This is a genomic window from Kribbella sp. NPDC048915 (assembly GCF_040649595.1).
Classification (GTDB): domain Bacteria; phylum Actinomycetota; class Actinomycetes; order Propionibacteriales; family Kribbellaceae; genus Kribbella.
In genome coordinates this window covers 1-40,971 of record NZ_JBEZFT010000066.1, presented here as the reverse complement: position 1 = coordinate 40,971, position 40,971 = coordinate 1, and the positions used below count along the sequence as shown (strand labels likewise).

The 40,971-nt window shown below is 68.3% G+C and carries 35 protein-coding genes and 1 tRNA gene; 9 read left to right on the top strand and 27 right to left on the bottom strand.

Features of this window, described 5'->3' with window-relative positions; translation table 11 throughout:
- Positions 1-1,096 precede the first annotated feature (1,096 nt).
- The 17 genes from AB0B82_RS26770 to AB0B82_RS26690 all read right to left on the bottom strand — a co-directional run bounded on the left by AB0B82_RS26770 (position 1,097) and on the right by AB0B82_RS26690 (position 24,577).
- Entirely contained in the window at positions 1,097-4,957 is a 3,861-nt protein-coding gene (locus AB0B82_RS26770; RefSeq protein ID WP_360174096.1) for a DNA-directed RNA polymerase subunit beta', read from the bottom strand.
- A 68-nt stretch (positions 4,958-5,025) separates the two neighbouring features.
- Positions 5,026-8,508, bottom strand: a complete 3,483-nt coding sequence (gene rpoB, locus AB0B82_RS26765) for a DNA-directed RNA polymerase subunit beta (protein ID WP_360174093.1) — start codon at positions 8,506-8,508, stop codon at positions 5,026-5,028.
- Between the two features lie 263 nt (positions 8,509-8,771).
- Positions 8,772-9,620, bottom strand: a complete 849-nt coding sequence (locus AB0B82_RS26760; protein WP_360174090.1) for a hypothetical protein — start codon at positions 9,618-9,620, stop codon at positions 8,772-8,774.
- The gene (locus AB0B82_RS26755; protein WP_360174087.1) at positions 9,620-10,111 is read right to left on the bottom strand and encodes a hypothetical protein; all 492 of its coding nucleotides are present in this window, start codon (positions 10,109-10,111) and stop codon (positions 9,620-9,622) included. The genes AB0B82_RS26760 and AB0B82_RS26755 overlap by 1 nt, the downstream gene beginning before the upstream one ends.
- Positions 10,108-11,400 (bottom strand): MlaD family protein, encoded by a 1,293-nt coding sequence (locus AB0B82_RS26750; protein ID WP_360174084.1) that lies wholly within the window; start codon positions 11,398-11,400, stop codon positions 10,108-10,110. The genes AB0B82_RS26755 and AB0B82_RS26750 overlap by 4 nt, the downstream gene beginning before the upstream one ends.
- Positions 11,397-12,668, bottom strand: a complete 1,272-nt coding sequence (locus AB0B82_RS26745) for an MCE family protein (RefSeq protein WP_360174081.1) — start codon at positions 12,666-12,668, stop codon at positions 11,397-11,399. Before AB0B82_RS26745 ends, AB0B82_RS26750 begins: the two co-directional genes overlap by 4 nt.
- Complete coding sequence (locus AB0B82_RS26740; RefSeq protein WP_360174078.1) at positions 12,665-13,852, bottom strand: MCE family protein; 1,188 nt, start codon at positions 13,850-13,852, stop codon at positions 12,665-12,667. The genes AB0B82_RS26745 and AB0B82_RS26740 overlap by 4 nt, the downstream gene beginning before the upstream one ends.
- Positions 13,849-14,862 (bottom strand): MCE family protein, encoded by a 1,014-nt coding sequence (locus AB0B82_RS26735; protein WP_360174075.1) that lies wholly within the window; start codon positions 14,860-14,862, stop codon positions 13,849-13,851. The genes AB0B82_RS26740 and AB0B82_RS26735 overlap by 4 nt, the downstream gene beginning before the upstream one ends.
- On the bottom strand, positions 14,859-15,890 hold the full coding sequence (locus AB0B82_RS26730) for an MCE family protein (protein ID WP_360174072.1): 1,032 nt from the start codon (positions 15,888-15,890) through the stop codon (positions 14,859-14,861). The genes AB0B82_RS26735 and AB0B82_RS26730 overlap by 4 nt, the downstream gene beginning before the upstream one ends.
- A complete protein-coding gene (locus AB0B82_RS26725) occupies positions 15,887-17,215 on the bottom strand; it encodes an MCE family protein (RefSeq protein ID WP_360174069.1) in 1,329 nt (442 codons plus the stop codon). Before AB0B82_RS26725 ends, AB0B82_RS26730 begins: the two co-directional genes overlap by 4 nt.
- Position 17,216: 1 nt before the next feature.
- Complete coding sequence (locus AB0B82_RS26720) at positions 17,217-18,044, bottom strand: ABC transporter permease (protein ID WP_360174066.1); 828 nt, start codon at positions 18,042-18,044, stop codon at positions 17,217-17,219.
- Between the two features lies 1 nt (position 18,045).
- Positions 18,046-18,819 (bottom strand): ABC transporter permease, encoded by a 774-nt coding sequence (locus AB0B82_RS26715; protein WP_360174063.1) that lies wholly within the window; start codon positions 18,817-18,819, stop codon positions 18,046-18,048.
- Positions 18,816-19,763: an ABC transporter ATP-binding protein gene (locus AB0B82_RS26710; RefSeq protein WP_360174060.1), complete on the bottom strand. Its 948-nt coding sequence runs from the start codon at positions 19,761-19,763 to the stop codon at positions 18,816-18,818. The genes AB0B82_RS26715 and AB0B82_RS26710 overlap by 4 nt, the downstream gene beginning before the upstream one ends.
- 303 nt (positions 19,764-20,066) lie before the next feature.
- Positions 20,067-20,465, bottom strand: a complete 399-nt coding sequence (gene rplL / locus AB0B82_RS26705) for a 50S ribosomal protein L7/L12 (protein WP_360174057.1) — start codon at positions 20,463-20,465, stop codon at positions 20,067-20,069.
- Positions 20,466-20,530: 65 nt separating this feature from the next.
- Complete coding sequence (rplJ, locus tag AB0B82_RS26700) at positions 20,531-21,130, bottom strand: 50S ribosomal protein L10 (protein WP_360174055.1); 600 nt, start codon at positions 21,128-21,130, stop codon at positions 20,531-20,533.
- A 1,447-nt stretch (positions 21,131-22,577) separates the two neighbouring features.
- Positions 22,578-23,756, bottom strand: a complete 1,179-nt coding sequence (locus AB0B82_RS26695; RefSeq protein WP_360174052.1) for an MFS transporter — start codon at positions 23,754-23,756, stop codon at positions 22,578-22,580.
- The gene (locus AB0B82_RS26690; protein WP_360174049.1) at positions 23,756-24,577 is read right to left on the bottom strand and encodes an IclR family transcriptional regulator; all 822 of its coding nucleotides are present in this window, start codon (positions 24,575-24,577) and stop codon (positions 23,756-23,758) included. Before AB0B82_RS26690 ends, AB0B82_RS26695 begins: the two co-directional genes overlap by 1 nt.
- Positions 24,578-24,629: 52 nt before the next feature.
- On the opposite strand from AB0B82_RS26690, the gene AB0B82_RS26685 reads away from it, so the two are divergent.
- The gene (locus tag AB0B82_RS26685) at positions 24,630-25,229 is read left to right on the top strand and encodes an SMI1/KNR4 family protein (RefSeq protein ID WP_360174046.1); all 600 of its coding nucleotides are present in this window, start codon (positions 24,630-24,632) and stop codon (positions 25,227-25,229) included.
- Here AB0B82_RS26685 and AB0B82_RS26680 read toward each other — a convergent pair.
- From AB0B82_RS26680 to AB0B82_RS26670, 3 genes are read right to left on the bottom strand one after another with little or no spacing between them, the layout of a single operon-like run.
- A complete protein-coding gene (locus tag AB0B82_RS26680; RefSeq protein WP_360174043.1) occupies positions 25,226-25,630 on the bottom strand; it encodes a RidA family protein in 405 nt (134 codons plus the stop codon). The genes AB0B82_RS26685 and AB0B82_RS26680 overlap by 4 nt on opposite strands.
- A 20-nt stretch (positions 25,631-25,650) precedes the next feature.
- On the bottom strand, positions 25,651-26,385 hold the full coding sequence (locus AB0B82_RS26675; protein WP_360174040.1) for an IclR family transcriptional regulator: 735 nt from the start codon (positions 26,383-26,385) through the stop codon (positions 25,651-25,653).
- Positions 26,382-27,344, bottom strand: a complete 963-nt coding sequence (locus AB0B82_RS26670; protein WP_360174038.1) for a sugar kinase — start codon at positions 27,342-27,344, stop codon at positions 26,382-26,384. Before AB0B82_RS26670 ends, AB0B82_RS26675 begins: the two co-directional genes overlap by 4 nt.
- Before the next feature lie 162 nt (positions 27,345-27,506).
- On the opposite strand from AB0B82_RS26670, the gene AB0B82_RS26665 reads away from it, so the two are divergent.
- From AB0B82_RS26665 to AB0B82_RS26655, 3 genes are read left to right on the top strand one after another with little or no spacing between them, the layout of a single operon-like run.
- Entirely contained in the window at positions 27,507-28,811 is a 1,305-nt protein-coding gene (locus AB0B82_RS26665; protein ID WP_360174036.1) for an amino acid deaminase, read from the top strand.
- Position 28,812: 1 nt separating this feature from the next.
- Positions 28,813-30,444: a D-aminoacylase gene (locus tag AB0B82_RS26660; RefSeq protein ID WP_360174033.1), complete on the top strand. Its 1,632-nt coding sequence runs from the start codon at positions 28,813-28,815 to the stop codon at positions 30,442-30,444.
- Entirely contained in the window at positions 30,441-31,073 is a 633-nt protein-coding gene (locus AB0B82_RS26655; protein ID WP_360174030.1) for a bifunctional 4-hydroxy-2-oxoglutarate aldolase/2-dehydro-3-deoxy-phosphogluconate aldolase, read from the top strand. Before AB0B82_RS26660 ends, AB0B82_RS26655 begins: the two co-directional genes overlap by 4 nt.
- Before the next feature lie 8 nt (positions 31,074-31,081).
- On the opposite strand, the gene AB0B82_RS26650 is transcribed toward AB0B82_RS26655, so the two are convergent.
- On the bottom strand, positions 31,082-32,200 hold the full coding sequence (locus AB0B82_RS26650; RefSeq protein ID WP_360174028.1) for a hypothetical protein: 1,119 nt from the start codon (positions 32,198-32,200) through the stop codon (positions 31,082-31,084).
- A gap of 227 nt (positions 32,201-32,427) precedes the next feature.
- Between AB0B82_RS26650 and AB0B82_RS26645 the strand changes: the two genes are divergently transcribed.
- Positions 32,428-32,580, top strand: a complete 153-nt coding sequence (locus AB0B82_RS26645) for a hypothetical protein (protein WP_360174025.1) — start codon at positions 32,428-32,430, stop codon at positions 32,578-32,580.
- Positions 32,577-33,449 carry a formyltransferase family protein gene (locus AB0B82_RS26640; RefSeq protein ID WP_360174022.1) on the top strand — a complete coding sequence of 291 codons (873 nt, stop codon included), beginning with the start codon at positions 32,577-32,579 and terminating at the stop codon, positions 33,447-33,449. The genes AB0B82_RS26645 and AB0B82_RS26640 overlap by 4 nt, the downstream gene beginning before the upstream one ends.
- 133 nt (positions 33,450-33,582) lie before the next feature.
- Here AB0B82_RS26640 and rplA read toward each other — a convergent pair whose 3' ends face one another.
- From rplA to AB0B82_RS26615, 5 genes are all read right to left on the bottom strand, one after another.
- Positions 33,583-34,305 carry a 50S ribosomal protein L1 gene (rplA, locus tag AB0B82_RS26635; protein WP_360174019.1) on the bottom strand — a complete coding sequence of 241 codons (723 nt, stop codon included), beginning with the start codon at positions 34,303-34,305 and terminating at the stop codon, positions 33,583-33,585.
- Between the two features lie 77 nt (positions 34,306-34,382).
- A complete protein-coding gene (gene rplK / locus AB0B82_RS26630; RefSeq protein WP_350280896.1) occupies positions 34,383-34,814 on the bottom strand; it encodes a 50S ribosomal protein L11 in 432 nt (143 codons plus the stop codon).
- A gap of 12 nt (positions 34,815-34,826) precedes the next feature.
- Complete coding sequence (gene nusG / locus AB0B82_RS26625; protein ID WP_360174099.1) at positions 34,827-35,651, bottom strand: transcription termination/antitermination protein NusG; 825 nt, start codon at positions 35,649-35,651, stop codon at positions 34,827-34,829.
- A 445-nt stretch (positions 35,652-36,096) separates the two neighbouring features.
- A complete protein-coding gene (gene secE / locus AB0B82_RS26620) occupies positions 36,097-36,339 on the bottom strand; it encodes a preprotein translocase subunit SecE (protein ID WP_360174016.1) in 243 nt (80 codons plus the stop codon).
- 55 nt (positions 36,340-36,394) lie between these two features.
- A tRNA-Trp gene (locus AB0B82_RS26615) sits at positions 36,395-36,467 on the bottom strand.
- Positions 36,468-36,806: 339 nt separating this feature from the next.
- On the opposite strand from AB0B82_RS26615, the gene AB0B82_RS26610 reads away from it, so the two are divergent.
- From AB0B82_RS26610 to AB0B82_RS26600, 3 genes are all read left to right on the top strand, one after another.
- On the top strand, positions 36,807-37,841 hold the full coding sequence (locus tag AB0B82_RS26610) for an adenosine deaminase (RefSeq protein ID WP_360174013.1): 1,035 nt from the start codon (positions 36,807-36,809) through the stop codon (positions 37,839-37,841).
- Complete coding sequence (locus AB0B82_RS26605; protein WP_360174010.1) at positions 37,808-38,410, top strand: histidine phosphatase family protein; 603 nt, start codon at positions 37,808-37,810, stop codon at positions 38,408-38,410. Before AB0B82_RS26610 ends, AB0B82_RS26605 begins: the two co-directional genes overlap by 34 nt.
- 62 nt (positions 38,411-38,472) lie before the next feature.
- Positions 38,473-39,843 carry a TrpB-like pyridoxal phosphate-dependent enzyme gene (locus AB0B82_RS26600; protein ID WP_360174007.1) on the top strand — a complete coding sequence of 457 codons (1,371 nt, stop codon included), beginning with the start codon at positions 38,473-38,475 and terminating at the stop codon, positions 39,841-39,843.
- A gap of 110 nt (positions 39,844-39,953) precedes the next feature.
- On the opposite strand, the gene AB0B82_RS26595 is transcribed toward AB0B82_RS26600, so the two are convergent.
- Entirely contained in the window at positions 39,954-40,457 is a 504-nt protein-coding gene (locus AB0B82_RS26595; protein ID WP_360174004.1) for a hypothetical protein, read from the bottom strand.
- Between the last annotated feature and the right edge of the window lie 514 nt (positions 40,458-40,971).

Below are 40,971 nucleotides of genomic sequence, written 5' to 3'. Positions count from 1 at the left end.
CCGGGTGGGTGACCCGGCGAGGAGCCGGATGGCGTCTGACCGCCGACCTCACCGACAGCGAAGAACCCCCAACTCGCGGATATCCACTCGTACGAGGTCGGCTGCGCCGGTTGTCGCACGGGCCGAGGACGGAACCTTGAACAGGTTGAGGTGGGTGTGGACCGGTTATTGCCTGTGCATGCTCCCGGGCGGGTGTCCAAAGTCCCGGATGGGTGTTCACGGTTCCAGGACGGGGCGTGCGGTCCCGGACGGGTGTTCGCGGTCCCAGGACGGGGCGTACGGTTCCGGATGGGTCGCGGTCTTTGGTCGGGGCTCGAAGGGGCCTCGGCTGCGGGGATGCGCGCGGTCGTACAGCGCGGGCACCGACTCGGTCACTCAGACCCATCACGGATCAGTCACACGACCCGGATATCCGCGCGTGTTGGGTTATCTCGCAAGGTTGGCCCGCGCGCTCCATGACGGCCGCGGTCTCTCCTAGTACTACAGCCGGACTTCGTGTTCTCCGGCCAGAGCGGTCTTCGTTATGTGCCTGTCTTGGCGGATTTGGGGAGGATTTCTGGCCGATCCTGGGGTGAAATCCTCCCCGGATCGGGCCCGGATCGCGGCCTGACGCCGCCGCAGATCACGATCTCCGGCTGTAGTACTAGGAGAGTTTTCGGCGCGACACTGGAGGATTGTTGCCCGCCGTGCCCGGGAAACCCTCCACAGATGCGGCTCCATCGAACCCGCGCCCCTCATCACCCCGGCCATCCCCCCACGCAGACAGCAGCCCAGCCGTCCCGTACGCAGACGGCAACCCGCCCCGCTCCTCCAGCAGGAACCCCGACCCACGCAGCAGTGAGAAGACCCGATATCCGCTGGGGTCGGGGGTTCTCCCCTGGTGGACGAGCGGAGAACCCCGCACTCGGACGGGTATCCGCTCGAAATGGACGCCGTCGCGGGCGCCGGGGCGGCGGTCGGCCAGCGTCGGCACGATCAGCCAGCGTCGGCACGATCAGCGGGCGTCGGCACGATCAGCGCGAGGTGGTGGGTGCGGAAAGGCCGCGAGGGCGGCACCCCGTGCTGGGGTGCCGCCCTCGGGCGGAGTCGACCGGACTCAGTTCTGGTACGAACCGAGGTCGAAGTCGTCGAGCGGGACCGACTGCCCGCTGGACGGGCCGAAGTCGTAGTCGTACGACTCGTAGCCGACCATCGAGTACATCGCGGCCTTCGCCTCCTCGGTGGGCTCCACCCGGATGTTGCGGTACCGGTCCATGCCCGTACCGGCCGGGATCAGCTTGCCGATGATGACGTTCTCCTTCAGACCGACCAGCGAGTCGGACTTGCCGTGGATCGCGGCCTCGGTGAGGACGCGGGTCGTCTCCTGGAAGGAGGCGGCCGACAGCCACGACTCGGTCGCCAGCGAGGCCTTGGTGATACCCATCAGCACCGGACGTCCGGAGGCCGGCGTACCGCCCTCGGCCACCACGCGACGGTTCTCCGCCTCGAAGGTGACGCGGTCCGCGAGCTCGCCCGGCAGCAGCTGGGCGTCGCCCGACTCGATCACCGTGACCCGGCGCAGCATCTGCCGGACGATGATCTCGATGTGCTTGTCGTGGATGGCCACACCCTGCGACCGGTACACCTCCTGGACCTCGTCCACCAGGTGCTCCTGCGCCTTGCGGACACCCAGGATCCGCAGAACCTCCTGCGGGTCCGGCGTACCCTGCGTCAGCTGCTGGCCGACCTCGACGTGCTGGCCTTCCTCGATCAGCAGGCGACCACGCTTGGAGACCGGGTAGGCGACCTCCTCCGAACCGTCGTCCGGCGTCAGCACCAGCTTCCGGGTCTTGTCGGTGTCCTCGATCGAGATCCGGCCCGCGGCCTCCGCGATCGGCGCCTTGCCCTTGGGCTGACGCGCCTCGAACAGCTCGACGACACGCGGCAGACCGTGGGTGATGTCATCACCCGCGACACCACCGGTGTGGAAGGTCCGCATCGTCAGCTGCGTACCCGGCTCACCGATGGACTGGGCCGCGATGATGCCGACCGCCTCGCCGATGTCGACCGGCTTGCCGGTCGCCAGCGAACGGCCGTAGCACTTCGCGCAGGTCCCGGTCTTGGCGTCACAGGTGAGCACCGACCGGACCTTGACCTCCTCGATCCCGGCCGCGACCAGCTTCGCGATCGACACATCGCCCAGGTCCGACCCGCCGGCGAGCACGACGTTGCCGTCGGCGTCCACCGCGTCGGTGGCCAGGGTCCGCGCGTACGCGCTGGTCTCCACGTTCTCGGCGTGCACGACCTTGCCGTCCAGGCCCTTCTCGCCGATCTTCTTCGGCAGGCCCCGCTCGGTCCCGCAGTCCTCCTCGCGGATGATCACGTCCTGCGACACGTCCACCAGACGACGGGTCAGGTACCCCGAGTCGGCGGTCCGCAGCGCGGTGTCGGCCAGCCCCTTCCGGGCACCGTGGGTGGCGATGAAGTACTCGACCACCGACAGGCCCTCACGGAAGTTGGACTTGATCGGCCGGGCGATGATCTCGCCCTTCGGGTTGGCCACCAGCCCACGCATACCGGAGATCTGCCGGATCTGCATCATGTTGCCTCGGGCACCGGAGTGCACCATCATCCAGATCGGGTTGTCCTTGGCGAAGTTCTCCTCCATCGCCTTGCCGACCTCGGCGTTGGCGCCGGTCCAGATCTCGATCAGCTCCTGGCGCCGCTCGGACGAGGTGATCAGACCCCGCTCGAACTGCTTCTGGACCTTCTCGGCCTGGGACTCGTACCGGGCCATGATCTCGGGCTTGCTCGGCGGCGTGCTGAAGTCGTCGATCGACACCGTGACACCGGACCGGGTGGACCAGTAGTACCCGAGGTCCTTCAGCGCGTCCAGCGCGTGCGCGACCTCGACCTTGGTGTACCGCTCGGCGAGGTCGTTCACGATGCCGCCGAGCTGCTTCTTGCCCACCTCGGTGTCGACGAACGGGTAGTCCGCCGGCAGCGCCTCGTTGAACAGCGCGCGACCCAGGGTCGTCTCCAGCGAGAACCCACCGCCCGGCAGCTCGGTCGCGTTGGCCGGAGTGGCCGACCCGTCGAGCCGGATGGTGACCTTGGCCTGCAGCGACAGCTCGCCGCGGTCGAAGGCCATCACGGCCTCGGCCACGGAGCTGAACGCCCGGCCCTCGCCCTTGGCGCCTTCCTTGAGCATGGTCAGGAAGTAGATGCCGATGATCATGTCCTGGGTCGGCATGGTGACGGGGCGACCGTCGGCCGGCTTCAGGATGTTGTTCGTCGACAGCATCAGGATCCGGGCCTCGGCCTGTGCCTCGGCCGACAGCGGCAGGTGCACCGCCATCTGGTCACCGTCGAAGTCCGCGTTGAACGCGGAGCAGACGAGCGGGTGGATCTGGATCGCCTTGCCCTCGATCAGCTGCGGCTCGAACGCCTGGATGCCCAGCCGGTGCAGCGTAGGTGCCCGGTTCAGCAGCACCGGGTGCTCGGTGATGACCTCTTCCAGCACGTCCCAGACCTGGGCGCGCTGACGCTCCACCATCCGCTTGGCGGACTTGATGTTCTGCGCGTGGTTGAGGTCCACCAGCCGCTTCATCACGAACGGCTTGAACAGCTCCAGCGCCATCGCCTTCGGCAGACCGCACTGGTGCAGCTTCAGCTGCGGACCGACGACGATCACCGAACGACCGGAGTAGTCGACGCGCTTACCGAGCAGGTTCTGCCGGAAGCGGCCCTGCTTGCCCTTGAGCATGTCGGACAGCGACTTCAGCGGCCGGTTGCCCGGGCCGGTGACCGGACGGCCGCGGCGGCCGTTGTCGAACAGCGCGTCGACGGCCTCCTGCAGCATCCGCTTCTCGTTGTTGACGATGATCTCCGGCGCACCCAGGTCGAGCAGTCGCTTGAGCCGGTTGTTCCGGTTGATCACGCGGCGGTACAGGTCGTTCAGGTCCGAGGTGGCGAACCGGCCACCGTCGAGCTGCACCATCGGGCGCAGGTCCGGCGGGATGACCGGGACGCAGTCCAGCACCATGCCCATCGGGCTGTTGTTGGTCTGCAGGAACGCCGTGACGACCTTGAGCCGCTTCAGGGCGCGGGTCTTGCGCTGGCCCTTGCCGGTCTTGATCGTCTCGCGCAGGTTGTCCGCCTCGGCCTTCAGGTCGAAGGTCTCCAGCCGGCGCTGGATCGCGGCGGCACCCATGGCGCCCTCGAAGTACTTGCCGAACCGCTCCTTCATGGCGCGGTAGAGGATCTCGTCGCCCTCCAGGTCCTGGACCTTCAGGTTCTTGAACCGGGTCCAGACCTCGTCGAGGCGGTCAATCTCGCGCTGCGCACGGTCGCGCAGCTGCTTGACCTCACGCTCGGCGCCTTCCTTCACCTTGCGGCGGACGTCGGCCTTGGCGCCCTCGGCCTCGAGCTGCGCCAGGTCCTCCTCGAGCTTCTTCATCCGCTGCTCGATGTCGTTGTCACGACGGTTCTCGAGCTGCTTGCGCTCCACGTCCACCCGGCCCTCGAGCGAGGACAGGTCGCGGTGCCGCGCCTCCTCGTCGACGTCGGTGATCATGTACGCCGCGAAGTAGATGACCTTCTCCAGGTCCTTCGGGGCGAGGTCGAGCAGGTAGCCGAGCCGCGACGGGACACCCTTGAAGTACCAGATGTGGGTGACCGGCGCGGCCAGCTCGATGTGGCCCATCCGCTCGCGGCGCACCTTGGAGCGGGTGACCTCGACGCCACACCGCTCGCAGATGATGCCCTTGAAGCGAACGCGCTTGTACTTGCCGCAGTAGCACTCCCAGTCCCGGGTGGGACCGAAGATCTTCTCGCAGAACAGACCGTCACGCTCGGGCTTGAGGGTCCGGTAGTTGATCGTCTCGGGCTTCTTGACCTCGCCGTGCGACCACTGGCGGATCTCGTCCGCGGTGGCCAGGCCGATCCGAAGCTCGTCGAAGAAGTTCACGTCGAGCACGATGTGTTATCTCCCGTTGCTAAAAGTGGTCTGAGTGAGTTGGTTGTTGATGTCGAACGGCAACCCGCTCAGACCTCCTCGACGCTGTTCGGCTCACGCCGGGACAGATCGATACCCAGTTCCTCCGCCGCCCGGAAGACGTCCTCCTCGCTGTCGCGCATCTCGACCCGGCTTCCGTCGGACGAGAGCACCTCGACATTGAGGCAGAGGGACTGCATTTCCTTGACCAGAACCTTGAACGACTCCGGGATCCCCGGCTCCGGAATGTTCTCGCCCTTGACGATCGCCTCGTACACCTTGACCCGCCCGACGACGTCGTCGGACTTGATGGTCAGCAGCTCCTGCAGCGCGAAGGCGGCACCGTAGGCCTCGAGAGCCCACACCTCCATCTCGCCGAACCGCTGGCCACCGAACTGCGCCTTACCGCCCAGCGGCTGCTGGGTGATCATCGAGTACGGGCCGGTCGAGCGCGCGTGGATCTTGTCGTCGACCAGGTGGTGCAGCTTCAGCATGTACATGTAGCCGACACCGATCGGGTCCGGGAACGGCTCACCCGAACGGCCGTCGAACAGCTTCGCCTTGCCCTGCCCGTTGACCATCCGGACGCCGTCCCGGTTCGGCAGCGTGGAGCTGAGCAGGCCGGTGACCTCCTCCTCCGTGGCGCCGTCGAAGACCGGGGTGGCGACGTTCGTCATCGGCTCGGCCGAGCCGGCGCCGATCTTGATCAGCCGCTGCGCCCACTCTTCCTCGTTCTCGGGGTCGACCTCCCAGCCGCGGCTGGCGATCCAGCCGAGGTGGGTCTCCAGGACCTGGCCGACGTTCATCCGGCCGGGCACGCCCAGCGGGTTCAGGATCACGTCGACGTGCGTACCGTCCTCGAGGAACGGCATGTCCTCGACCGGCAGGATCTTCGAGATGACGCCCTTGTTGCCGTGCCGGCCGGCCAGCTTGTCACCGACCGAGATCTTCCGCTTCTGGGCCACGTAGACGCGGACCAGCTGGTTGACCCCCGGCGGCAGCTCGTCGCCGTTGTCCCGGTCGAAGACCCGGACGCCGATGACGGTGCCCTCCTCGCCGTGCGGAACCTTCAGCGACGTGTCGCGGACCTCGCGCGCCTTCTCACCGAAGATCGCGCGCAGCAGCCGCTCCTCCGGGGTCAGCTCGGTCTCACCCTTCGGGGTGACCTTGCCGACCAGGATGTCACCGGTGGTGACCTCGGCGCCGATCCGGATGATGCCGCGCTCGTCCAGGTCGGACAGCATCTCGTCGGAGACGTTCGGGATGTCCCGGGTGATCTCCTCCGGACCCAGCTTGGTGTCGCGGGCGTCGACCTCGTGCTCCTCGATGTGGATCGAGGTCAGCAGGTCCTGCTGCACGACGCGCTGGCTGAGGATGATCGCGTCCTCGTAGTTGTAGCCCTCCCACGTCATGAACGCGACCAGCATGTTCCGGCCGAGAGCCATCTCGCCCTCGTCGGTGCACGGACCGTCGGCCAGCGGCGAGCCGACCTCGACCCGCTGCCCGGCGTCGACCAGCGGGCGCTGGTTGATGCAGGTGCCCTGGTTCGAGCGGCGGAACTTCGCCAGCCGGTAGGTCTGGTACGTACCGTCGTCGGCGGCGACCTCGATCAGGTCCGCCGAGACCTCCTTGACCACACCGGCCTTGTCGGCCACGACCACGTCGCCGGCGTCCACCGCACCGCGGAACTCCATGCCGGTACCGACCAGCGGGGCGTCCGAGGTGATCAGCGGCACCGCCTGGCGCTGCATGTTCGAGCCCATCAGGGCGCGGTTGGCGTCGTCGTGCTCGAGGAACGGGATCAGAGCGGTCGCCACCGACACCATCTGGCGCGGCGAGACGTCCATGTAGTCCACGGTCTCGACCGGCACCAGCTCGACCTCGCCGTGCCGGCGACGGACCAGCACGCGCTCCTCGGCGAACCGCTGCTCGTCGGTCAGCGCGGCGTTCGCCTGCGCGATGACGAAGCGGTCCTCCTCGTCGGCGGTCAGGTAGTCGACCTGGTCGGTGACCTTGCCGTCGACGACCTTGCGGTACGGCGTCTCGACGAAGCCGAACGCGTTCACCCGGCCGTACGACGCGAGCGAGCCGATCAGACCGATGTTCGGGCCTTCCGGCGTCTCGATCGGGCACATCCGGCCGTAGTGCGACGGGTGCACGTCACGGACCTCGAAGCCGGCCCGCTCACGGCTCAGACCACCCGGGCCGAGCGCGTTCAGCCGGCGCTTGTGGGTCAGGCCCGCGACCGGGTTGGTCTGGTCCATGAACTGCGACAGCTGGGAGGTGCCGAAGAACTCCTTCAGCGCCGCCACCACCGGACGGATGTTGATCAGGGTCTGCGGCGTGATCGCCTCGACGTCCTGGGTCGTCATCCGCTCCCGGACCACGCGCTCCATCCGGGCCAGGCCGGTGCGCAGCTGGTTCTGGATCAGCTCGCCCACGGTCCGCAGCCGGCGGTTGCCGAAGTGGTCGATGTCGTCCTCTTCGACGACGATCTCGCCCCGCGGGGCCGGCAGCTCGGTCTTGCCCTCGTGCAGCGCGACCAGGTACTTGATCGTGGCGACGATGTCGTCCACGGTCAGCACCGCCTGGTCGTGCGCCTCGTCCCGGCCGAGCTTCTTGTTGATCTTGTAGCGACCGACCTTGGCCAGGTCGTAGCGCTTGCCGTTGAAGTAGTAGTTCTCCAGCAGCGCCTGCGCGGCCTCGCGGGTCGGCGGCTCACCCGGACGCAGCTTGCGGTAGATGTCCAGCAGCGCGTCGTCCTGGCCGGAAGTGTGGTCCTTCTCCAGCGTGAGCCGGATCGACTCGTAGTCGCCGAACTCCTCCAGGATCTGCGCGTCGGTCCAGCCGAGCGCCTTCAGCAGGACGGTGACGTTCTGCTTGCGCTTGCGGTCGAGGCGGACGCCGACCATGTCGCGCTTGTCCACCTCGAACTCCAGCCACGCGCCGCGCGACGGGATGATCTTGGCGGTGAAGATGTCCTTGTCGGACGTCTTGTCCGGCGTGCGCTCGAAGTACACACCGGGGGAACGGACGAGCTGCGACACCACGACGCGCTCGGTGCCGTTGATCACGAACGTGCCCTTGCGGGTCATCAGCGGGAAGTCGCCCATGAACACGGTCTGGCTCTTGATCTCGCCGGTCTCGTTGTTCATGAACTCGGCCGTGACGAACAACGGCGCGGAGTAGGTGACGTCCCGCTCCTTGCACTCGTCGACGGTGTTCTTCGGCGGCTCGAAACGGTGGTCGCGGAACGACAGCGACATGGTGCCGCTGAAGTCCTCGATCGGGGAGATCTCCTCGAAGATCTCTTCCAGGCCGCTGGGGCCGGACAGATCCGACCGTCCCTCGGCCTCGGCGGCGGCCACCCGGGCCTGCCATGTTTCGTTACCGACCAGCCAGTCGAAACTGTCCACCTGCAGCGCAAGCAGATCCGGAACCTGGAGCGGCTCGGAGATCTTTGCGAAGGAGATGCGGCGGGGGCCGGTGACGTTGGAAATGCTGTCGGACTGGGGGTTGCGCGAGGCGACCAAGGGGCGTCCTTCCACGGGCTCGCAAAATCACATCGGTGCTGGGAGCGCACGCCAAGCCGCCCCGGTCAAGTCGGCGGACTCGAGCAGAGGCGAGAGAAAGGCAGCGCAAAGCAATAGGCTACATGAATCAGGCAAGCCTGTCCAATGGGGTCCAATAGTTTGCCGTCGGACCCCCGGTTCCGTCAAGGACCGACCCGGGGTCTCCAGCAGATGGACCACCTGCGAGACATCCGGCGCCCTGTAGGTGCGGAGTCACCTAGAGGTTACAGTCCGGCGATCTCCTGGACCAGCCATCGGCCGTCGTTTCGGACCATCGTGAACCGGGTCCGGTTCAGGTCCACCCGGGGACTACCCTTCGTGATCGTGCTCGTCGTCGTCTGGTTGACGAAGATGATCAGCGTGACCCGATCGGCGTCGCCGTCGCGGACCCCGACCTCACGAACCTCGGCCTTCACCGTGGCCTTGGTCTTGGTGGCCAGCTCGCCGGCCACCTTCGCGGTCTCGTCGAACTTTGCGGCGAACTCCGGCGTCATCGTGGACCGCGCAGCCTCGAAACTCTTGTCCAGGTTGCGGTAGTCGTAGCTGAGAGCGGTCTCGGCCGCCTTCCGGCCGGCCGCGGCGGCCTGACTGCGGGCATCCTCGGCCTGCTTGCCCTGCCACGCCTGGACGCCGAGGACGGCGGCGGCGGTGCTGGTCAGCACGACGACCACAGCGAGCGCGATGGTCAGCGTGGCACCCAGCCCGCGCTGCTTTTCATCACTGTCTGTAGCCGTCTCGGGGTCGTCGGGACCGTCGGAATCCTGCTCCGGAGCCGCTGTTGTGGCCGGGGTCACATCCTGCGGTCGCTCCTCCGCGACCTCTTCCGCCTCCTGCGGCTCCGGCCGGACAGTCTCGGGCTCGACGGCCTCCGGCTCGACAGTCTCGGGCTGGACAGTCTCGGGCTCGACGGCCTCCGGCTGGACAGTCTCGGGCTCGACGATCTCGGGCTCGACCGTCTCGGGCGCGGTGGTGTCGGGCCGCAGCGTCTGCGGCTCGAGCGGGGTGTCCGGCCGGTCCGGCTTGGCGGTCCGGCGCTGGCCGGCGATCCGGGGACGGTTGCGCGGGTTCGGCATCAGCCCACCACCTGCAGGTCCGCGGTCAGCCACTTGTCGTGCTCCCGGACCATGTCCAGTTTGATCCGGTACCGGCGCTCGATGCCGTCGGTGGACGCCGTGTTGGTCACCACCGCGTTCACGATCACCAGCACCTGGGCGGAGTCCTTGTCGTTCGAGACCACCGCGGCCTCCTTGACGTCCCCCTTGGAGGTGGCCTTGTTGGTCGCCACCTCGGTCTTCACCGTGGCGATCCCGGCCTCGAACTCCTGTTTGAACTGCCCGGTCGAGTTGTCCAGTACGCGCTGTGAGTCCGCGTCCCAGGTCTGGTAGTCGTACGTCGTGAAGTCCAGCGCCAACTGCCGCGCCGCCTTCATCGCGCCGTCGCGCTGCGCGTCGTCGGCCCGCTGCTTGCTCAGCGCGACCACCGACAGCGTCAGCCCGGTGAGCGCCACCAGGAGCAGCACACTGAGAGCCCAGGCCAGGACCAGCCGGCCGTTGCGTGCGATCACTTGCCGGTCACCGGTCCGAGGATGAGTGCCTTCCAGGAGTCACTGCCGAGCAGGTCCTGCTGTCCACCGGTCGACCCGAGGATCAGGTCCGGCATCCCGGCGGTCCCGCCGGCGGCGCCGGTCGCCGGGTCGTAGCCGACGCCGTACCCGCCGCGGTTCAGACCCGCACGGGTCGACGGGCCCGGCTTGTTCTGGGCGCCGCGGACGTTGATCCCGCTCGACGGTTTCGCCGTACAGCCCGCCTTGGTGTTCGCCGGGGTGTTCTTGAGGTCCTGCGGCACCCGCTTGTCGGTCCCGCCGTACCCGGGCCGGCAGGCCGGTGGCTGCAGCCCGAGGACCAGGCCGAAGTGCGCGTCGTAGTGCCCGGTGCCGGGGTCCTTGGCCGGGACGACGTACCCGCCCATCGCCACCGCCGGGTACACCACCAGCAGCTGCTCGACGGCGTCCATCCGGACCGCGGTCAGTTCGCTCATCGTCAGCAGGTTACCGAGCAGCACCGCGATCGCCGGGCTGTTCTCCTGGATCAGGGCGGTGACCTGCTGAGAGGCCAGCGAGCCCTGGTCGACGACCGTGCGCAGGTCGGCGTCGGAGGCGACCAGGGTGTCGGACAGCAGCGCCAGGTTCTTCGCCCAGGTCTTGATCGCGTCACCGCTGGCCACCTGGGTGGCCAGAACCTTGTCGCCGTCCTGGATCAGCTTGATCGTCTGCAGCACGTTCGCGTCCGCGTCGTCGATCAGCTTCCCGGAGCTGTCGATGATCTTCTGCAGGTCGGTGCCCTTGCCCTTCAGCGCGGCGCCGAGCTCGCGGACCGTGGTCCGCAGGCTGTTCTTGTCGACCGAGTTCACCAGCTGGTCGAGGTTCAGCAGCAGTGCGGTGGTGTCGATCGGGATCGCGGTGTCCTTGCGGTCGATCCGCGAGTTGTCCTGCAGGTACGGCGCCCCGTCGCGGCGCGGCTGCAGGTCGACGTACTGCTCGCCGATCGCGGACCGGTTCGCGACCACCGCGAGCAGGTCGTTGGGGATCTTGACCGACTTGTCGATGTTCAGGTCGACCTGGACGCCGTCGCTGAGCAGCTTCAGGTCGCCGACCCGGCCGACCGGCTGGCCGCGGTATGTCACCTCGGCCCCGGAGAAGATGCCGCCGGACTCCGCGAAGCTCGCGCTCACCGTGTAGTCGTCGTCGACGAACAGCTTGTCGACCTGCGCGTACCGCGCACCGACGAATGCGACGCCGACGACGGTGATCAGCAGGAACACCATCAGCTGGATCCGGACCGCGCGCGTGATCACTTGACCACCCCCGGCATCAGCGCCCGGGCCAGGTCGGGATCGAGGCCGGACCGGTTCAGCTTCGGTCCGCACAGCGGCAGCCCGAGCACGGTGACGCACGTCGTCGTCGGCCCGGTCGGAACCGGTTGGGTCGGCTGGACACTGCCGGGGCCTGCGCTGGTCGGCAGGCGGACCGGCAGGCTGATCTGACCGGTCGGGATCGCGGTCGGGCCGACCGTGGGCAGCTGGATCTTGAGCAGGCCCTGAAGCGCTTTCTGGGTGTTCACGTCGAGGGTGATCCCGAGGTTGGTGTAGTCGCCCTTCGCAGCCTTGGCGGCGTTGTCGGGGAACGGATAGGTGAGCAGCAGCTCCAGCGACTTCGGCAGGTTCTCCCCCGCCTCGGCGAGCTTGGTCAGGATCGGATACAGCGACTTGAGGTTCGCGACCAGGTCCTGCTGGGCCGAGGTGATCACCCTGGTCGCGGTGTTGCCCAAGGTGGCCAGCGCCTGCAGCGTCTTCACCAGCGCGGCGCGCTGCTTGTCGAGCGTCGCGATCGAATTCGGCAGCGAGTCGATCGCGGTCGCCAACGTGGCCTTCTGAGCATTCAGCTTCTTGGCCAGTTCGTCGACCGACTTGATCGCGCTGACGATCCGCTCCTTGTTCTGGTCCAGGGTCCCGACGAACGTGTTCAACTGGGTCAGCACGCTGCGGATCGCCGGCTCGTTGCCGGTCAGGGCCTTGTTCAGCTCCTGGGTGATGATCTGCAGCTGCGCGACGCCGCCGCCGTTCAGCAGCAGCGAGAGCGCGGACAGGACCTCTTCGACCTCGACGTTGCTGGCCGTCCTCGACAGCGGGATCAGCTCACCGTTCTCGAGCCTGCCGCGCGCCTGTTCGGAGCCGGTCGGGCGGGCCAGCGACACGAACTTCTCGCCCAGCAGGCTGGTCTGACGGATGGTGGCGCGGGTGTTGTCCGGCAGTTCGAGGCTCTTCGGCAGCTTGATCCGGACCTTCGCGACGTACCCCTCCAGCCAGACCTTCTCGACCGTGCCGACGGTGACGTCGTCGACCTTCACCGTCGACTTCGGCACCAGGTCCAGGACGTCGGTGAACTCGACTGTGACCGTGTACGACGGTCCCTTGATCTTGGCGCCGCCCGGCAGCGGCAGCGAGTACACGCTGAAGTCGCAGCCGGTCAGCAGCATCGTCAGCGCGACGATCCCCGCGACGATCGCGGTACGGCGTTGCGCGCGGCCGGTGCAACGTGCCGTCGTTCGACTTCGTGCCGTCATTTGACCAGCCCCCCGAGCGTCGGGTCGACGGGATCGGGGCTCTGCAGCGGAGCCTTCGGCTTCGGCGCCCACGGCGTACCGGCCGGCCCCCCGCTGGTCGGCCCGGAGCCGGTCAGCGAATCGAGCAGCGGCAGCTTGGCCAGCGCGTCCAGCACCGGCTTCAGCGTGGAGCAGGTCGACACCGGCTGGTTGGCCTGCAGCAGCAGCGAGCAGACGAACGTCGCCGGATCGTCGAGCTGCCCGGGGTTGATCCGCTGGTCCAGCGTGCCGAACTCCGGGTTGTAGATCCGGGCCAGGTTGCCCAGCCCGAGCGGCGCGGTGTCGAGCACCTCCGCGATCGCGGCCTTCTCGTCGACCAGGATCTGCGACAGCTGCGTCGCGCCGGTCACCGTGTTCTTCACCAGCGTCCGGTTGTCCTTCACGAACGTCGCGACCTCACCGAGCGCGGTGGCCAGCAGCGACAGCGAGGCGCTCAGGTCCTTGCGCTCGGCGGCCAGCGTGGTCGAGACGGCGGCGAAGTTGGTGTTGAACTGGCGGACCAGCTGGTCGTTCGCGGCCAGCGCGGACACGAACGTCTGCAACTGCCGGATCGTGTTGAACAGCGCCGACGAGTTGCCCGACAGCGTGCTGGTCAGCTTCGAGACGTCGGTGATCGTCTGGTTCAGCTTGGCGCCCTGACCGTTCAGGTTCTTCGCCGACACGTCCAGCAGCCGCGCGAGCGCGCCCTGGTCGTTCGCGCCCTTGGGCCCGAGCGCCACGGACAGGTCGTTGAGACTCTGGTAGATCTGGTCGAGCTCGAGCGGTACGGCGGTGCGCTCGATCGGGATCTGCGCACCGTCTGTCATGACGGCGCCCTTGGTGTACGCCGGGGTGAGCTGCACGTACCGGTCCGCGACGATCGACGGCGAGGCGATCACCGCCTTGGCGTTCGCCGGCACCTTGTGCTCGGCCTCCCACCAGAACTTCACCCGGACCGTCCGCCCGGCCGGCGTGACGCTCTCCACCTCGCCGACCTTGATTCCGAGGATGCGGACGTCGGACCCCGGGTACACCGAGACCGCCCGCGGGAAGTACGCGGTCGCCGACACCCGCTCGGGCTTGGGCCACAGCGTCACGGCGCTGACCGCGAGGATCACCACGACGACGCCGATCGCGATCAGCCGGGAGAGGGCATTCACCTTCATCGGCCCGCACCTCCCAGGATCGGCAGACCGGGAATCGGCACCTTCGGCAACGGGATCTCCGGGACCGGGACCAGGTTCTGCACGTAGGTGTCGAACCACGGACCGGTGCCGAGCGTGTTCGTGAAGACCCGGACGAACGGTGCCAGGCCCTTGATACTCGCGTCGAGCGATTTCTGGTTCTGCAGCAGCACCGCGAGCACCGCGTTCACCTTCTGCAGCGTCGGCGCCAGGTCCTTGCGGTTCTCCCGGACCAGCGCGGTGATCTGCGCGGACAGCTTCTGCGTCGACACCAGCAGCTGGTGGATCAGCGCGCGCCGCGCCTGCACCGCCTGGAACACGGTGTTGCCGTCCTTCAGCAGCTTGATCAGCTGCTGGTTGCGGTCGGCAAGGACCTTGGTGACCGTGTTCGAGTGCTGCAGCAGCAGTTTGAGCTGCGCGTCCCGCTTGGCCACGTTCTGGGACAGGCGGGACAGGCCGGTCAGCGAGGCCTGCACCTCCTCGGGCGTGTTCTTGAAGGTCGCCGACAGGGTGTCCAGGGCCTTCGCCAGCTGAGCGGTGTCGATCCGCTCGGTGGTGTTGGCCAGATCGGTGAACGCGTCCACGACGTCGTACGCCGAGATGGTCCGCTCCAGCGGGATCTCCGCGCCGGGCTTCAGCTCACCCGAACCGGCCGGGTTCAGCTTCAGGTACTTCTGCCCGAGCAGCGTCTTGATCTTCATCTCGGCGCCGGTCTGGTCGCCCAGCTTCACGCCCTTGTCGACGACGAAGTCGACCCGGACGTGCGCACCCTCGAGTTCGACCTCGCGGACCTTGCCGACCCGCACCCCGGCCACCCGGATCTCGTCGTTCGGCTTCAGCCCGCCGGCCTCGGAGAACTGCGCGGAGTACCTCGTTCCGCCGCCGATCAGCGGCAGGTCCTGCGCCTTGAACGCGGCCAGCATGATCAGCCCGATCACGGTCAGCCCGACCACACCGATCGTCACTTGGTTCTGCTCGCGGAACGGCTTCACTTGGCGCACCTCGCGGAGTTCATCTGGTACGTCACGGGGATGCGGGTGCCGGTGGGCAGTGTGACGTTGCCGTCGAAGTTGCACAGGTAGAAGTTGAACCAGGAGCCGTACGTCGCAGTGCGCGTCATCGTGTTCAGCTTCTCCGGCATGAACTGCAGCGTCTTCACCCAGATCGACTGCGTGTCGTCGAGCGTGGTGGCGACCGCGCGGAGCTTGTCGAGGTCGGCCTTGATCGGCACCCGGGTCTGCTGCAGCAGGCCGGCGGTCTTGGTGTTCAGCGAGTTGATCGACGACAGCGAGCCGAGGATCGGGTTGATGTCCTGACTCAGGCCGGTGATGAACTGTTGCAGGTTGACCAGCAGCTGGGAGAAGTTCGCCTGCCGCTGGGAGACGATCTGCAGCGTCGACGTCAGGTTCGTGATCAGGTCGCCGATCACCTGGTCGGCGTCGGCCAGTGTGGTGGTCAGCGACGCGGTCTTGGCCAGCAGCGACTCGATCGTGCCGCCCTCACCCTGCAGCACCTTGATCACCTCGAACGCGAACTGGTTCACGTCCGCCGGGGTGAGTGCGGTGAACAGCGGCTTGAACCCGTTGAACAGCACCGACAGGTCGAGCGCCGGGGTGGTCCGTTCCTTCGGGATGATCGCGTTCTTCTTCAGCCGGTCGCCGCCGCCGATGCCGTCGGTGAGCGCGACGTACCGGTTGCCGACCAGGTTCCGGTACCGCAACGTCGCGTGCGTCGAGGTGTCCAGCACCTGGTCGGAGTCGACGCTGAACGTCACCAGCGCGAGCGTGTCCTGGTACAGCTCGATCTTGTCCACCTGGCCGACCTTCACGCCGGCGATCCGGATGTCGTCGCCCTGGTTCAGCCCGACCGCGTCGGTGAACACCGCGCGGTACTTCGTGGTCGGGTTGAAGCTGATGTTCCCGATCGTCACCGCCAGCAACGCGGTCGCGATCGTCGTCACCACCACGAAGATCCCGAGGCGGACGGTGTCGAAGGTGGTCTTCTTGTCGAAGAAGCTCATTTCAGATTCACCTGGCCTCCGCGGAGCAAGGGGCCGACCAGGAGAGTGGTCAGGTCGGGGACGTCGTTGGCGGCGACACCCATTTCGGGGCCGACGACCGTCTTGATGAGCTGCTGCTCGGCGGGGGCGCCGACGCCTTGGGTGTCGGCGGCGAAGCCGGGCATCGCGCGGTTCAGCTGAAGCGGGAGCGGGAACCGCGCGGTCTTGTTGTGGTCACCCTGCACGCCGTCGTCGGCCACGACGTACGGCGCCGGGTTCTGCTGGTTGTACGGTCCGGGTTTCGCGCCGGGGTGCGAGTAGTTGCGCCCGACGCAGGTCGGTCCGCGATGGTCGGCGTACACGGGTGTCTCGTTCGGCTCGTACGGCGTCGGCTGGTTGGTGATCAGCTCGAGGTTGATGTTCAGCCGGCCGTCGCGGAACGTGTCGTTGAGGATCGGCGCGGTCTCGGTCAGCACCTGCAGGAAGCACGGCACCTCGGGCGAGTACCGCTCCAGCAGATCCAGCACCGGGCGGCTGACCTGGCCGAGCCGGATCACCCGGTCCTCGTTGGTCTTCAGGAACGTGTTTCCGGTGCTGGAGAGCTTCCGCACGTCGACGAAGAACCCCTGCAGTTGCTTCTGCTTCTCGACCACGGTGTTGCCGGTGATGGTCAGGTTCCGCAGCGCGCGGACCAGGTCCGGCGTCGCATCGCCGTACAGGTCCGAGACCTGGGTCAGCTTGGCGAGCGCGTCCATCAGCTGCGGTACGTGCGGGTTCAGTTTCTTCAGGTACGCGTCCAGCTGGGTGAGCGTGCCGGCGATCTCGGCGCCGCGGCCCTCGAGCGCGGTGGCCAGCGTGTTCAGGGTCGCGTTCAGGTCGGCCGGGTCGACCGCCTGGAGCAACGGCAGCGCGTCGTTCAGTACCTTCTCGATCTCGATGCCGACCGCGGTCTTGTCGCGGCTGATCACATCACCGGCCTTGATGTGGCGGCCTTCCGCACCGCTCGGCGGCACCAGCGCGACGTACTTCTCGCCGAACAGCGTCTTCGGCAGGATCCGGGCGCTGACCGACGCCGAGATCTGGTCGACCAGGTCCGGCTTCAGCGACAGGTTCACCGTCGCCTCGTCGCCGTCGGTCGACACCCCACGCACCTCGCCGACGATGATGCCGCGCAGCTTCACGTCCGCGTGCTCGTTCAGCTGCAGCCCGATGTGGCTGGTCTTCAGCTCGACGTCCACGGTCTTGGTGAAGACCTTGGCGTAGAACGCGTACGTCAGCCACAGCAGGAACACCAGTACGCCGATGAACGCGACGCCCAGCACCTTGTGCGAGATCAGTCTGGTCATGTCAGCCGGCCAGCCTCACGGTGGTCGTCGTCCCCCAGATCGCCATCGACAGCAGCAGGTCGACGACGTTGATCACCACGATCGACGTCCGGACGGCGCGGCCGACGGCGACGCCGACTCCGGCCGGACCACCGGTCGCGTGGTAACCGTGGTAGCAGTGCACGAGGATCACCAGCACCGCGAACACCAGCACCTTGCCGAACGACCAGAGCACGTCCCCGGGTGGCAGGAACAGGTGGAAGTAATGGTCGTACGTCCCGGTGCTCTGCCCGTAGAAGGTGGTGACGGTGAGTCTGGTCGCGAAGTACGACGCCAGCAGGCCGACGACGTACAGCGGGATGACCGCGATCAGGCCGGCGATGATCCGGGTGGTGACCAGGAACGGCAGCGACGGGATCGCCATCACCTCGAGGGCGTCGATCTCCTCGCTGATCCGCATCGCGCCGAGCTGCGCGGTGAACCCGCAGCCGACGGTCGCGGCGAGCGCGATGCCGGCGATCAGCGGGCCGATCTCGCGGGTGTTGATGTACGCCGACACGAAGCCGGCGAAGGCCGACGTACCGATCTGGTTCAGCGCCGAGTAGCCCTGCAGACCCACCTCGGTGCCGGTGAAGAACGCCAGGAACGTGATCACGCCGACGGTGCCGCCGATCACCGCGAGCGCGCCGGTGCCGAGCGTCACCTCAGCCAGCAGCCGGAGGATCTCCCGGCGGTACCGGGTGACGGACTTGCCGGACCAGGCCAGCGCCTTGATGTAGAAGGCGAGCTGTTCACCCAAGCGATCGAGTGAGCTCAGGGGTTTGCGCACCAGCGTGTCGAGGGCCGACATGTCAGGCCCCCTTCGGCGGAACGAGCTGGAAGTAGATCGCGGTCATCGAGAAGTTCGCGACGAACAGCAGCATGAACGTGATCACGACGGACTGGTTGACCGCGTCGCCGACGCCCTTCGGGCCGCCGCCCGCGTTCATACCTTTGTACGCCGCGACGACCGCCGCGATGAACCCGAACACCAGCGCCTTCGCCTGGCCCTGCCACAGATCGGGCAGGTGGGCGAGCGCGGTGAAGCTGGCGATGTAGCTGCCGGGGGTGCCGTCTTGGAGGACGACGTTGAAGACGTACCCGCCCATCACGCCGACGACGCTGACGAACCCGTTGAGGAAGAACGCGACCAGCATCGTGGCCAGCACCCGCGGCACGACGAGACGCTGGATCGGGTCGATGCCGAGGACCATCATCGCGTCCAGTTCCTCGCGGATCTTCCGCGAGCCGAGGTCCGCGCAGATCGCGGAGCCGCCGGCACCGGCGATCAGCAGCGCGGTCGCGATCGGCGACGCCTCCCGGACAACGGCCAGGACCGCGGCCGAACCGGTGAACGCCTGCGCCCCGAACTGCTTGATCAGCCCGCCGACCTGCAGCGCGATCACCGCGCCGAACGGGATCGCGACCAGCGCGGTCGGGATGATCGTCACGCTCGCCACGAACCACGCCTGCTGCAGCAGCTCCTTCAACTGGAACGGCCGCCGGAACGCCGCCCGCCCGGTGTCCAGAGCGAACGCGAACAACGACCCCGCATGCTTCAGCGGCGCGGTTGCGGAAACCGTCACCTCGCCCCCACGGCTTTGGACTCGAAGGAGCCTGGTGGGGGGACGATGCCGTTGTCGCGGCACCATTCGCCGGGTGGGCGCTGGTTGGCCCGCAGCATGCCGCTGCTGGGCAGCTGCTGGAGCGGGATCGGCGGCAGCGGCGGGAGCTCCTGGCCGCTCTCGCGGGCCAGTTCGTCGGCGTCCTTCTCCTCGGACATGCCGATCGGGCCGATCATCTGCGCGTTCATGAACTGCCGAATGACCGGCTCCTCGCTGGACAGCAGCATCTCCCGCGGCCCGAACATCGCCAGGTGCCGGTGGTACAGCATGCCGATGTTGTCCGGCACGGTCCGGGCGGTGTTGATGTCGTGGGTGACGATCAGAAAGGTCGCGCCGAACGCCTCGTTCAGGTCGATCATGACCTGGTTGAGGAACGACGTACGGACCGGGTCGAGACCGGAGTCGGGCTCGTCGACGAGCAGGATCTCCGGATCCAGGACCAGCGCGCGGGCCAGGCCGGCTCGCTTGCGCATCCCGCCGGAGATCTCGCCGGGGAGTTTCTTCTCGGCACCGACGAGGCCGACCATCTCCATTTTCTCCATCACGATGGAGCGGATCTCGGACTCGGACTTCTTGGTGTGCTCGCGCAGCGGGAACGCCACGTTGTCGTACAGGTTCATCGACCCGAACATCGCGCCGTCCTGGAACAGCACGCCGAACAGCCGCCGTACCTCGTACAGCTCGCGCTCGCTGCAGGTGGCGATGTCGGTGCCTTCGATCCAGACATGCCCGCGGTCGGGCTTGATCAGCCCGATCAGGGTCTTCAGGAAGACCGACTTCCCGGTACCGGAGGGACCGAGCATCACGCAGATCTCCCCCGCGGGCAGCGTCAGGGACACGTCGCCCCAGATCAGCTGGCTGCCGAAGGACTTGGTGAGACCTTCGACGCGGACTTCTACGCCCACCGGTCCTCCTCACGGGATGTCTGCGGGTCCCCGGCCGACGGCGTTCAGCCGTCCCAACGACGGGGCAGTGGCCTAGGTTACGCACGAGTACGGTTTTGCGTAACCCCCAGATGTCGAGCGTCGGTGACCGAAAGGTCACGCTCCGGTCACCCGGAGATCACGGCGCTCACGCACAGGTACGGCCTGCGGGCTGCTGGTGATCCTAGCGAGCCGGAATGTCAGAAGGGCGGCCCCCCACGGGGGACCGCCCTTCTCCACACATTCGTTACGTCCTGGCGCTCGGCCCGGGCCGTAACGCGTGGGTCACTTCAGGGTGACGGTGGCGCCGGCGCCCTCGAGGGCCTCCTTGGCCTTCTCCGCGGCAGCCTTGTCGACCTTCTCCAGGACCGGCTTCGGGGCCGACTCGACGAGGTCCTTGGCCTCCTTCAGACCAAGGCTGGTGAGACCACGCACCTCCTTGATGACCTGGATCTTCTTGTCGCCGGCCGACTCCAGGACGACGTCGAACTCGTCCTGCTCCTCGGCGGCGGCGGCGGCCTCGCCACCGCCCTGGCCACCCGCAGCGGGGGCAGCGGCAACGGCGACCGGGGCGGCGGCGGTGACGCCGAACTCCTCCTCGAAGGCCTTAACGAACTCCGACAGCTCCAGCAGGGTCAGTTCCTTGAACTGGCCGAGGAGCTCTTCGGTGCTGAGCTTCGCCATGATGGCGGTCCTTCCTAACGATGTGGTGCTTGGTGATCACTGATGGGGTGTTGCGGTGAGGTGCCTCAGCTGTCCGCTGCGGCGGTCTCCTCGGAACTCGCCTCGGCAGGTGCCTCGGCCGCGTCCTGCACGTCGGCCGCCGGAGCAGCCTCCGCCGGCAGCTTCTCCTGCAGTGCCGCGAACAGGCGCGCGGCCTGCTGCAGCGGAGCAGCGAACAGCGACACCGCCTGCTGCGGGGCCGCCTTCATCGCACCTGCGAGCTTCGCGAGGAGAACCTCACGCGACTCCAGGTCAGCGAGCTTGCTGATCTCGTCAGAGCCGAGTGCCTTGCCTTCCAGCACTCCACCCTTGATGACGAGCAGGGGATTCGCCTTGGCGAAGTCACGCAAACCCTTGGCCGCAACCACCGGGTCGCCCTTGATGAAGGCGATTGCCGAGGGGCCCTCGAGGAGCGAGTCGAACGTGTCGACCCCCGCCTCCTTGGCCGCGATCTTGGTCAGCGTGTTCTTCACCACGGCGTAGTTCACGTCGTCACCGAGCGCAGTCCGAAGCTCCTTCAGCTGCGCGACGGTGAGACCGCGGTACTCGGTCAGCACGGCGCCGTTGGAGCTACGGAACTCGTCCGTCAGCTCCGCGACAGCGGCTGCCTTGTCCGGCCTCGCCATGGGGGTCTCCTTCTATCGGCTTCCATGCCTCGGACCCCTGACAAAAGAAAATCGCCCCTGCACAGGCGCAAGGGCGTGAAAAGATCTCGTTCACTTCCAAGTCACCTGCGCGGGCCGCCCACCTGAGTGGGACCTTCGACTGTCACATGCGGGCACATGACAGCAACCAGCGGTCTTCGGCAGTGAACAGTGTGCCTGGTCAACCACAGTTTGACCAAATCGGCTCCCCTGAGGCCGGTGTCCAGGCGTCGACCAGCTCACCACCGCGAGCGCCGTACCCAAGCTGCGCCCACGGCCCGACCTCACCACACGAGTGGTTATCCGCGCGAATCGGGGGTTCTTCGTCCCCATACCAACGGACAACCCCCAACACGAGAGGTTGACCCACCGCGTTGGCCCACACACTGCCGACACACCGCGGCCACGTAAAACCCCACGCGGACGGATATCCGCACGTATTGGGGGTTCTCCGCTCCTACACCAACAGACAACCCTTAACACGAGGGGTTGACCCACCGTGTTGGCCCACACGATCCGCCACGGACGCGGTCACCCAGGAAACCCGGTCAGCACGCGGACTCCCTCAACCCGCGCCGAGCTACCACCCCGGGCCACCCCGGTCACGCCCGACCACCCCCGACCACCCCGGTCAACCCGGTCAACCCGGCCACGCCGGCCGCCGCAGTTCGCCGGGTTCGCCGGGTTCGCACCAATACTGCACCGCCGCTGCTGACCCGCGAAAACTCTCCTAGATGATTGATGCGCGGCCCGAAGGTGTGCACGCTCGACAGTTAGTGTGGTGCGGGGCGGGTGTGTTCGGCGCCTGAATCACGCTCGGCTGTGACCCCTGTCACGGGAGACGTCCTGTCGACCTGACACACGCCACACGCCACCCACGCCACACGCCCGAGCGTCCTCGGCCCATCACTACGACCACAGAATCCAGACCAGGCCGTGCATCAATCATCTAGTACTACAGCCGGAGATCGTGATCTGCGGCGGCGTCAGGCCACGATCCGGGCCCGATCCGGGGAGGATTTCACCCCAGGATCGGCCAGAAATCCTCCCCAAATCCGCCAAGACAGGCACATAACGAAGACCGCTCCGGCCGGAGAACACGAAGTCCGGCTGTAGTACTAGGAGAGTTTTCCGCGCGACAGTGGTGGCTTTTGCCCGCCATACGCGGGAAAACCCTCCACAGATGCGGCTCGGACAACGCCGCGCCACCAACAACGCGCGCCAAAACAACCCCGCGCCGCCAACACATGCGCCCGCATCACCCCGCCACCCCTCACCCCGCCACCCCAGCCCCCGCCACCATGGGTTATCCCCGCGAAACGGGGTTCTTCGTCCCCATACCAACGGACAACCCCCAACACGAACGGATAGCCCTTCGTGTTGGGGGCAAGTAGTGACCGCCGAGCGCGTGCCGGCTGCGGCACCACTCCTACGGATCTGTTGGGCGATGGGCCGGGATCCAGCGGTGCATGGCGGTGGCTGCGGCCCAGCCGGTGCCGGCCATGATCACGATCGCCGGACCGAGCCCGAGCAGGGCCGCGGCGCCCGCGAGCAGCAGCGGTCCGGCCCCGTTGCCGGTGTCCGCGAACAGCCGGAACGCGCCGAGGAACTGCGCGCGTCCGACCGGCGGCGAGGCATCGGCGCCGAGCGTCATGATCACGCCGGCGCCGAGCCCGTTGCCGATGCCCATCAGCAGCGCGACCGCGGTCAGCGTGGCAGTGGTGTGCGTCAACGGCAGCAGCAGATGCGCTGACCCGAGGACGAGCATCGACGGTACGGCGACCCACTTCCGGCCGAACCGGTCCATCACGGACCCGGCCGGATAGAACAGCAGCATGTCGACCGCACCGGACAGTCCGAAGATCACGCTGGTGGTCTGCGGGTCGAGTCCGATGTGCTGAGCCCACAGGGGGATCACGACCTGGCGGGACGCCCGTACGGCGCCGACGAGCAGCGCTCCGACACCGAGCGTCCGCAGTACCGGGAAGTGGTCGCGAATGACTCCCCACGTGGACTGCGCTGCCAGCGGGCCTTTTCCACGCCGGTTGGCGACGTCGGGCAGGCTCAGTAGCACCACGCACGCCAGACCGGCGGCTACCAGGTGCACCCAGTACGCGCCGTCGGTACCGAGGAACTTCATTGCACCCGCACCGAGGAACGGGCCGATGAACGAGCCGATGCGCTGTACGCCGCCCAGCGTGGACAGCGCACGCGCCCGGAGCTGGATCGGCACCGCTTCGCTCAGGTAGGCCTGGCGGGCGAGGCCCCAGACCGCTCCGGCCAGTCCGGTGCAACCGATCGCGATGGCCAGACCCCAGACCGTTGGAACCATCAGACAGGCCGCCAGCGCCATGGCGACCAGAACGGTGGCGCCGAGCATCGCCGTACGCTCTCCGACGCGGTTCGTGATCGCACCGGCCGGGATGTCGCCGATCACCTGCCCCAGCCCGGCCGCGGCGACCACCAGACCGGCTACAGCGACCGATGCACCCAGGTGGGTCGCCGAGACCGCGACAACCGGTGCGATGGCGCCCTGGCCGATGCCGTAGAGCAGCGCGGGCAGATAGACCGCCGGTGCGATCCGCCAGAGTTCGCGGCCGTGGGACATCACCGGCCGCCGGCCAGCGCCGTACTGCGGTCCCGGGCCGCCGGGGTGGCCCCCAGCAACTCCGACACCGACCACGCTGCCTCGGCGACTCGCATCCCGAACTCCTCCATCCGCTCGACCGGCATCCGCAGCTCCGGGCCGGAAACACTCAGGCAGCCGGCGACCGCGCCGGAATGGCCGAACACCGGCGCGGCGACGCTGCAGATCCCCGCCGTCCGCTCGGTCCGCGACATCGCGTACCCGCGCCGGCGGATCTCCGCGAACTGCTCCGCCAGCACGTCCGGGTCGGTGATCGTTGCCGGCTGTACCTTCTCCAGCGGGCCCTTCAGCACCTCCTGCTGGCGCTCGAACGGCAGGAACGCGAGCAGCGCCTTCCCCGGCGCACCGAGCGGCAGCGCCAGCGGTAGGCCGAACTCGGTGTAGGTACGCCGCAACTGGTGGTGGCTCTCCACCTGGTCGAGGACGACGCGCTGCCCTGACGGCAGCAACTCGTGCACGGCCGCGGTTTCCCCTGTGTCATCGCGGAGTGCACGCAGCACCGGCAGGGCAGCATCGCGCAGGCCGGCCGGGATGCCGCCGCTGTGCGCCAACTGCGCGACCAGCGGGCCGATCGCGTAGCGGCGGTCGGCGGTCTGCCGGACCAGCCCGTTCTCCTGCATGGCCAGCAACAGCCGGTGCACCGTACTCGTGGACAGACCGGTGGCCCGGGCCAGGTCGCTGATCCCGAGCTCCGGCACCCGCGCGCCGAAGCACTTCAGGATCGCCACGGCGCGGTCGATCGACTGGACCGAACCACGCGCCTTCCTGCCCCTTTCCTGCATAGCAGGACCCTATCCCGCGATACGGGACACGGCGCGCGGTAATGTCCAGCCGGTGAGCATCACCGCCTCCTGGAGCCGCCTCGACGCGTGGCTCGCTCGGCACGCGCCGGCGACGTACGCCGTCCTGGCGCCGCCGGCCACCGACGTCGAGCTGCGGGCCGGCGTCGAGCTACCGCCCGAGCTGATCGAGTCGCTGCGCTGCCACAACGGCGTGACGGCCTGGGCGAACCTGCTGCCGGAGGCGTTGCCGTCCAGCGCCGCCGAGATCGGCGCGAACTGGCAGCTGCGGATGGAACTGGCCGCGGACCTCGACGGGTTCGCCGTCCATCCGCCGCAGACGGAGCCCTACTGGCATCCGGCCTGGATCCCGTGGGCCGACAGCGACGGCGACCTCCAGGTCATCGATCTGCGCCCCGGTCCGCAACGGGGACGTCTGGGGATGGCGCTGCACGACGGGCCGGGTGACTTCACAGCCTCCTGGCCGAGCCTCGCGTCGTACCTCGCCGAGGTGGTGCGGTCGCTGCACCACGGCACCGGCGTCCACGGCTGGTACCCGTACCTCACCGTCCACCAGGAGCTGTGGTGGGACCGCGGCCCGGACCAGCAATCCGTCAACGGCGAACCGCTGGTCCGGGCACCGATTCAGCCTTAGCCGACGACGGCGAGTGCGTCGATCTCGACCAGCATGTCCGGCAGCGGCAGGCCGGTGAACACGGTGGTCCGCCCGGGCAGCACACCGCTCGGCGTGCGGGTCGACAGGAACTCGGCGTAGGCCTCGTTCATCGCGGCGAAGTCCTCGCGCTTGGTCAGGTACACGCGCAGCATCACGACATCGTCGACGCTCGATCCACCCGCCACGAGGATCGCCTCGATGTTCTGCAGCACGCGGGTGGTCTGGGCCTTCACGTCACCGACGTGCACGAATTCGCCACTGGCCGGGTCGACCGAGCCCTGGCCGGACACCTGCAGGATGTTCCCCTTCCGCACACCCTGGGAGAACATCGGCATCGGCGGCGGGGCGTCGGTGGTGGTGACAGCGGTCTTGTCGGACATCTGGCCTCTCACAGTGGTTGTCAGTTGTAGTCGGCGCTGATCGCGCCGGCGGTGGCGAGCAGGTCGGGCAGTAGCTCGAGCACTTGCTCATAGTTCAGCAGTACGTCGGGGACGGACAGCGAGACGGCCCCGACGACGCGACCGGAACTGTCGGTGACCGGCGCACCGATGCAGTTGATGAACGACTCGTGCTCCGCCCGGTCCTGCGCCCAGCCGCGCTCCTGCGTCAGCCGTAGCTCGTCCCGCAAGCGATCCGGGTCGGTGATGGTGTTGGGCGTGAACGCCTGGTAGTCCAGCGATTCGACGACCGCCTCGCGCTGCCGCTTGGGCTGCGCGGCCAGTAGTACCTTGCCGACCGCGGTGCAGTGCAGAGCCGCCGGTACGCCGACCTGCGAGTACATGCGGACGGACCGGACACTGTCCAGCTTGTCGACGTAGATGACCTCGCCGTTCTCCCACGCCGCCAGGTGAACGGTCTGCCCGGTCTTCTGGTTCAGCTCGCGCAGATGCGGCGCGGCGACCTGCCGTACGACGTGTTGCTCGCGCGCGACGTCCGCCAGCGCGAACAGCCGCGCCCCCAGGCGATAACGGTGCGCCGCGTCCCGCCGTACGAACCGCTCCGCCTCCATCGTGCGCAGCAGCCGCAGCACCGTCGTCTTGTGCACACCCAACTCGGCGGCCAACTGATCGAGCGACCGCTCTCCCTCACCAAGGCTGGTGAGGATCTGCAGTGCTCTGCCGAGACTCTGGCTCATGCCGCACCGATCTTCTCCGCCGCCCACTCCGCGTCGGACGCGTTGAGGAGTCGCTCGCGGACGTCGTCCGACGGCGGCGGCGCGTGGTCCTCAGGCGCAGTCAGTACGGCCGCAGCGGTCAGATGGCCCAGCCGCAGGCGCTGTGTGGCCGGCAGCCCCTGCAGCGTTCCGGCCAGGTAGCCGGCAGCAAAGGCATCACCCGCTCCGACGGTCTCGACCACGTCCACGGTGAGCGCCGGGACTTCAGTACGGCCGTCCGCGTCCAGAACGATCGCCGTGTGCGCGTCGTTCTTCACGACCAGCGTCCGCGCGCCGATCAGTTCGAACAGCTCGTCCGGGTCACCGGTCCCGGCGAACACCTCTGCCTCGTCGGCACCGATCAGCACGATGTCAGCGGCCTTGAGCAGCCGCCACAGCTGGGCGGGGTCCTTGTCTCGCCACAGCGTCGGCCGCCAGTTGAGGTCCACGCTGAGCAGGAAGTCCCGCGGCTCGGTGGCCAGCCGCTCCAGCATGTCCGCACTGGTCGTGGAGATCGCCGCGGTGATACCGGTGGTGTGCACCAGTTTTGCCTGCCGCAGTCGCTCCTTGACCGCGGGACGATCCAGGAAGGCCGGGTCCATGGCCGCCGCGGCCGAGCCGGTCCGGTAGTAGTGCATCCGGGAGCGGCCGTCCGCGCTCTCCTTCACGTACAACGCGGTCGGCCGGACCGGGTCGATCTCCACGCCCCCGACGTCGACGCCGCGCGCCGTGAGATCACGCAGGACATGCTCGCCGAACCCGTCGTCACCGAGCCGCGAGACCCAACCGGTCGGTACGCCGAGCGCCGCGAGCCCGCCGGCCACATTGCACTCGGCGCCGCCGACCGACCGGCGGAACACCTCCACGTCCGCGAGCGGCCCGGGTCCACCGGCGAGCATGATCATCGCCTCGCCGATGCAGATCGCAGCCGTTTCGGACATCGGCACTCCTTGCGGGGCGAGAGTGATGGGATAGGGCGTGCGTTGACGCGACTTCGGCCGCGATGCTACAACCGATGAGTCAGAATACGCAATGAGCGTTGCGTATTCTGCAACCCGAGGCCATCCGAGACAATCCGAGGCCATCCGCGACCAGGGGGTCTGATGCCCGCATACGACGCCGATGCCGTCGCCGCGCTCGCCGATCAGCAGGTGACCTGGCAGGACAAGGCCCTGCCACCCGCCTTCTGGGGCCGGACGGTCAAGGACGTGCTGGCCGACCGGCCTCGGCTGTCACAGCTCCCGACTCCGCTGATGACGCTGTCGGCGCCCGGCCTGCGGCACAACGTCGACACGCTCACCACCTGGTGCGAACGCCACGGCGTCGAGCTCGCGCCGCACGGCAAGACCACGATGGCACCGGCGCTCTGGGCGATGCAGCTGGACTCCGGCGCGTGGGCGATCACCTTGGCGAACGGGTTCCAGCTCGGCGTCGCGCGCGCTTACGGCGTACAGCGGGTACTGATCGCGAACGCGGTCATCTCACCGCTGCAGCTGCGCTGGATCGCCGACGAACTGGCGGCCGACCCGGCGTTCGAGGTGATGGTGTGGGCCGACTCGGTGCGCACGGTCGAGCTGACGGAGCAGGCCCGATCGGCGTACGTCGGACCGGACGCGCGACCGCTCGACGTGATGGTCGAGGTCGGCGGGATCGGCGGCCGGACCGGTGCCCGCGATGCCGAGACCGCGCTCGCGGTCGGCGAGGCGATCGCCGCCGCGTCGACGCTGCGGCTGGTCGGCGTCGCCGGCTACGAGGGCGCGATCGGTCACGGTGTCGACGAGGCCGACCTGGAAGAGGTGCGCGCGTACCTGCGGGAACTGGCAGCTGTTCATCACCTGCTGCGGCCGCTGTACCCGCCGGACGTCGTACCGATCGTGAGCGCGGGCGGCAGCCAGTACTTCGAGCAGGTCGCGAAGGTCCTCGCCGCGGAGGCCGGCCAGGGCGCGCGGGTGGTCCTGCGTTCCGGCGCGTACATCACCCACGACGACGGGCTGTACCGCCGCGTGTCCCCACTCGGCGAGCACCCGCGCACCGACGGCGAGCAACTGGTCCCGGCGATGCACGGCTGGATGCGGATCACGTCGCAACCCGAGCCGGGGCTGGCGATCTTCGACGGCGGCCGTCGCGACTTCCCGTTCGATCAGGACTACCCGGAGCCGCAGCTGATCCGGCCGCGGTCCGACGGTGACCCGATCCGGCCGGCGACCGGCATGACCGTGACCAAACTCAACGACCAGCACGGGTTCCTGCGGTTCGGCGACGAGCAGGACGTGGTGATCGGCGACGAACTGCGCGTCGGCCTGTCCCATCCCTGTACGGCCTTCGACAAGTGGGGCCTGATCCCGGTGCTCGACGACCCCGATGCGGCGGACCCGGTGGTCGTCGACCTGGTCCGGACGTTCTTCTGACATGGACCTGCTGATCACCGGAGCGCTGGTCGTCGACGGCACGGGCTCCCCCGGGTACCACGCCGACGTCGCGGTCGACACCGGCCGCATCGTGGCCATCGGCAACGACCTGCCGGCCGCGCACCGGACGATCGACGCCGACGGGCTGGTGCTGTCGCCCGGTTTCATCGACATGCACTCGCACTCGGACCTGCAGATCCTGGTCAACCCCGACCACACCGCGAAGGTCAGCCAGGGTGTGACGCTCGAGGTCCTCGGCCAGGACGGTCTGTCGTTCGCGCCGATCGACGATCCGACGCGCGCCGTGGTACGCCGCCAGATCGCCGGCTGGAACGGCGAACCGGACGACTTCGACTTCTCCTGGTCTACCGTCGCCGGGTACCTCGACCGCCTCGATCAGGGCATCGCGTGCAATGCGGCGTACCTGGTCCCGCAGGGCACGCTGCGCCTGATGGTCGTGGGGACGTCCAACCGTCCGGCCACGGACGACGAGCTGACGCGGATGCGGCAACTGCTCGCCGACGGGCTGCTCGCGGGCGCTGTCGGGATGAGCAGCGGGCTGACGTACACGCCCGGGATGTTCGCGAGTACGGACGAGCTGGTCGCGTTGTGCGAGGTGCTCGCGGCGTACGGCGGGTACTACGCACCGCACCAGCGCTCGTACGGGAAGGGCGCGTTGGAGGCGTACGCCGAGATGGTCGACGTGGCGCGCCGCTCAGGCTGCGCGCTGCACCTGACCCACGCGGTGATGAACTTCGCGCCGAACGCCGGTCGCGGCAAGGATCTGGTCGCTCTGATCGACGAAGCGCTGGCGGCGGGCGTGGACGTCACCACCGACACCTACCCGTACCTGCCGGGAGCGACCACATTGTCGGCGATCCTCCCGAGCTGGACGGCCGAAGGCGGTCCGGATGCCCTGCTCGCCCGGCTCCGGGATCCGGTCCAGCGCCGACGCATCACCTACGAGCTCGAGCAGGTTGGCACGGACGGCTGCCACGGCTGCGTCGTCGAGTGGGACACGATCGAGATCGGCGGCGTCCGCAATCCTGCGCTCTCCGGCGCGGTCGGGCACACAGTCGCCGAGCTCGCGCAGCGAACCGGTCAGACGCCCGCGGACGTGTTCTTCGAGACCCTCCTGGCCGACGACCTCGCGACCTCGATCCTGCAGCACGTCGGCCACGAGGAGAACGTCCGCGCGATCATGCAGCACCCGTCGCACACCGGCGGCTCGGACGGCATCCTGGTCGGCGGCAAGCCGCATCCGCGGTCGTGGGGAACGTTCCCGCGTTACCTCGCGCACTACGTCCGTGAGCTGGGCGTTCTCGACCTTGCCGACTGCATCCACCACCTCACCGGCCGCCCCGCCCGCCGCCTCCGGCTGCCCGACCGCGGCCTGATCCGCGCGGGGTACGCCGCCGACCTGGTCCTGTTCGACCCCGAGACCGTCCGCGACACCGCTACCTTCCCCGAACCGCGCCGGCAACCGGAGGGCATTCCGTACGTGATCGTCAACGGTGACCTGGTCATCGACGAGTCGCAGCGGACGTCCGCGCTGCCCGGCCGGTCCGTCCGCCGCACGCCAACCGCTGCTGCCCCTGCTGAGCCATTGCCTGCCGAGAGGAAACCGTTGTGAACACCCTGGAGCTGCTCCGCGCCGACCGGGTCCTGACCGTCGTCCGCGCCCGGGAGATCTCCGACGCCCGGGACCTGTGCGGCGCCCTGGTGGACGGCGGGATCCACGTCGTCGAGCTCACCTACACCACCCCGGACCTGCCTCGGCACCTCGAGCGCGCCGCGTCCACCGCCGCCGAGACCGGTGCAGTGGTCGGGGCCGGCACGGTCCAGACCGCCGACCAGGCCCGGCAGGCGATCGAGGCCGGAGCGCAGTTCCTGGTCACCCCCGGCCAGGGACCCGAGGCCGCCGCGATCGCCGAAGCCACCCGGACGGCCGGCATCCCGCTCGTCCTCGGTGCGTTCACCCCGTCCGAGGTGATGACCGCGCTCGCGCTCGGTTCCACCGCGGTGAAGATCTTCCCCGCGCACCAGCTCGGCCCGAAGTACCTCAAGGACCTGAACGGCCCGTTCCCCGGCGTCCCGTTGATCCCGTCCGGCGGTGTCAACGCCGGCAACGCGCGGGACTTCCTCGACGCCGGGGCGCTCGCGGTCAGCGCCGGCACCGACGTCGTCTCCCCCACCGACGTCGCCGCCGCGAACTGGCAGTCCATCACCGAGAAGGCCAAGTCCTTCTGCGCCGCCCTCTGACCCTGCGCTCAGCCGATCAGCTCCAGGACCGGGCCTTCGTGCAGCGCGCGGTAGACCCGGTCTCGCAGGTGGTTGGCCTCGGCATCGGTCAGCGTGCGGTCGACCGGTCGTAGGACCAGTCTGACCAGGAGGTTCCGCTGCCCGGGCGTCATCTGGAGACGCTCCCGGGCACGCTCGGGCAGGTCGTCGTACGACGTCTCGCCGAGCACCTCGAGCGACTCGGCCGCATCGGCGTCCGGGCCGAGCGCGTCGCGGACCTTGTCACCGATCACCTCCGCCGACACGTCCGCGTCCGCGTTCACCACGACGGACAGGTCACGCCGTACCGGCGGCATCGACGAAACCGCCTTGTAGGGCGAGAGATCCAGCATCTGCGCGGCCACCCGCGGATCGGTCGACCGCAGCAGACGGATGTCACGGATCCCCTTACGGAGCATCAGCAGGCGGTCCAGGCCGGGTCCCATCGCGAGGCCGGTCCAGCTCTCGTCCAGGCCGGCCATGCGCAGGACATGCGGCGCCGCGACACCGCATTCGCCGATCTCGATCCACTGGTCGTCCAGCAGTACGTCGATCTGCCGGCCGTGGATCGTGTACGGGTGTACCGCGGGCACAGTGCGATACGTCTGGCCGGGGAGGACCGTGTCGACCAGGCGGGCGATCATCTCCTCCAGCTCCGGCTCGCCCAATGGCACGTTGCGGCTGATCCGCCACAGGTCCAGTTGATGCGGCGTACCGGTGTGCTGCCAGTCGACCGAGTCCCGGCGGTAGCAGATGCCCGCGCAGATCATCAGCACATCGGACGACTCCGAGGCGGCCAGTTCCCGCAGCGCGGGCGGGATCATCGCCGACGTATGACTGCGCAGGACCTCGTTCTCCGAAACGTAGCGCGTGTAGCGGGCCTCCCGCGTCACCGCGTCGTTCGCGTACCCGAGGTTGTCGTAGTTGTCCGCCAGCGGTACGACGGGATGATCGCGGCGGGTCCAGATCTCGGTGTACGGCCAGGCCGCGGCGAGCGCCGCGCGGATCGAGTCGACGACGAGCTGGATCGCGTGCGGACCCTGCGCCGGATCGGTGAGGTCGCGCAGCCCGAGGGCAGCGTGCAGTTCTTTCAGGGTGAGGACAGACATGGGTTTCTCTCCAGAATGACGGTCTCGACGGGGGATCCACCCCGGTCGGCCGCGGTCACCTCAGGAGAGAGCGCAGCAGCGGCTCACCCCGTCGGCACCGTCGTGCCGGCCGGGGCGCAGAAATCGCCGCCCGTACTGCGTCATACCGCGATTGTACTGTGCCCGATCGACCGCCCGCCGCCGAATCCGGTCGGCCCGCGGCACCGTCGAGTGCGACGATGGGCCGCATGGCCCGTTCGATCCTCGGTGTCTCCAGCAATGCCGGGACCACGTTCGCCGAGCTCGGCGCGACCGGGGTCCCGTGGTGGCTGCAGATCTACGTCGTCCGCAACCGGGACATCACGCTCCGGATGCTCGATGCCGCTTCTGGGGAATCATGAGTTTGCGGATCGTCGGCCTGAACGCCTTCCTCCCCGGCTTCCGGGTCGTGAACGACTTCGTCGAGCGCAACGGTCACGAACTGGTCCTGGTCTCGACACTGCCCGACGACGGCCGGTACGGCGCGCATTCGCCGATGGTCGCGGAGCTGCCGGACAGCGTGAACGTGCTGATCACCCGCAAGCTCCGCACGGTGGCCGCGCCGGTCATCGCCGCCCTCCGGCCGGACGTGATCATCTCGGCCGCGTTCCCACGGTTGATCCCGGCCGAGATCCTCGAGATTCCGAAGTACGGCGCGATCAACTGCCACCCGGCGCCGCTACCGGCCGGCCGTGGACCGACGCCGCAGCGGCTGATCTACGAGGGCGACGAGCGGGTCGGCGTCACGGTGCACCGGACCGCGGCGGAGTTCGACACGGGCGCGATCCTGGCGCAACGCGTCGTACCGCTGCCCGACGACCTGAACGGCACCGCGATCATTCAGTGCTGGCGCACACTGTTCGCCGAGTGCCTCGACGAGGCCGTACCGCGGCTCGTGGCCGGTGATCCGGGCGAACCGCAGGATCCCGCGCTGGCGTCCGAGGCGCCGTTCTTCACCGACGCCGAACGCCTGCTGGACCTCACCGAGCCGTCTTGGGTGATCCGGCGCAAGGCGGCCGCCTTGAACGTCACGTCGGTCAGCGCCCAGGTCGAACTGGACGGCGCCACCCACCTCATCGCCCGCACCGACCCAGCAGCTGCTCCCGGTGATGCAGTTGCAGGCACGATCCTCGAACACCACTCCGACGGCTGGACCGTCCAAACCGCCGACACCCCGCTCCGCCTCACGCACGCTTCGACCGCCGAGTGCGCTTCGACCGCCGAGTCGTGAAAATCGGCTCTCGACGACAACCAAAATCCACGACTCGCGGAACCCCTCGACAACCATTTCCCACGACTCGGCAGTTGTGCGGGGACAAAAAATGCCCCCGCCGACGGCGGGGGCATTTCCGAGGTGCTGCGGATCAGGCCTCGACCGGCTCGCCGGTGAGGTTGCGGCTCAGGTTGGGGTCAACCTGGACGCCCGGACCCATCGTGGTGGAGAAGACCGTCTTCTTGATGTAGCGGCCCTTCGAGCTGGCCGGCTTCAGACGGAGGATCTCCTCGAGGGCGGCGCTGTAGTTCTCCACCAGCTGGGTCTCGTCGAACGAGGCCTTGCCGATGATGAAGTGCAGGTTCGCGTGCCGGTCGACCCGGAACTCGATCTTGCCACCCTTGATGTCGGTGACGGCCTTGGCCACGTCCGGGGTGACCGTTCCGGTCTTCGGGTTCGGCATCAGACCACGCGGGCCGAGGACGCGGCCGAGCCGGCCGACCTTGCCCATCAGGTCAGGGGTGGCGACCACGGCGTCGAAGTCGAGCCAGCCGTCGGTGACCTTCTTGATCAGGTCGTCGTCGCCGACGAAGTCGGCGCCGGCGGCCTTGGCGGCCTCGGCCTTCTCACCGGTGGCAAAGACGAGGACCCGTGCCGTCTTGCCGGTGCCGTGCGGAAGGTTGACGGTGCCACGCACCATCTGGTCGGCCTTACGAGGGTCGACCCCGAGACGCATCGCGACGTCCACGGTGGAGTTGAACTTCTTGCTGCCGGCGGCCTCCTTGACCAGCCGGATCGCCTCGAGCGGCGTGTACAGCTTGTCGAAGTCGATCTTCTCCGCGGCGGCGCGGTAAGCCTTGCTGCGCTGTGCCATTGCTGTTCCTCTTTCTGGGGTGTGGTCGTCGGGCGGCGCTTCGCCCTGCCACTACTGCGGGAAAAGTTGGGGTGCGATCAGCCGTCGACGGTGACGCCCATGGAGCGCGCCGTACCCTCGATGATCTTCATTGCCGCGTCGATGTCGCGGGCGTTCAGATCCGGCATCTTGGTGGTGGCGATCTCGCGGACCTGGTCCTTGGTGATCTTGCCGACCTTGTCGCGGTGCGGGACCGGGGAGCCCTTCTGCAGACCGGCGGCCTTCTTGATCATCTCCGGCGCCGGCGGCGTCTTGGTGATGAAGGTGAAGGACCGGTCTTCGTAGATGGTGATCTCGACCGGTACGACGTTGCCGCGCATGGATTCGGTCTGCGCGTTGTACGCCTTGCAGAACTCCATGATGTTGACGCCGTGCGGACCGAGCGCGGTACCGACCGGCGGGGCCGGCGTCGCGGCACCGGCCTGGAGCTGCACCTTGACCAGCGCAGCGATCTTCTTCTTGGGAGGCATTCTGTCGGGTCCTTAGACTTTCTGGATCTGGTTGAAGCTGAGTTCCACCGGGGTCTCCCGGCCGAAGATCTCCACCAGGGCCTTGATCCGCTGGGCCTCGGCATTGATCTCCGTGACTGTGGCGTGCAGGGTCGCGAACGGCCCGTCGACCACCATGACCGAGTCCCCGACACCGAAGTCGGCGACCTCGACCTTCTTCTTGGCCGCGGTCTTGGCGGGTGCGGCGCCGGCTTCGGCAGCCGCCGCCTCGGCCGCCGCCACGACGGCCGGAGCGAGCATCTTCTCGACCTCTTCGAGGCTGAGCGGGACCGGCTTCTGGCTGTTCCCGACGAAACCGGTCACCGACGGCGTGTGCCGCACGGTCGACCAGGACTCGTCGGTCAGATCCATCCGGACCAGGACGTAGCCGGGGAGCACCGTGCGCTTCACCATCCGGCGCTGCCCGTTCTTGATCTCGGCGACCTCTTCGGTCGGCACGATGATCTCGAAGATGTAGTCCTCCATGTTCAGGGAGTTGATCCGGTTCTCCAGGTTGCCCTTGACCCGGTTCTCCATCCCTGAGTACGTGTGCACGACGTACCAGTCGCCGATCTGCGACCGCAGCCGGCTGCGCAGCTCCTCGAGCGGGTCACCCGGCTCTTCGGGCTCCGCCTCCTCGGCTTCCTCAGCCTCTTCGGCCTCAGCCTCGGCGGCCGGCGCCTCGACGTCGGTGTCCTCGTCGTCGTCCGCGTCGTCGGTGTCCGCGGCGTCGTCGCCGCTGGAGAAGACGACCTCGTCGGCCGCGGCGGCCGGTTCGTCGGTGGACTCCGGCGCGGTCTCGGCGGTCTCCTCGGACAGCTCGGCGGCAGCGTCGTCGACGTCGTCCGCGGTCACCACCTCGTCGGCCTCGGCGCTGTCGGCGGCCGGCACCACGACCACCGGCTCGTCGTCGGAGGTGTCGGCGTCCGGACGCGGCGTCTCCGCCTCGTCGTCGGCGGAGTACTCGTCGTCCTCGTCCTCGACGTCCACCTCGACGTCGGTGTCCTCGTCGTCGATGTCCGCGAACGGGTCGTCGTCATCGTCGTCGTCACCGAAGAGGTCGTCGTCGGTGTCGGTGTCGTCCTCGTCGAAGTCGAGATCGAGGTCGTCGTCGGAGTCGGATACGTCGAACTCGTCCTCGTAGTCGAGGACCTCGTCGTCGCGCTCGGACACGTCGTACTCCGTCATCTGTGGTTCGGGGTCTTGTCTGCTTCGGATCGGGTCAGGAGCCCGGGACCTGCGGTGGGGATCGTGGTGGACGGCCTCAGCCGAAGATCTTGAACATCGCCCAGCCGAAGGCGAGGTCGAGCACCGAGACGAACGCGATGACGAACACCACGAAGGTCAGAACGACCACGAAGTAGGTGGAGAGCTGCTTGCGGGTCGGCCAGACGACCTTGCGGAGCTCGGCGACCACCTGGCGGTAGAAGCGCAGCAGGCCCCTGCCCTGCTTGCCTTCCCCAGGCTTGCCGGCGCCGGACGGTGCCGGGGTGCGCGTCTCCGTCACGACCTACCTCTTTCGCTAGCGGCGGCCTGACCGGCCCTGCGCCGGTCAGGATTTGCAGGGCACGAGGGACTTGAACCCCCAACCTTCGGTTTTGGAGACCGATGCTCTGCCAGTTGAGCTAGTGCCCTCTGCAATCCATCCGGACGCCGCGTCGGTCCTGATCTCGGGCATGCCGGATCAGGGCCATCAACGCCCGGACCTAGAGAAGTGTACGGGGTCGGAGCCGACTGGTCGAACTCAGCCTCGAAAGCTCAGCCTCGACCCAGGCCCCTGCCCGTACAACCCCGCACCGGGCGTCGCACCGCGGTCAGAACCATACAGCCTTCACCCGTCCACAACGCACACCACCCCTACCGCGTTCCCCACCGGCACCACCGACCTCGTCGGCCTGGGCGCGGCTCGGCGACACTGAAGGGATGACGCGCACGGATTTCGTGAGGCCGGTAGGGCCTCGGTAACCTTCGGTAATGACGCAGCGGGATCTGCGGGTGCTGCCGAAGACACACCTGCATCTGCACTTCTCCGGGTCGATGCGGCACCTGACGCTGGTCGAGCTGGCGGACAAGCACGGGGTCCGGCTCCCGGACGCGTTGCGGACCGACTGGCCCCCGGAGCTGTCGGCGGCCGACGAGCGCGGCTGGTTCCGGTTCCAGCGGCTGTACGACATCGCGCGCTCGGTGCTACGCACGGAGGACGACGTCCGCCGGCTGGTCCGCGAGGCCGCCGAGGACGACAAGGCGGACGGCTCGCGCTGGCTGGAGATCCAGGTGGACCCGTCCGGCTACGCGAACCGGTTCCACGGCATCACCGAGTTCACCGACCTGGTGCTGGACGCCGCCCGCGACGCCGCGGCCTCGACCGGGATCGCGGTCCAGGTCGTCGTCGCCGCGAACCGCACCCGCCACCCGCTGGATGCCCGCACCCTGGCGCGGCTGGCTGCGCAGTACGCCGGCCGCGGCGTGGTCGGCTTCGGCCTGTCGAACGACGAACGACGCGGTACGACGTCGGAGTTCGAGCCGGCGTTCCGCATCGCGCGCCGCGCCGGGCTGCTGTCGGCGCCGCACGGCGGTGAGCTGTGCGGACCGGCCACCGTGCGCACCTGCTTGGACGAGCTCGGTGCCGGGCGGATCGGCCACGGCGTCCGCGCCGTCGAGGACCCGGACCTGCTGAAGCGCCTGGTCGACGCACAGGTCGCCCTGGAGGTCTGCCCCGCCTCGAACGTCTCACTCGGCGTCTACCGCCGACCCGAGGACGTCCCGCTGCGCGCGCTGTACGAGGCGGGCGCCCGGATCGCGCTCGGCGCCGATGACCCGCTCCTGTTCGGCTCCCGCCTGGCCGAACAGTACGAGACCGCGCGCAGCGTCCACGGCTTCACCGACGCGGAACTCGCGGACCTGGCGCGCGGTTCCGTCCTCGCCTCCACCGCGCCACCGGAAGTCCAGAAGTCCCTCCTCGCGGAAATCGACGAATGGCTCGGAGCCCCCGCCACCATCCCGGCCTGACCGCCTACCTGGCACGCCACGGTCAGACCGAGTGGAACGTCGCCGGGCGCCGCCAGGGCCGCCTCGACTCACCGCTCACCCCGCTCGGCCTCGGCCAGGCGCACCGGAACGCCCGTCTACTGACCGGTGCGGGCATCGACGCCGTCTACGCCAGCCCGCTCGGCCGCGCGCTAACGACAGCCAGGGTCATTGCCTCGCACCTCGGGCTCCGCGTTGAGGTGCTGGACGACCTCGCCGAACTCGACCACGGGGACTGGTCGGGTCTGGACTCCGCGGCGATCGACGCGCGCTGGCCGGGCGAACGTGAGCGACGCTCACGAGACAAGTACACCTATCGGTTTCCAGGCGGCGAGAGCTACGCGGACGCCTCGGTACGCGCCGCGCGCGTGCTGGACGAGATCGGGCGGACCGGCGTACTCCGGCCCCTGATCGTCTCGCACGAGATGATCGGCCGGCTCCTGCTGCACTGCCTCGGCGTCGCCGACGCGCTCGACACCCAGCAGCCTTCGGATGTCGTGTACCGCGTGCGAGCCGGGGTCGCCGTGGACCGGCTGCCGAGTTCCGGATGAGGTCCGGTCGGGTTCCGGTGCAGGTCATTGTCGGGGCGTCCGCGCGGGCCTAACTTTGCGTCATGACGCCGACGAAGATCCTGCTGCCGGAAGACGAGCTGCCGACCCGTTGGTACAACGTTCTTCACGACCTACCCACGCCGCCCCCACCGGTCCTGCACCCGGGCACCGGGCAACCGATCGGGCCGGACGACCTCGCCCCACTCTTCCCGATGGACCTGATCCTGCAAGAGGTGTCCCAGGACCAGTACGTCGACATTCCCGGCGAAGTCCTCGACGTCTACCGGCTGTGGCGGCCGAGTCCGCTCTACCGCGCCCACCGCCTGGAGAAGGCTCTCGACACACCCGCGCGGATCTACTACAAGTACGAAGGCGTCTCCCCCGCGGGATCCCACAAACCCAACACGGCCGTCCCGCAGGCGTACTACAACGCGAAGTCCGGTGTCCGAAAGCTCACCACCGAAACCGGCGCCGGCCAGTGGGGCACAGCACTCGCCTTCGCCTGCGCGCAGTACGGCCTGGAGTGCGAGGTCTGGCAGGTCCGCGCGTCCTACGACCAGAAGCCGTACCGGCGGACCATGATGCAGGTCTTCGGAGCGACCGTGCACCCGAGCCCGTCGGAGCTCACCGAGGCCGGCCGGAAGATCCTGGCCGGCGACCCCGATTCCACCGGTTCACTCGGTATCGCGATCAGCGAGGCGGTCGAGGCCGCGGTGCAGGATCCGGAGATCCACTACGCACTCGGATCGGTGCTCAACCACGTGCTGATGCACCAGACGATCATCGGTGAAGAGGCCCTGCTGCAGCTCGCGATGGCCGGCGAGACCCCGGACCTCATTGTCGGCTGCACCGGCGGCGGCTCGAACTTCGGCGGCCTCGCGTTCCCGTTCCTCCGCGAGAAGTGGGCCGGCCGGATGTCCCCGGTGGTCCGCGCCGTCGAGCCGGCCGCCTGTCCCTCGCTGACCCAAGGCACCTACGCCTACGACTTCGGCGACACCATCGGCATGACGCCGCTGATGAAGATGCACACCCTCGGCCACGACTTCGTCCCCGACCCGATCCACGCGGGCGGCCTGCGGTACCACGGCATGAGCCCGCTGATCAGCCACCTGTACGAGACCGGCGAGATCGAGGCGGTCGCGAAACCGCAGTCCGAGTGCTTCGCGGCCGGCGTCCAGTTCGCCCGCACCGAAGGCATCGTTCCGGCTCCCGAGCCCACTCACGCACTGGCCGCCGCCGTCGAGGAAGCCCAACGCTGCAAGGAATCCGGCGAGGAGAAGGTCATCCTCACCGCCCTCTGCGGCCACGGCCACCTCGACCTGGCCGCCTACGACGCCTACCTCTCCAACACCATCACCGACCGCACCTGGTCCGACACCGAAATCCAATCAGCCGTCGCCGAAGCCCTCACCCACCTCCCGGCCGTCGACTGACCCACGCCACACCGTCCCTGCCGGCACCTACCCACCGGCAGGGGCGGTAGTCGCGGACCACCGCGCCGCCGTCACCAGCACGCCATGCCCTTACCCGAGGGAGCGCGCGGTCAGCGGCTGCCGCGTTTCCACCAGGGCTTGGGGCGTTTGGGGACAGCGGTGGTCCAGTCCTCCGGGATGGCCCAGCCACGGGCGGTCAGAGCGCTGAAGTAATCGGCCTTCAAGCTGTCGGGAAGCCAGTACGTCGCCTTGGGCGCAAGCGTTGCCTCGAAGAATGTGGTTCGCTGGCGACGGCTCCACACCGTGGCCTGGTTCGAACTGTAGGCGAGCCGTACGTAGTCCCAGCGTGCCTGCTCGTCGTCCATGTCGAACGCCCGCTCGAGCACGCGTCCCTTGCCGCGCGGCTCCTGCTCGATCTCGTCGATCAGCTTCTCCAGCAGTGCACGTTCATCAGTCACCTCCGCCGGCAACCGCAGCCCCACCGGATCCAGCACGACCGTGCCAAGCCGCGGCCGAGCCACCTCCAGAAACACCTCGAGCAGCGCGAACGCTTCCTCCACCCGCTCGAACCGCCCCAACTCAGCCCGCAACGTCGTCACAGCTTCCTCAGCCACCCACCAACTCTATTTCCGTCCCCACAAGCCGTCTCCCGCTTACCACATCCGTTCCCCCGTGCCGCGGACAGGCGGGCCCCCACGCCGCACCCTGCAGACGAGGTCTGGGCCCGCCCCGTTGGAGCCGCATCTATGGAGGGTTTTCCCGCGTATGGCGGGAAAACCCTCCACTGTCGTGCGGAAAACTCTCCTTGGAGAGTTTTCGCGGGTCAGCAGTTGCCGGCGGAGCAGGCTTGCTACGAACCCGGCGAACTGCAGCGGCCGGGTTGGCCGGGTTGGTAGCTCGGCGCCTGGTGCCGTCCCGTGGCGGTGTGGTGGCGGTGTGGTGGCGGTGTGGTGGCGGTGTGGTGGCGGTGTGGTGGCGGTGTGGTGTGCGCGTAGGGGCCTCCGGGTTTCCGTCGCACGGTGGGTTCACCCACGGTGTTGTGGGTTCCGCACCCTTCACACGGGTCAGGAACCCACAACACGGTGGGTGAACCCACCGGGCGAACCCCGGGACCGGTACCGGATGCGG

Coding starts and splice junctions, on each gene's coding strand:
- AB0B82_RS26605 (WP_360174010.1), top strand. CDS start 37,808: ATGGCTCGGAGCCCCCGCCACCATCCCGGCCTGACCGCCTACCTGGCA.
- AB0B82_RS26690 (WP_360174049.1), bottom strand. CDS start 24,577: ATGCAGGAAAGGGGCAGGAAGGCGCGTGGTTCGGTCCAGTCGATCGAC.
- rplK (WP_350280896.1), bottom strand. CDS start 34,814: ATGCCTCCCAAGAAGAAGATCGCTGCGCTGGTCAAGGTGCAGCTCCAG.
- AB0B82_RS26660 (WP_360174033.1), top strand. CDS start 28,813: ATGGACCTGCTGATCACCGGAGCGCTGGTCGTCGACGGCACGGGCTCC.
- rplL (WP_360174057.1), bottom strand. CDS start 20,465: ATGGCGAAGCTCAGCACCGAAGAGCTCCTCGGCCAGTTCAAGGAACTG.
- AB0B82_RS26730 (WP_360174072.1), bottom strand. CDS start 15,890: ATGAGCTTCTTCGACAAGAAGACCACCTTCGACACCGTCCGCCTCGGG.
- AB0B82_RS26740 (WP_360174078.1), bottom strand. CDS start 13,852: ATGAAGGTGAATGCCCTCTCCCGGCTGATCGCGATCGGCGTCGTCGTG.
- AB0B82_RS26640 (WP_360174022.1), top strand. CDS start 32,577: ATGAGTTTGCGGATCGTCGGCCTGAACGCCTTCCTCCCCGGCTTCCGG.
- AB0B82_RS26745 (WP_360174081.1), bottom strand. CDS start 12,668: ATGACGGCACGAAGTCGAACGACGGCACGTTGCACCGGCCGCGCGCAA.
- AB0B82_RS26695 (WP_360174052.1), bottom strand. CDS start 23,756: ATGTCCCACGGCCGCGAACTCTGGCGGATCGCACCGGCGGTCTATCTG.
- rplJ (WP_360174055.1), bottom strand. CDS start 21,130: ATGGCGAGGCCGGACAAGGCAGCCGCTGTCGCGGAGCTGACGGACGAG.
- AB0B82_RS26720 (WP_360174066.1), bottom strand. CDS start 18,044: ATGTCGGCCCTCGACACGCTGGTGCGCAAACCCCTGAGCTCACTCGAT.
- AB0B82_RS26600 (WP_360174007.1), top strand. CDS start 38,473: ATGACGCCGACGAAGATCCTGCTGCCGGAAGACGAGCTGCCGACCCGT.
- AB0B82_RS26670 (WP_360174038.1), bottom strand. CDS start 27,344: ATGTCCGAAACGGCTGCGATCTGCATCGGCGAGGCGATGATCATGCTC.
- AB0B82_RS26610 (WP_360174013.1), top strand. CDS start 36,807: ATGACGCAGCGGGATCTGCGGGTGCTGCCGAAGACACACCTGCATCTG.
- AB0B82_RS26650 (WP_360174028.1), bottom strand. CDS start 32,200: ATGTCTGTCCTCACCCTGAAAGAACTGCACGCTGCCCTCGGGCTGCGC.
- AB0B82_RS26760 (WP_360174090.1), bottom strand. CDS start 9,620: ATGCCGAACCCGCGCAACCGTCCCCGGATCGCCGGCCAGCGCCGGACC.
- AB0B82_RS26680 (WP_360174043.1), bottom strand. CDS start 25,630: ATGTCCGACAAGACCGCTGTCACCACCACCGACGCCCCGCCGCCGATG.
- rplA (WP_360174019.1), bottom strand. CDS start 34,305: ATGGCACAGCGCAGCAAGGCTTACCGCGCCGCCGCGGAGAAGATCGAC.
- AB0B82_RS26675 (WP_360174040.1), bottom strand. CDS start 26,385: ATGAGCCAGAGTCTCGGCAGAGCACTGCAGATCCTCACCAGCCTTGGT.
- AB0B82_RS26665 (WP_360174036.1), top strand. CDS start 27,507: ATGCCCGCATACGACGCCGATGCCGTCGCCGCGCTCGCCGATCAGCAG.
- AB0B82_RS26725 (WP_360174069.1), bottom strand. CDS start 17,215: ATGACCAGACTGATCTCGCACAAGGTGCTGGGCGTCGCGTTCATCGGC.
- AB0B82_RS26645 (WP_360174025.1), top strand. CDS start 32,428: ATGGCCCGTTCGATCCTCGGTGTCTCCAGCAATGCCGGGACCACGTTC.